The sequence below is a fragment of the Mesorhizobium sp. WSM4829 genome, assembly GCF_055811475.1.
The window spans coordinates 1-55,551 of sequence record NZ_JBVVQJ010000022.1 but is presented as its reverse complement, the minus strand read 5'-3'; the positions used below and the strand labels follow the sequence as shown (position 1 = coordinate 55,551).

At 63.6% G+C, this 55,551-nt stretch carries 53 protein-coding genes and 3 pseudogenes (1 of these 56 only partly in view); 25 read left to right on the top strand and 31 right to left on the bottom strand.

Annotated features, from left to right (window positions below):
- The 4 genes in view from AC0L17_RS20885 to AC0L17_RS20870 are tightly spaced (at most 56 nt apart) and all read right to left on the bottom strand, a layout consistent with a single transcriptional unit that may run on beyond the window.
- On the bottom strand, positions 1 to 361 hold the 5' portion of the coding sequence (locus AC0L17_RS20885) for an ABC transporter permease (RefSeq protein WP_023799047.1). Its footprint begins 617 nt before the window's first position; the window shows 361 of its 978 coding nt (coding positions 1-361); it begins with the start codon at positions 359 to 361; the stop codon falls past the left edge of the window.
- Entirely contained in the window at positions 358 to 1,911 is a 1,554-nt protein-coding gene (locus AC0L17_RS20880) for a sugar ABC transporter ATP-binding protein (RefSeq protein ID WP_473517216.1), read from the bottom strand. The genes AC0L17_RS20885 and AC0L17_RS20880 overlap by 4 nt, the downstream gene beginning before the upstream one ends.
- Positions 1,912 to 1,967: 56 nt before the next feature.
- Entirely contained in the window at positions 1,968 to 3,026 is a 1,059-nt protein-coding gene (locus AC0L17_RS20875) for a sugar ABC transporter substrate-binding protein (RefSeq protein WP_473517215.1), read from the bottom strand.
- Between the two features lie 39 nt (positions 3,027 to 3,065).
- Complete coding sequence (locus AC0L17_RS20870) at positions 3,066 to 4,055, bottom strand: TIM barrel protein (protein ID WP_473517213.1); 990 nt, start codon at positions 4,053 to 4,055, stop codon at positions 3,066 to 3,068.
- Between the two features lie 269 nt (positions 4,056 to 4,324).
- On the opposite strand from AC0L17_RS20870, the gene AC0L17_RS20865 reads away from it, so the two are divergent.
- The 7 genes and pseudogenes from AC0L17_RS20865 (at position 4,325) to AC0L17_RS20835 (ending at position 11,773) form a co-directional block, all read left to right on the top strand.
- On the top strand, positions 4,325 to 5,443 hold the full coding sequence (locus tag AC0L17_RS20865) for a nucleotidyltransferase family protein (protein ID WP_473517212.1): 1,119 nt from the start codon (positions 4,325 to 4,327) through the stop codon (positions 5,441 to 5,443).
- A 130-nt stretch (positions 5,444 to 5,573) separates the two neighbouring features.
- Positions 5,574 to 6,176 carry a CDP-alcohol phosphatidyltransferase family protein gene (locus AC0L17_RS20860; protein WP_473517211.1) on the top strand — a complete coding sequence of 201 codons (603 nt, stop codon included), beginning with the start codon at positions 5,574 to 5,576 and terminating at the stop codon, positions 6,174 to 6,176.
- A 30-nt stretch (positions 6,177 to 6,206) separates the two neighbouring features.
- Complete coding sequence (locus AC0L17_RS20855; RefSeq protein WP_473517210.1) at positions 6,207 to 7,988, top strand: bifunctional alpha/beta hydrolase/class I SAM-dependent methyltransferase; 1,782 nt, start codon at positions 6,207 to 6,209, stop codon at positions 7,986 to 7,988.
- Between the two features lie 2 nt (positions 7,989 to 7,990).
- The gene (locus tag AC0L17_RS20850) at positions 7,991 to 9,319 is read left to right on the top strand and encodes a phosphatase PAP2/dual specificity phosphatase family protein (RefSeq protein ID WP_473517209.1); all 1,329 of its coding nucleotides are present in this window, start codon (positions 7,991 to 7,993) and stop codon (positions 9,317 to 9,319) included.
- 265 nt (positions 9,320 to 9,584) lie between these two features.
- Entirely contained in the window at positions 9,585 to 10,013 is a 429-nt protein-coding gene (locus AC0L17_RS20845; RefSeq protein ID WP_473517208.1) for a hypothetical protein, read from the top strand.
- Between the two features lie 8 nt (positions 10,014 to 10,021).
- Positions 10,022 to 10,681, top strand: a pseudogene (locus AC0L17_RS20840) (lysophospholipid acyltransferase family protein); the annotation flags it as partial.
- A gap of 162 nt (positions 10,682 to 10,843) precedes the next feature.
- The gene (locus AC0L17_RS20835) at positions 10,844 to 11,773 is read left to right on the top strand and encodes a phosphatidate cytidylyltransferase (RefSeq protein WP_473517207.1); all 930 of its coding nucleotides are present in this window, start codon (positions 10,844 to 10,846) and stop codon (positions 11,771 to 11,773) included.
- Between the two features lie 261 nt (positions 11,774 to 12,034).
- On the opposite strand, the gene AC0L17_RS20830 is transcribed toward AC0L17_RS20835, so the two are convergent.
- Both AC0L17_RS20830 and AC0L17_RS20825 read right to left on the bottom strand, forming a co-directional pair.
- Entirely contained in the window at positions 12,035 to 14,044 is a 2,010-nt protein-coding gene (locus AC0L17_RS20830) for an AI-2E family transporter (RefSeq protein WP_473517206.1), read from the bottom strand.
- 195 nt (positions 14,045 to 14,239) lie between these two features.
- A complete protein-coding gene (locus tag AC0L17_RS20825; RefSeq protein WP_473517205.1) occupies positions 14,240 to 15,169 on the bottom strand; it encodes a hypothetical protein in 930 nt (309 codons plus the stop codon).
- A 289-nt stretch (positions 15,170 to 15,458) separates the two neighbouring features.
- Here AC0L17_RS20825 and AC0L17_RS20820 point away from each other — a divergent pair, with 289 nt between their 5' ends.
- The 5 genes from AC0L17_RS20820 to AC0L17_RS20800 all read left to right on the top strand — a co-directional run bounded on the left by AC0L17_RS20820 (position 15,459) and on the right by AC0L17_RS20800 (position 19,724).
- Positions 15,459 to 15,722: a hypothetical protein gene (locus AC0L17_RS20820; protein WP_473517204.1), complete on the top strand. Its 264-nt coding sequence runs from the start codon at positions 15,459 to 15,461 to the stop codon at positions 15,720 to 15,722.
- A 250-nt stretch (positions 15,723 to 15,972) separates the two neighbouring features.
- Entirely contained in the window at positions 15,973 to 16,200 is a 228-nt protein-coding gene (locus tag AC0L17_RS20815) for a hypothetical protein (RefSeq protein WP_128170714.1), read from the top strand.
- A gap of 324 nt (positions 16,201 to 16,524) precedes the next feature.
- On the top strand, positions 16,525 to 16,746 hold the full coding sequence (locus AC0L17_RS20810) for an alkylphosphonate utilization protein (RefSeq protein ID WP_473517203.1): 222 nt from the start codon (positions 16,525 to 16,527) through the stop codon (positions 16,744 to 16,746).
- A 138-nt stretch (positions 16,747 to 16,884) separates the two neighbouring features.
- Entirely contained in the window at positions 16,885 to 17,247 is a 363-nt protein-coding gene (locus AC0L17_RS20805; RefSeq protein ID WP_473517202.1) for an SPW repeat protein, read from the top strand.
- A 509-nt stretch (positions 17,248 to 17,756) separates the two neighbouring features.
- Positions 17,757 to 19,724: an acyltransferase family protein gene (locus AC0L17_RS20800; protein WP_473517201.1), complete on the top strand. Its 1,968-nt coding sequence runs from the start codon at positions 17,757 to 17,759 to the stop codon at positions 19,722 to 19,724.
- A 75-nt stretch (positions 19,725 to 19,799) separates the two neighbouring features.
- On the opposite strand, the gene AC0L17_RS20795 is transcribed toward AC0L17_RS20800, so the two are convergent.
- The 5 genes from AC0L17_RS20795 to msuE are packed head-to-tail and all read right to left on the bottom strand — an operon-like array spanning position 19,800 to position 24,482.
- The gene (locus AC0L17_RS20795) at positions 19,800 to 20,561 is read right to left on the bottom strand and encodes an ABC transporter ATP-binding protein (protein WP_236377479.1); all 762 of its coding nucleotides are present in this window, start codon (positions 20,559 to 20,561) and stop codon (positions 19,800 to 19,802) included.
- 13 nt (positions 20,562 to 20,574) lie between these two features.
- On the bottom strand, positions 20,575 to 21,573 hold the full coding sequence (locus AC0L17_RS20790; RefSeq protein ID WP_473517200.1) for an ABC transporter substrate-binding protein: 999 nt from the start codon (positions 21,571 to 21,573) through the stop codon (positions 20,575 to 20,577).
- 57 nt (positions 21,574 to 21,630) lie between these two features.
- Positions 21,631 to 22,479 (bottom strand): ABC transporter permease, encoded by an 849-nt coding sequence (locus AC0L17_RS20785; protein ID WP_473517199.1) that lies wholly within the window; start codon positions 22,477 to 22,479, stop codon positions 21,631 to 21,633.
- A gap of 27 nt (positions 22,480 to 22,506) precedes the next feature.
- On the bottom strand, positions 22,507 to 23,871 hold the full coding sequence (locus tag AC0L17_RS20780) for an LLM class flavin-dependent oxidoreductase (protein WP_473517198.1): 1,365 nt from the start codon (positions 23,869 to 23,871) through the stop codon (positions 22,507 to 22,509).
- Positions 23,872 to 23,930: 59 nt separating this feature from the next.
- Entirely contained in the window at positions 23,931 to 24,482 is a 552-nt protein-coding gene (gene msuE / locus AC0L17_RS20775; RefSeq protein WP_128246992.1) for an FMN reductase, read from the bottom strand.
- Between the two features lie 229 nt (positions 24,483 to 24,711).
- Between msuE and AC0L17_RS20770 the strand changes: the two genes are divergently transcribed.
- Both AC0L17_RS20770 and AC0L17_RS20765 read left to right on the top strand, forming a co-directional pair.
- The gene (locus AC0L17_RS20770; protein ID WP_473517197.1) at positions 24,712 to 25,332 is read left to right on the top strand and encodes a DUF922 domain-containing Zn-dependent protease; all 621 of its coding nucleotides are present in this window, start codon (positions 24,712 to 24,714) and stop codon (positions 25,330 to 25,332) included.
- 116 nt (positions 25,333 to 25,448) lie between these two features.
- Positions 25,449 to 25,818: pseudogene (locus tag AC0L17_RS20765) on the top strand (endonuclease domain-containing protein).
- 3 nt (positions 25,819 to 25,821) lie between these two features.
- On the opposite strand, the gene epmA reads toward AC0L17_RS20765, so the two are convergent.
- A complete protein-coding gene (gene epmA / locus AC0L17_RS20760) occupies positions 25,822 to 26,865 on the bottom strand; it encodes an EF-P lysine aminoacylase EpmA (protein WP_473517196.1) in 1,044 nt (347 codons plus the stop codon).
- Positions 26,866 to 26,994: 129 nt separating this feature from the next.
- On the opposite strand from epmA, the gene efp reads away from it, so the two are divergent.
- The gene (gene efp, locus AC0L17_RS20755) at positions 26,995 to 27,561 is read left to right on the top strand and encodes an elongation factor P (protein ID WP_091598816.1); all 567 of its coding nucleotides are present in this window, start codon (positions 26,995 to 26,997) and stop codon (positions 27,559 to 27,561) included.
- Positions 27,562 to 27,847: 286 nt separating this feature from the next.
- Here the strand turns inward: efp and AC0L17_RS20750 are convergent, their stop codons facing one another.
- The 3 genes from AC0L17_RS20750 to AC0L17_RS20740 form a co-directional block, all read right to left on the bottom strand.
- On the bottom strand, positions 27,848 to 28,120 hold the full coding sequence (locus tag AC0L17_RS20750) for a DUF2285 domain-containing protein (protein WP_473510597.1): 273 nt from the start codon (positions 28,118 to 28,120) through the stop codon (positions 27,848 to 27,850).
- A gap of 297 nt (positions 28,121 to 28,417) precedes the next feature.
- The gene (locus AC0L17_RS20745; RefSeq protein WP_473517195.1) at positions 28,418 to 29,089 is read right to left on the bottom strand and encodes a DUF6456 domain-containing protein; all 672 of its coding nucleotides are present in this window, start codon (positions 29,087 to 29,089) and stop codon (positions 28,418 to 28,420) included.
- 110 nt (positions 29,090 to 29,199) lie between these two features.
- Positions 29,200 to 29,592, bottom strand: a complete 393-nt coding sequence (locus tag AC0L17_RS20740) for a hypothetical protein (protein ID WP_473517194.1) — start codon at positions 29,590 to 29,592, stop codon at positions 29,200 to 29,202.
- Between the two features lie 446 nt (positions 29,593 to 30,038).
- Here AC0L17_RS20740 and AC0L17_RS20735 point away from each other — a divergent pair, with 446 nt between their 5' ends.
- The gene (locus AC0L17_RS20735; RefSeq protein ID WP_023799071.1) at positions 30,039 to 30,734 is read left to right on the top strand and encodes an XRE family transcriptional regulator; all 696 of its coding nucleotides are present in this window, start codon (positions 30,039 to 30,041) and stop codon (positions 30,732 to 30,734) included.
- Positions 30,735 to 31,018: 284 nt separating this feature from the next.
- On the opposite strand, the gene AC0L17_RS20730 is transcribed toward AC0L17_RS20735, so the two are convergent.
- Complete coding sequence (locus AC0L17_RS20730) at positions 31,019 to 31,321, bottom strand: hypothetical protein (protein WP_023799072.1); 303 nt, start codon at positions 31,319 to 31,321, stop codon at positions 31,019 to 31,021.
- Positions 31,322 to 31,514: 193 nt separating this feature from the next.
- Here AC0L17_RS20730 and AC0L17_RS20725 point away from each other — a divergent pair, with 193 nt between their 5' ends.
- A complete protein-coding gene (locus AC0L17_RS20725) occupies positions 31,515 to 31,883 on the top strand; it encodes a hypothetical protein (protein WP_091598945.1) in 369 nt (122 codons plus the stop codon).
- A 31-nt stretch (positions 31,884 to 31,914) separates the two neighbouring features.
- On the opposite strand, the gene AC0L17_RS20720 is transcribed toward AC0L17_RS20725, so the two are convergent.
- Positions 31,915 to 32,355: a hypothetical protein gene (locus AC0L17_RS20720; protein WP_139172692.1), complete on the bottom strand. Its 441-nt coding sequence runs from the start codon at positions 32,353 to 32,355 to the stop codon at positions 31,915 to 31,917.
- Positions 32,356 to 32,648: 293 nt separating this feature from the next.
- On the opposite strand from AC0L17_RS20720, the gene AC0L17_RS20715 reads away from it, so the two are divergent.
- Positions 32,649 to 33,107: a GNAT family N-acetyltransferase gene (locus AC0L17_RS20715; RefSeq protein ID WP_091598943.1), complete on the top strand. Its 459-nt coding sequence runs from the start codon at positions 32,649 to 32,651 to the stop codon at positions 33,105 to 33,107.
- Positions 33,108 to 33,676: 569 nt separating this feature from the next.
- Positions 33,677 to 34,918 carry a DNA polymerase IV gene (gene dinB, locus AC0L17_RS20710; protein WP_473517193.1) on the top strand — a complete coding sequence of 414 codons (1,242 nt, stop codon included), beginning with the start codon at positions 33,677 to 33,679 and terminating at the stop codon, positions 34,916 to 34,918.
- A gap of 166 nt (positions 34,919 to 35,084) precedes the next feature.
- Here the strand turns inward: dinB and AC0L17_RS20705 are convergent, their stop codons facing one another.
- The 3 genes from AC0L17_RS20705 to AC0L17_RS20695 form a co-directional block, all read right to left on the bottom strand.
- On the bottom strand, positions 35,085 to 36,602 hold the full coding sequence (locus tag AC0L17_RS20705) for an FAD-dependent oxidoreductase (protein WP_473517192.1): 1,518 nt from the start codon (positions 36,600 to 36,602) through the stop codon (positions 35,085 to 35,087).
- Positions 36,603 to 36,694: 92 nt separating this feature from the next.
- Entirely contained in the window at positions 36,695 to 37,594 is a 900-nt protein-coding gene (locus tag AC0L17_RS20700; RefSeq protein WP_473517191.1) for a DUF2182 domain-containing protein, read from the bottom strand.
- Positions 37,595 to 37,602: 8 nt separating this feature from the next.
- Positions 37,603 to 38,235, bottom strand: coding sequence for a DUF1326 domain-containing protein (locus tag AC0L17_RS20695; RefSeq protein WP_287222873.1), 633 nt, complete (start codon positions 38,233 to 38,235; stop codon positions 37,603 to 37,605).
- A 255-nt stretch (positions 38,236 to 38,490) separates the two neighbouring features.
- Between AC0L17_RS20695 and AC0L17_RS20690 the strand changes: the two genes are divergently transcribed.
- Complete coding sequence (locus AC0L17_RS20690; RefSeq protein WP_473517190.1) at positions 38,491 to 39,648, top strand: sulfite oxidase; 1,158 nt, start codon at positions 38,491 to 38,493, stop codon at positions 39,646 to 39,648.
- 324 nt (positions 39,649 to 39,972) lie between these two features.
- Here AC0L17_RS20690 and AC0L17_RS20685 read toward each other — a convergent pair whose 3' ends face one another.
- From AC0L17_RS20685 to AC0L17_RS20675, 3 genes are all read right to left on the bottom strand, one after another.
- Entirely contained in the window at positions 39,973 to 42,021 is a 2,049-nt protein-coding gene (locus tag AC0L17_RS20685) for a family 16 glycosylhydrolase (protein WP_473517189.1), read from the bottom strand.
- A gap of 129 nt (positions 42,022 to 42,150) precedes the next feature.
- Complete coding sequence (locus tag AC0L17_RS20680) at positions 42,151 to 42,285, bottom strand: hypothetical protein (RefSeq protein ID WP_473517188.1); 135 nt, start codon at positions 42,283 to 42,285, stop codon at positions 42,151 to 42,153.
- 208 nt (positions 42,286 to 42,493) lie between these two features.
- Positions 42,494 to 43,606 (bottom strand): DUF1330 domain-containing protein, encoded by a 1,113-nt coding sequence (locus AC0L17_RS20675; protein ID WP_473517187.1) that lies wholly within the window; start codon positions 43,604 to 43,606, stop codon positions 42,494 to 42,496.
- A 76-nt stretch (positions 43,607 to 43,682) separates the two neighbouring features.
- On the opposite strand from AC0L17_RS20675, the gene AC0L17_RS20670 reads away from it, so the two are divergent.
- Complete coding sequence (locus tag AC0L17_RS20670) at positions 43,683 to 44,780, top strand: AraC family transcriptional regulator (RefSeq protein ID WP_473517186.1); 1,098 nt, start codon at positions 43,683 to 43,685, stop codon at positions 44,778 to 44,780.
- Positions 44,781 to 44,806: 26 nt separating this feature from the next.
- Here AC0L17_RS20670 and AC0L17_RS20665 read toward each other — a convergent pair whose 3' ends face one another.
- Positions 44,807 to 45,697 carry a sigma-70 family RNA polymerase sigma factor gene (locus AC0L17_RS20665; protein ID WP_473517185.1) on the bottom strand — a complete coding sequence of 297 codons (891 nt, stop codon included), beginning with the start codon at positions 45,695 to 45,697 and terminating at the stop codon, positions 44,807 to 44,809.
- Positions 45,698 to 45,707: 10 nt separating this feature from the next.
- Positions 45,708 to 46,019 carry a hypothetical protein gene (locus tag AC0L17_RS20660; protein WP_236377460.1) on the bottom strand — a complete coding sequence of 104 codons (312 nt, stop codon included), beginning with the start codon at positions 46,017 to 46,019 and terminating at the stop codon, positions 45,708 to 45,710.
- A gap of 148 nt (positions 46,020 to 46,167) precedes the next feature.
- On the opposite strand from AC0L17_RS20660, the gene AC0L17_RS20655 reads away from it, so the two are divergent.
- Positions 46,168 to 46,533 (top strand): VOC family protein, encoded by a 366-nt coding sequence (locus AC0L17_RS20655; RefSeq protein WP_473489785.1) that lies wholly within the window; start codon positions 46,168 to 46,170, stop codon positions 46,531 to 46,533.
- 25 nt (positions 46,534 to 46,558) lie between these two features.
- Here the strand turns inward: AC0L17_RS20655 and AC0L17_RS20650 are convergent, their stop codons facing one another.
- From AC0L17_RS20650 to AC0L17_RS20635, 4 genes are all read right to left on the bottom strand, one after another.
- A complete protein-coding gene (locus AC0L17_RS20650; protein ID WP_023799084.1) occupies positions 46,559 to 46,915 on the bottom strand; it encodes a VOC family protein in 357 nt (118 codons plus the stop codon).
- A gap of 228 nt (positions 46,916 to 47,143) precedes the next feature.
- Positions 47,144 to 48,913, bottom strand: a complete 1,770-nt coding sequence (locus tag AC0L17_RS20645) for a cation:proton antiporter domain-containing protein (protein ID WP_473517184.1) — start codon at positions 48,911 to 48,913, stop codon at positions 47,144 to 47,146.
- Positions 48,914 to 49,061: 148 nt separating this feature from the next.
- Positions 49,062 to 50,078 (bottom strand): cation diffusion facilitator family transporter, encoded by a 1,017-nt coding sequence (locus AC0L17_RS20640; protein ID WP_473517183.1) that lies wholly within the window; start codon positions 50,076 to 50,078, stop codon positions 49,062 to 49,064.
- Positions 50,079 to 50,086: 8 nt separating this feature from the next.
- Positions 50,087 to 50,350: a metal-sensing transcriptional repressor gene (locus AC0L17_RS20635; RefSeq protein WP_027154260.1), complete on the bottom strand. Its 264-nt coding sequence runs from the start codon at positions 50,348 to 50,350 to the stop codon at positions 50,087 to 50,089.
- 286 nt (positions 50,351 to 50,636) lie between these two features.
- Between AC0L17_RS20635 and AC0L17_RS20630 the strand changes: the two genes are divergently transcribed.
- Together AC0L17_RS20630 and AC0L17_RS20625 are read left to right on the top strand one after the other, a co-directional pair.
- Entirely contained in the window at positions 50,637 to 50,852 is a 216-nt protein-coding gene (locus AC0L17_RS20630; protein WP_287222894.1) for a hypothetical protein, read from the top strand.
- Positions 50,853 to 51,263: 411 nt separating this feature from the next.
- Complete coding sequence (locus tag AC0L17_RS20625; RefSeq protein ID WP_473517263.1) at positions 51,264 to 52,022, top strand: pseudouridine synthase; 759 nt, start codon at positions 51,264 to 51,266, stop codon at positions 52,020 to 52,022.
- Positions 52,023 to 52,209: 187 nt separating this feature from the next.
- Here the strand turns inward: AC0L17_RS20625 and AC0L17_RS20620 are convergent, their stop codons facing one another.
- Together AC0L17_RS20620 and pstS are read right to left on the bottom strand one after the other, a co-directional pair.
- Positions 52,210 to 53,940, bottom strand: coding sequence for a Na/Pi cotransporter family protein (locus AC0L17_RS20620; protein WP_473517182.1), 1,731 nt, complete (start codon positions 53,938 to 53,940; stop codon positions 52,210 to 52,212).
- A gap of 87 nt (positions 53,941 to 54,027) precedes the next feature.
- On the bottom strand, positions 54,028 to 55,113 hold the full coding sequence (gene pstS / locus AC0L17_RS20615; RefSeq protein WP_473517181.1) for a phosphate ABC transporter substrate-binding protein PstS: 1,086 nt from the start codon (positions 55,111 to 55,113) through the stop codon (positions 54,028 to 54,030).
- A gap of 129 nt (positions 55,114 to 55,242) precedes the next feature.
- On the opposite strand from pstS, the pseudogene AC0L17_RS20610 reads away from it, so the two are divergent.
- Positions 55,243 to 55,551, top strand: a pseudogene (locus tag AC0L17_RS20610) (hypothetical protein); the annotation flags it as partial.

Sequence of the window (55,551 nt, the reverse complement as noted above, 5' to 3'; positions counted from 1 at the left end):
CATTGAGCAGGCCACAGACGAGGCCGATGGCGAAGCCGGCGGCGATGGCCAGCGGGAACGGCACGCCGGCAACCAGCATCGAGGCCGAGATGACGGCCGAAAGGGCTGCCGTCGGCCCGACCGACAGATCGATGCCGCCCGAGATGATCACCAGCGTCATGCCCAACGCCAGGCAGGCGTTGATGCTCGACTGCTGCAGGATGTTGATCAAATTGCGCTCGGCAAAGAAGCCCGGGACCAGCGCGCCGAAGACGGCGAGGATCACCACCAGGCCGATCAGCGTGCCGGCGTCGCGCAGCGAAAACCGGTGCAGGAATTCGGCCCGTGGGCGCGCTGCTGTGTGTTCGGTTACATCAGTCATACGCTGGTCCTGTCCGTTATGCCTTGCCGGCCCGATGGCCTTGCGCCTTGCCGGCCTTGCGTCTCCGATTGGGGTATGGCGTGCGCCGCGATCGCCTGTTCGCTGAGATCAGCCCGATCGAGCTCGGCGGCGACCATGCCATCGCGCATGACCAGCACGCGGTCGGCGAGCCGGATCACCTCGGGAAGCTCCGACGACACGACGACGACCGAATGGCCTTCGGCGGCGAACTCCTCGATCAAATGGTAGATCTCCGCCTTGGCGCCGACATCTATGCCGCGCGTCGGCTCGTCAAACAAAAGGATGCGCGTTCCCGCCGCCAGCCAGCGGCCGATGATCGCCTTCTGCTGGTTGCCGCCGCTGAACAGCCGGATCGGCCGGTCGAGCAGGAACGGGCGCAAATTGACCCGCTTCATCTTCTCGGCCGCGACCCGTTCCAGCCTGGTGTGATCGATGACGCCGCGCGGTGCGAACACGCCCATCGAGGCCAGCGCCATATTGCTGGAGATCGACCGCAACGGCACGATGCCTTCGCGCTTGCGCTCCTCCGGCACCAGGCCGATGCCGGCGGCGATGGCGTCGCGCGGACTGGAAAGTTTTATCGCCTTGCCGTCGATCTCGACCCTGCCCGACGAGGCGCGGTCGGCGCCAGCCAGCAGCCGCAGCAGTTCGGTACGGCCCGAGCCGACCAGGCCGGCAATGCCCAGCACCTCGCCGCGGTGCAGGTCGAACGAGACGTTACGGACTTTTGTCGCCGAGGCGAGGCCACGCACGCTCAGCCTGACCTCGCTGGAGGTGTGCGAACGGTGCTGTTCCTGGGCGAGCTCGCGGCCGACCATCATCGAAACGACGGTTTTTTCCGACATTTGCGCCAGATCGACGGATCCGACCACGACGCCGTCGCGCATGATTGTGGCGCGCTGGCAGATGCCGAACACCTCGTCCAGCTTGTGCGAGACATAGACGACCGCGACGCCGTCGCGCGCCAGCCCGGCAATGACTTCGGCCAGCCGCTCGAACTCGCTCGGCGTCAGGCTCGATGTCGGCTCGTCCATCGCCACGATGCGTGCCCGATCGAGCAGCGCCCGGGCGATCTCGACGATCTGCCGCTGCGCGACCTTCAGGCTGCCGAGCGGGACTGCCGGATCGATGGTCGGATCGAGGGCGGCAAGGGCTTCCGCAGCGCGGCGCTCCTGCTCGCGGCGGGCGACGAAGATGCCGCCGCGCGTCAGCGGATGACCGAGGAACATGTTCTGGGCGACGCTGAGATGCGGCACCTGCTGCAATTCCTGATGGATCATGGCAACGCCCGCGGCGCGCGCCGCGACCGGGTTGTTCAGCGTTACCCGTCTGCCGTCGATCAGCACGCTTCCGGCGGTCGGCCTGTAGACCCCCGACAGGATGCGCAGCAGCGTCGATTTGCCGGCGCCGTTCTCACCGAGCAGGCCATGGATTTCGCCGGCGCCGACCGAAAAGGACACATCGCTCAGCGCCCGCACCGCCGGAAACACCTTGGAAATGCCCTCGAATTGCAGCCGCGCGACAGACATTGGTTCTATTCTCCAGGCAAAGGGCGCCAGCCCGGCCGGCACCCGCAGTCCTGCCGTTAATTGCCCGCCGCCGCGTCCTCGAGCAGCGCCTTGCGCACGGCGTCGCCGGCGCCGGAATAGCGGTCGGCATTGTCCTTGGTGATCAGCGCCTGCGGCGTGGCGACAACGCGCGGCAGCTTCTGCCCGGCCACCAGCCGCAGCGCCGATTCCAGCGCCACCTCGCCGGTCAGCACCGGGAAGCTGTCGACAGTGCCGGTCAACTCGCCGGCGCGGATCGAGGCATAGGCGTCGGAGATGCCGTCGGTGCCGAAGACGGCGACCTTGTCCTGCAGGCCGGCGGCCTTGACCGCCTCGACGATGCCCAGTGCCATGCCGTCATTGTTGGCATAGAAGCCGATCAGGTCGGGGTGCTGCTGCAGGATGTTGCTGGCAGCGTCGTAGGAGGTCTGGCGATCCCAGTTGCCGGGCACGCTGGCGACGACCTCGAACTTGCCGGTCTCGGTGATCGTGGTCTTGAAGCCATCCGTGCGCTGGACGGCGGCATAGACGCCGGCCTGGCCTTCGACGATGGCGACCTTGCCGCCATCCGGCCGGTTCTTGATGAACCATTTGGCGACGCGCACGCCATTGTCGCGCTGGACATTGCCGACATAGTGCTCGGCCTGCGGGATGACCGCGTCGTTGACATTGACCACCGGCACGTTGGCGGCCTTGGCCTGTTCCATGATCGGCTGCAGGTTGGAGTCGGTCTGCGGTGAGACGAGCAGCACGTTGTAGCCTTGCGTGACCAGGCCTTCGGCGATTGTCAGCTGGCCGAGCTGGTCGCCCTCGCTCTGCGCCGCCTGGTAGACGACCGGAACGCCGACGCGATCGCCCAACGACTTGTAGCCTTCACCCAGCGAGCGCCAGTATTCGTTGGTCAGCGTCTTGGAGACGGCGCCCGCCCTGGTGCCGTCGGGCAGCTTGGGCAACGCGCCGAACTTGGCCTCGAGCTGCGACCAGTCGATGCGGTCCTTTTCGGTGTCGGAATTGAGCGGCGCGAGGTCGGTGGAATAGGCGGAGCCGATGGACAGCGCCATCAACGCAGCGGTGGCGGTGGCAAGCAGAAATTTCATGGTCTTTCCTCCCTTGTTGAACGATTTTGAGGCCGAGCCTCAGTTCTCCGGCCCGAGCATGGCTTCCTGGATGATGGCTTGCGACGCGACCGCGTCCTGGCGGTCGATGGCGGTGGACAGGCGATTGTCCTTCTCCAGCCGCTCGACGACGCGCAGCATGCGCTTGACGGTGGCGATGTTGACTTCGCATTCGTGGACCGGATCGAGCCCGGTCATGTCGGGGAAGGTGTCGAAGTAGATGGCGCCGGCGTAGCCGTCGCGGCGGATCTGGCGGAGCAGCTCGATCGTCTGCAGCGTGTGCACTGCGCCGACCATCAGGCCGTCGTCGCGCTTGGCGTAGCCGTCGTTGAGATGCACGCCCAAGAGCTTGCTGTGGCGCGCCACAAGTGCTGCGGCAAAGGCCGGCTGCTCGTCGGCATAGAGCACATGGGCGAAATCGAGCGTCACGCCGAGATTGGGCAGGCCGATCTCGCGGATCGCCAGCAAGGTCGTCGCCGCGTCGGGCATCAGGCTGTAGGAACGCGGCTCGTTGGGCTTGTACTCCAGGCTGATCAGGCAGTCGGGATCATGCGCTGCCACTTCACGAATACCATCAATTTCGTGTTGCCATAGCGTCGCGTAATCGGCCTGGAAGGCATAGTCGAAGCCATCCTGGCCGAGCCACAGCGTCATCAGATTGGCGCCGGCCTCACGCGCGGCGTCGATGCCGGCCTTGGTCAGGTCGATGGCTTCGCGGCGAACTGCCGGATCCGGATTGGTGAAGGCGCCGAGCTTGAAGGCCGGATTGGAGTAGTAGCGCATGGCAAAACCATTGATGGAAAGCCCGATGTCGCCGAGTTTTCGCGCCATTTCCACAGGTTTTTCATCGACATGATCGGGAAAGTTGAGGTCAAGGTCGGTCAGCCCCGCAACTTTCGCCGCACGCGCTGCCATCTGCAGCATGGACGGCTTGCCGACAAGCTCCGGCCATTCGGCCTGCGGCCGCGAGGCAAAGGAATTCAGGCGTGTGGCGAAACGATTGGCTGTCATGGATGACCTTTCTTGGACATAACTTCACATACTATAGTTTATTTGTAAAGTCAGATGTGCCGTTTGATTCAAGACTGGGCGACGGTACGGCGTACATAGAGAGGAGCAGGCGGCCACGAAGAGACGAACTGCTGACGCACGATTTGATCCGCGTTCATGATGCTTTAAGCGCAGTTGTTACCGTTTTCGCAAAAACGGTAACAACTCAATGATGGCCGTGGCAGCGAAGTTGTGTTATTACCCTTTTCGCGAAAACGGTAACAACCCCCATGCAGCAAATACCCCACACATACCAGACGCTCTATTCCGAGTTGGCGCAGCGGTCGCTGGACGCCGCGTTTTCGACGGAATTCAACATCGGCGGCCGCTTTGTTACAGCCGAGGTGAAAGGCCGCCGCTACTGGTATCTCGACCTACCTAGCCCTGACGGCGGCAAAACACGCAGATATGTCGGCCCCGTCGACGATCCTGAAATCACCAGGAGGGTCGAAAACTTCAAAGACCTGAAAGCCGACATCAAAGAGCGGCGAAAACTGGTTTCGACACTCGTTCGCGAAGCCTACCTGCCACGGCCGGAAAGGAAGACCGGCGACATTGTCCAGGCACTCGCCGAAGCTGGCTTCTTCAGACTTCGTGGCGTCCTGGTCGGTACCGTCGCTTACCAATGCTATCCAGCCGTCCTTGGCGTTCGCCTACCTAGCACGTCAATGGTCACCGGCGATGCCGATTTTGCGCAGTTTCATTCGATCTCGACGGCCGTCGATGACAAAATGCCACCCGTGCTCGATACGCTGAGGCAAGTCGACCCGACATTCCGAGAGATTCCGCACCAGGCTGATGGCCGCTTCACGACGCAATACTCGTCTCGCTCCGGATACAGGGTCGAATTCCTGACTCCGAACACCGGTTCGGCCGACTACGAGGGTCATCCTACAACCATACCCGCGCTTGGTGGCGCGTCGGCGCAGCCCCTGCGCTTTCTCGATTTCCTGATATACGAACCGATCCGGGCCGTTCTCCTGCACGGCGCCGGCGTGCCGGTGAACGTGCCATCGCCCGAACGGTACGCGATCCATAAGCTCATCATCGCCAGCCGCCGCCGGACGGACAACGACGGCACCGCCAAGAGCCGCAAGGACAAGATGCAGGCTGCAACCATCATGGAAGCCGTGATCGAACAACGGCAGTCGGAAGATCTGGCCGATGCTTTCATGGAGGCATATGGCCGCGGTGCGGCCTGGAAGGAAGCCATACGCCAGACACTGTCCCAGATTGACCACGGCACGCGCGAAACCGTCCTGCCGGCGCTGGCCCGCGCTATTCGAAAGCTGGAAAGAGATCCTAGCGAATTCCACCTTGAAGACGCGGCGGCCGCACCGAAGCCGTAGGGCCTGCGCATGGTAAGGTTCCGGGCGGGCGCTGCTGATCGTAACCCTGTACAACCGCTGGCCGCCCTTGCGTCTTGCGCGCCAATTGATCATCCTCGCCGCAGTTGCACCGCGGCCGGGGGGTTCGCACATGCCGACGCTTTATGCGCTGAAACCGGCCTTCCAGGCCAGGCTGCGGCCGCTCGCCGACCGGCTGGCCGCGGCCGGCGTCACCGCCAACCAGATCACGCTGCTGGCTGCCGCCCTGTCGGTTGCCACCGGCGTTGTGGTCGCAGCCCTTGCCGGCCATCGCGCGGTCTTGCTGCTGATGCCGGTGGTGCTGTTTGCGCGCATGGCGCTCAACGCCATCGACGGCATGCTTGCGCGCGAACATGGCCAGGCCTCAAAACTCGGCATGTATCTCAACGAACTCTGCGACGCCGTCTCCGACCTGGCGCTGATCCTGGCCTTTGCCGCTCTGTTCCCTGCCTGGGGGGTCGTCGCCTTTGCCGTCACAGCAATGCTTGTGGAGTTCGCCGGCGTGCTCGGCATCGCGGCAGGCACCGGGCGCAATTATGCCGGGCCGTTCGGCAAGAGCGATCGGGCGCTGGCGCTCGGCATCGTCGCCGTCCTCGTCGCCTGCGGCCTATGGGTGGACGCGATCACGCCGTTCGTGTTTCCGGCAATGGCTACACTGTCGCTGGTGACCGCCATCAACCGGATACGCAGCGGCCTTAACGGGAGCGGCGACTGAAATTCCGGTCGCATCCGCCTGGGGAAAAACATGCTTCACGAACCGACGATTGCTGCTTCCGCAGTTGAGCAGCGGGTGGCGCAGGAGCGCAGCTTCCGCAGCCATGACGGCACCGAGATCTTCTACCGCTACTGGCCGGCGGTCGGGCAACCCGCCAGGAGCGCGATTGTGCTGTTCCACCGCGGCCACGAGCATGGCGGCCGCATGGCGCATCTGGTCGACGAACTCGATATGCCCGGCCATGCCTTCTACGCCTGGGACGCGCGCGGCAATGGCCGCTCGGCCGGCGAGCGCGGCTATGCGCCGTCTTTTGCAGCACTTGTGCGCGACATCGATTGTTTGGTGCGTGAGATCGGCAGAGACGGTTTTTCCCAGCGCGACATCGCGCTGATCGCGCAATCATTCGGCGCGGTGCTCGCGGCCGCCTGGGTGCATGATTATGCACCGCAGATTCGCGCCTTGGTACTGGCCTCGCCGGCCTTCTCGGTCAAGCTCTACATGCCTTTCGCCAAGCAAGGCATTGCGCTGTGGCAGAAGATCAAGGGCCGCTTCTTCGTCAATTCCTACGTCAAGGCCAAGTTCCTGACGCATGACCCCGAGCGCATCGCCTCCTTCGAGGCCGACCCGCTGATCACGCGGCCGATCGCTTCCAACATCCTGGTCGAGCTCTACGACCACGCCGCCCGCATCGTCTCTGATGCCCGCGCCATCACCGTGCCGACGCAATTGCTGATCTCCGGCAGCGACTGGGTTGTGCGGCATGGACCGCAGCACGAATTCTTCGTCAATCTCGCCAGCCCGGCCAAGCAGCGGCATGTGCTGCCGGGTTTCTTCCACGACACGCTGGGCGAACGCGACCGCCGCAAGGCACTCGACCTGATCAAGCCGTTCCTCGAAAGCCAGTTCTCGACGTCACAGAAGTCCGTCGACCTGACCGCGGCCGACCGCGCCGGCTACACACGCGACGAGGCCGACCGACTGGCCTCGCCGCTCGCTTTGCTGTCACCGAAAGGCCTCTACTGGGCAATGAGCCGCGCCTCGATCCGTATCGGCGCCTGGCTGTCGTCAGGCATGAAGACCGGGATCGCCACCGGCTTCGATTCCGGCTCGACCCTCGACTATGTCTACGAGAACCAGGCGCGGGGCGCCGGTCCGCTCGGCCGCATGATCGACCGCACCTTTCTCGACGCCATCGGCTGGCGCGGCATCCGCCAGCGCAAGCTGCATCTCGAAGAGCTGATCGGCAGCGCCACCCGGACCCTGAAGGCCGCCGGCCGCACGGTCCATATCGTCGATATCGCTGCCGGCCACGGCCGCTACGTGCTCGATGCCGTCGCCAAATGCGCCGAGCCGCCGGCCAGCGTGCGGTTGCAGGATTTTTCCGAGCTCAACGTTTCGCTCGGCTGCAAGCTGATCGCCGAGCGGCACCTGCCGACCAATGTCTCGTTCCACCAGGCCGACGCCTTCGACGCCGAGATGCTTGCCGGGCTCGAGCCGGCGCCGGACCTGGCCATCGTCTCCGGGCTTTACGAATTGTTTGCCGACAACGCCATGGTCGCCCGCTCGCTCGGCGGGCTGGCCAGGGCGATGCAGCCCGGCGGCCTGCTTGTCTACACCAACCAGCCCTGGCATCCGCAGCTCGAAATGATCGCGCGCAGCCTGACCTCGCATCGCGGCGGCCAGGCCTGGGTGATGCGCCGGCGCACGCAAGGCGAGATGGACCAGCTGGTGGCGGCGGCCGGCTTCGAGAAGCTCGACCAGCGCATCGACCAGTGGGGCATCTTCACCGTATCGGTCGCGCGGCGCGTCTGAGCATGGTCTTGCCTGTCCTTGGCCCTGCCCCTTCCGCCACTGGGCGCGAGCCGTACGCCGCAATCGTGCTGCGCGCGGCGCTGTGGCTCGCATTCCTGGCGCCGTTCTTCTATGCGAGCTACGGCTTCGCCAACTGGCTGGCGTCGCAGCGCGACGATGTCGGCAGCATCGTCTTCACCTGGGAGCGCGACATCCCGTTCATCGCCTGGACGATCGTGCCCTACTGGTCGATCAACCTGTTCTACGGCCTGTCGCTGCTGCTCAACGATACCAAGCGCGGCGTCGATCGGCTTGCCTTCCGCTATCTGACGGCGCAGATCGTCGCCGTCGCCTGTTTCATCCTGTTCCCGCTGACGGCGATCTTCGTGCGGCCGCAGACATCAGGCCTGCCAGGCTTCATGTTCGCGGTGCTCGGCGGCTTCGACAAGCCGTTCAACCAGGCGCCGTCGCTGCACATCGCGCTGCTGGTCATCATCTGGGATCATTGGCGCTATCGGCTGAAAGGCATGGCCGGCGTCGTCTGGCATGCCTGGTGTCTGCTGATCGGCGCCTCGGTGCTGACGACGTGGCAGCACCATGTCATCGATATCCCGACCGGCGCTTTGCTCGGCTTCTTCGCCTTGTGGCTGTTTCCGCGCCACGGCGAATTGCCGTTCGCCGGCTTCCGGCTGACCGCTGACGCCGGCGCGCGGCGGCTGGCGCTGTTCTACGCGCTCGTCGCAGCGCTGGCGCTGGCCGGCGCCGCTGCCGGCGCCTTCGTTTCGGCGCTGTGGCTGATCCTGCTATGGCCGGCGCTGGCGCTGGCAATCGTTGCCTTCGCCTATGCCGGAGCCGGCGCCAAAGTGTTCCAGAAAACGGCCGACGGCAGCGTCTCGCTGGCCAGCCGTGTCTTGCTGCTGCCCCACCGGCTTGGCGCCAGGATCAATGCATGGATATGGACGCACAAGCTGCCGCCGCATGTCGCCATTGCCGACGGTGTCTTCCTCGGCCGCTTTCCCACCGTCGCCGAGGCTGGCGCATTCGGCACGGTGATCGACCTTGCCGGCGAGTTGGAGCGGCCGCGCGGCGTCGCCTGCCGCTGGACGGCTGTCGCCATGGTCGATCTTTTGCCGCCCTCGCCCGAGGCGCAGGCGCAAGCGGTGGCGGCGATCGAGGACGCGCGCAGCCACGGCACTGTGCTGGTCTGCTGTGCGCTCGGCTTCCAGCGCAGCGCCGGCGCCGTCGCCGCCTGGCTGGTTGCCACCGGCCGCGCCGACACGCTGGCGCAAGCGCGAACCAAGCTCGCCACCGCGGGCCGGCCGGTGCATCTTCACGTGGACCAGCCGACATGAACAGTTCGAGCAATAGACGAAGCCACTTGCCAAAGTCGGCGCTGCCCCTCACCTGCCTGCTGGCATCCTCTCCCCGTATAGTGACGGGGAGAGGGGTGCCGTTATCAGCGGTTTCGCCAATCACCAGCATTTTAGAAATGGCGCCGACATCGCGGCCAGCCCCTTCTCCCCGTCACTATACGGGGAGAAGTGCCCGGCAGGGCGATGAGGGGCGGCGCAAGCATTTGGAAAAGGGCGGCACCAAACCTGAAGCGATTGTTCCGGCATGAGTGCCCATCGAGACAAGGCCGAAGCGTTCGCCGCCGGGCTGATGACGCAGGCGGTGTGGCCGCTGTTTTTTGTGCTGGCCGCGTTGGCTGCCGCGCCGGTCATTGCCGTGGCGGCGCAGCCGCAGGCGACCACGCTGGCGGCAGCGGCGTGGCTGGTCGCGGCAGCGAGCGGCGTGGTCACTCTCGCCGTCTCGGCCCTGCTTGCCTTCGACGCACTGCTGTTCTGGCTGATGGCGAGCCACATCAGCGAGGCCGCCGGTGGTGCCTCGGTAGACGACGTGCTGGCGCGCATGCGCGTAAAACCGGCAGCAGCCGGCATCCGCTCGCTCGACCGCCGCATCGCGGGCACGCAGCGCCTGCTGATGAAGCAGCGTATCGCGATCGGCCTGTTCGTCGCGGCGTCGCTCGTCGCCTTGTCTTTCTGAGCCCGACGATGAGCAAGCTCGGCACAAGGAGCTTCACCCTGCTGCAGACCGTGACCTCGGTCGGCCTGTCGGCGCTGGCCTGGGCGGTGACCGGCGTGCGGCCGATCTGGAACGGCAGCCAGCCGTCGAACCGGCAGCGCATCTACTTCGCCAATCATGCCAGCCACGGCGATTTCATCCTGCTGTCGGCCTGCCTCAGCGAGAAGCAGCGCGCCCGCACCCATGCCGTCGCTGCCGCCGACTATTGGGGAAAATCGCGGCTGCGCCGGTTCATCGCGCAGGACATGCTGTCCTCGGTACTCATCCACCGGCAGTGGACCGATGAGGCGCAGAATCCGATCTCGATCATGCTGTCGGTGCTCGACGAGGGTCATTCGCTGATCATCTTCCCCGAGGGCACGCGCAACATGACCGACCAGCCGCTGCTGCCGTTCCGCTCCGGCCTCTACAATCTGTCGATGGCGCGGCCCGACGTCGAACTCATCCCGTGCTGGATCGAGAACATGTCGCGGGTGCTGCCCAAGGGCCAGTTCGTGCCGGTGCCGCTGCTCTGCCGGGTGGTCTTCGGCGCGCCGATCGCCATTGCGCCCGGCGAGGAACGCCGCGCCTTTCTCGAGCGCGCCCGCCAAACACTGCTGGCGCTGAACCCCCGCCCGCCAACGCATGATGCGGAAAAGTGGAATCCGGTTTTCCGAAAAACATCATGCGACCAAAACAGCGTCGCGCCCAAACAGCGTAGAGCCCAAAGAGCTGGAGATCGTGGCGGATCCGGTATCCGGCACGATGCTGCAAGTCACGATGCTCCAAGAGACGACTAGAACAACATGCCAATGCACGAGACCCTTATCATGGTTGTCGGCCTAACTGCGGTGCTGACCACGGCAAGCCTGGTCGCCGGCATCCTGTCGTGGCGCGCGCCGAAGCCGCTGTCCTCGACGCTGGTCAATCTCAACCAGCGCATCAACGCCTGGTGGGTGATGGTGGTGGCGATCACCGTTGCCTTCTTCTTTGGCCGCGCCGGCATGACCATCCTGTTCGCGCTGATCTCGTTTGCCGCGTTGCGCGAATTCGTGACGCTGACGCACAGCCGCCGCAGCGACCATTGGGTGCTGCTCGGCATGTTCGGCATCATCATCCCGTTCCAGTACTGGCTGGTGTGGACTGCCTGGTACGGGCTGTTCACCATCTTCATCCCGGTCTACTGTTTCCTGCTGATGCCGGCGATCACCGCGCTGCACGGCGACACCGAGCGCTTTCTCGAGCGCATCTCGGCGCAGCAATGGGCGGTCATGATCTCGGTCTACTGCGTCAGCCACGTGCCGGCGCTGCTGACGCTCGACGTGCCCGGCTTCGAAGGCCGCAACTTGTTGCTGGTCGCTTTCCTGATCATCACCGTGCAAGGCAGCGACGTGCTGCAATACATCTTCGGCAAGCTGTTCGGCAGGCACCTGATGTCGCCGAAGGTTTCGCCGTCGAAGACCTGGGAAGGGCTGGTCGGCGGGCTGGCGACGTCGAGCCTGCTTGGCGCGCTGCTGTCGTTCCTGACGCCGTTTTCGCCGCTGCAGGCGGCGGGTGTCGCCTTCATCGCCTGCCTGATGGGCTTCCTCGGCGGGCTGGTCGCCTCCGCCATCAAGCGCGACCAGGGGGTAAAGGACTGGGGCCATCTGATCGAGGGCCATGGCGGCATGATGGACCGCGCCGACAGCCTGGTCTTCGCCGCCCCGGTTTTCTTTCACACGGTGCGTTATTTCTGGACGTGAGCGCGAGCTACGACCTCAGAGGCTGTTTCGAAAGTCGATCCGGCGAGTCATATGGTGGTGGTTTCGAGAACCGGAGCGCAGCGGACATTAGAGCGCCGCGCGTCCATTGGACGCGCAAAGGACGCTCTAACACTTTGGTTGGCGCATGATCCTTTCCGGAAACCGCAGGTTTCCGGAAAGGATCATGCGCTGGTCCGTGAGCACCGGAAGCGCAGAAAACGCCATCAGATGGCCGCCGGAGTAGAGTTTCCAAACAGTCTCTCACTTTGCAGCGGCAAGCGGCGCCTTCCTGGCCGGGCGCGGCCGGCGGCGCATGCGGCGCTTGGCAGCGACCTTCAGCGCCACCGGCGGATCGCTCGACAATGCGCCCAGAACGGCTTCGACCATGCCAAACGCCACAAAATCGGCATTGATGTCATTGGCCAATTCGACGGCTGCCTCCTTGTCGTCGCCGTCCTTCGACCAGAACACGATGCCTACCCGCAGCGCCGATCTGGCACGTTTCAGCCGACGAACAAGGAAACGGGCGTGCTTGACGGAGTCACGGTTCAGGAATCCGACCACAACGGTGTCGACCGCGTCGAGCTCGAGCCGGCGAATGCCAGTCGGATCCACATCGGCAAAGCTCGCCTTCGAGACCGTTGCCCCCTGGACTTCGAGCACCTGCGCCAGCATCGCGGCGGCGGCATCGTCGAGTTCGCCGCGGCCGCCGGCACACAGCACCGTGATGTCCGTGCCGTCCGGCAGCTCAGTGTCGTCCTCGCCCTCCGCTTGAGCCTGCTTGTCCCCGTCCTTGTCCTTGTATTTGTCCGCCGCGGCAGGCTCGACTGTGGCCGGATCATCGTCCTCCTCTGCTTCCTCCCGTGCGATGTCGTCGAGGTTCGCCACCAGCATCAGCGCGCTGGCCGCCACCCGCCGTCTTTGCTCATCGCCCATGACGCCGCGCACACGATCCTGCTCGCCGAGCAGCAGCGCGGCAATGGCGACCTTGTCATAGAATTCGAACAGGTATTTTTCCTCCAGCATCTCCTCGGCGTGATCCGTGGCTTCCTCTGGATCGCCGGCCAGCAGCCGTTGGTAGAGCCGGGCGTGGGGTTCAAGCACCGGTTCGTTGCCGAACAGAACGTCGAGGAATTCGAACTGCGGCACGTGCCTGCCGAGCACAACGAGGCAGACCGTGAGCGGCGTCGACAGGACCAGGCCCAGCGGGCCCCAGAGCCAGGTCCAGAAGATCGCCGCGACGATGATGGCCAATGGTGACAGCCCCGTTCGTGAACCGTAGAGCCACGGTTCGACGACGTTGCCGGTGATCATTTCCATGGCCACGAACAGCCCGGCGGTCCACAGCACGAGCGACCAGCCGGGCGCCACGGCAAGCGCCAGGAACAGCGGCAGCAGCGCACCAATGATCGGGCCGATATAGGGAACAAAGCGCAGCGCCAGCGCCAGCAATCCCCACAGCAGTGCATTGGGTATGCCGAGAATCCAAAGCCCTGCTGTAACCGGTATGGCATAGACGATATTCACGACCAATTGCATGAGCAGATATCGGCCGACCCGCTTGCCCGCTTCCTGGAGCGCCTCGGTGGTCCGATGAAGATCGCCGTAGCCGACGAGGCGTATGAAACGATCGCGTAGGTCCTCGCGCTCGAGCAGCATGAATATGACGACGACGACGATCAGGCCGGCCGATGCCAGCGGGCTGATCAGCGGGCCGATCAGGTTCTGCAGAACCTGAAGCGGCCTTTCGCGTGCGATGATCTCGACAGGCACCGGCTCGCGCCGTGGCTGATCCGCGGCGGGCGGTGAGGTTTCCTGCCTGTCGAGTTCCTGGCCAACGCGTTCGATCGCCTCGCTCAGCCTGGCGATGACGCCGCCGCCGACGCCTGTCTCCTTCAGGGATCGGACTTTGGTCAGGATATTCGACTGGTAAAGCGGGATGTTCTGCGCCAGTTCGCTGACCTGCGTGGCGACAATGAAGGAGAACAGCGCAAGGACGGTGAATGCGCCCAGCACACTGGCGATGACCGCAGGAAGACGGGGAATGCCGACCCGTTTGAGTGCCGAAACCAAGGGTGCAAGCGCAAAGGTCAGCAGCAGAGCGATTGCGATCGGCAGGAAAACCTCGCGCCCGAAATACAGGGCCGCAACCGCCGCCACGACGGTCGCGACGGTGGGCAGCGACATGCGCGGCAGGGCCATGGCAGCCGAAACAACGCCCACCAGCCCGGGCTCCGACGGATGCATGCCGTTTCGCCGATTGGCCGCCACTTGATGCCTCCACCCTGCCCTGACCATGATCGGGCATATTGAGCCGGCATGCAACGTCCCCACCTTCGTGCCAGCGAGCCCGACCACGCCAGCGACAAGGGTCTTCCCCTCAGCCCGGTGCCGGACGGCCCGATGCCAGACGGCCCGGTATCAGGCGACCCGGTGTCAGGCGACCCGGTGTCAGGCGGCCCGGTTTCAGACGGAATGGCTCAGCCAATGACGGTCGAACACGTCGACGATGGCACGGAACTCGGCCGGTGGGATCTGGCTGGCGCCGCCGTCGCTGTCTCCGACGAGGAATTGCGCCAGCTGCCGGTCAACCGCTTCCGTCTGCTCGACGGACAGGCCAAGCGATGCCAGATCGGCGGCGATCGACCCGTCGGGCGGCAGATACCCGCCCCAACCCTGGGGCGCCGGATTGCGCAAGCGGACCATCAGGATCCGGGTCAGCGACGGCTGCGGCTCCGGGCCGATGATGGTGGTGCCGCACAGGTAGCCGCCTAGCACGCTTCCCGGCCGCGAGTGCGGAAACAGGCATAAGAAGAATTGCGCCTCGCCGCTGGCTTCCTTCAGATGCGCATAAAGCCCGCGTTTTGCCGACGTCATCGGCCCACCGAGCAGCAGCTGCCCGGTCGGCAAGGCCTCGCGATAGGCGGCGGTCAGGCCGTGCGCCCCCGGCCCGGCCTCAATCGACAGGCTGCCCCTGATCAGCTGGCCGCGATAGTAGGGCGACAAGGCGCGCGAATAACAGGCGTAGGTTCCGACAAGGGCCAATCCAGGGCTTCGCTCTTCATGCCCGGCAGCGGTCTCGAAATGCGCACCGGCGCGGCGCTCCAGTTCGGCCCTGTCGATGCCGTGGCGGGCACAGATCGCCGCGGTAAAACCTTGCAGGTCGCTCTCGGCGATCCAGGCGCCGGTCTGTTCCAGCTTGAGCAGCTTCGTCCAGTCGTCGTAGACGCTGAACTCGCGTGGCTGGGCGCGCCCCTGCAGCCATTTGTCGGCGCGGCCGAGATCGAACGCCGTCTTCGGGTTGACGCCCCGGAACGCCGCCGCAAGGTCCTTGCGGGTGACTGTTCCCAGCACGGCCGCAGTCAGCCGCAATTTTTGCGCGATATGCTGTGCCACCCTACCCGCCCCTTTATGCCACCGCGAGGATAGCACGCGCAGGCTATACTTTTCCACAAGCTAATATTCCAGAAATTCCGGAGAATTCCACGCCCCTCCACGCGCCTGCGCTTTTCGCCCCGCCGCGCGGCGCTAAGGTCGCGCAGGGCAGGGGCAAGTTATGAAACTCACGCTATTTAGGCCTGAATACCAACACCCTTCCTCAGTCATTTGAACGACGGCGAAGCCGAGCTCTCGGCACCGGCACAAACCAGCGTAGATGCCGCCTCAACAAGGAAGGAATAATTCGATGTCCTGGATTGCCTCCCCCAAAATCCCTTTCACCGCGGTTGCGGCTGGATCCGCTGCACTGCTGCTGCTGACCTTCGGGCCGGATGGACCGTCGCGTGCCGCTGCCGGCTCGCGCGCGGCAGCGACATATGGCAACGCGGCTCCTGCGGCGCCGGTCATTGATCCGACGCGCATCGAAGTCGACGGCGGCGCGCACGTGATACGCTTTTTCATCGACGGCAAGCAGGTCGCCCTGCTCGACTCGAACGGCTTCAGGGATTGATCTTAACACCAGCGTTGGCCGCGACATTGAGCGGCCAAGCGCAACTGGATGTCCGGGTTCTGTCGCGGCCGCTCCAAGGCTTCGGCCTGATGCGGCTGCAAGCCTACACGTGCCGGCAACTGCTCACATTGTACTTTTCCACAAGCTAATATTCCAGAAATTCCGGAGAATTCCACGTCCTTCCACACAGCGGCCGTGTTCGGGCCGGCGGCCGCGGTTAACGTTGCGTTAACCATGGAGGGACCTCGTCATGAAACTTGCCCTGTCTGCTCTTCTCGCGGTGCTCGCACTTTCGCAAGCCGTGGAAGCCAAGACGAAAGCCGTTGCCACCGATGCCAAAGCGTCCTCAGCCGAGAAAAACCGGCCGCCGCTCGACAACAAGTCCACCAGCGGGATCACGTCGTCTGATGCGACGGCGGCGCCAGCCGACAACAACGGATCCAGTCTGTATCCGCCGGCGATCTATTTCAATTTCTAGAGTCCCTCCATCCGTTGTGGGGCTCAATCTTTAACCGGCCGTACGCTGCTTGCGGTGTCCGCGATCGACGGGTCCGCATTTCGACAGGCCACTTGATCGACAGGCTTAGCCGGCGGCGCGCCAGGCTGTGATCCTCCACATTCCCTTGAAATCGGCTTCAACCACGAGGCATCGCCGACTTCGACGGGCGATGCGGCCACCTGACATGAGCAACAAGGGTGCCCTGCCCGCTTCACGCGCCAGCGATGGCGGAGTTGCCACCACGCTTGACCTTGCCGCCATCCGCCGGATAGTCCGCTATCCCCTTCGATGAAAGACCTCGATATGACAGACGCGATCGTAAGAGACAGCAACGGCGCCCAGTTGAGCGAGGGCGATTCCGTCACTCTCATCAAGGATTTGAAGGTCAAGGGCACGTCAGAGACGATCAAGCGCGGTACGCTGGTCAAGAACATCCGCCTCACCGGCAATCCCGGCGAGATCGAGTGCAGCACCAAGCAAGTCAAGGGCCTGGTGCTGAAGACCGAGTTCCTGAAAAAAGCGTGATCGCGCCCGGCACTCACTGCCTAACCGGCCGCCCCGGAGCCACTCCTTGAAAGCGCGCGAAAGTGCGATATATCAATGACTAAGCGTGCGTTGCACGCGACGTAGTGCTTTGGTCAAGCTTCATCTGTGGAGGTTGTCATGGCAAACGATCTGATGGAAGGAAAGAAGGCCCAGGATTGGATCAACCTGATCCTAGCGGCATGCCTGTTCATCTCACCCTGGGTTATCGGCTTCGCTGCTGAAACCGCTGCTGCCTGGAACGCCTGGATTGCCGCAGTCTTGCTCGGCGCCCTGGCGCTCGCCGCGCTTTCAGTATTCGCCGAATGGGAAGAGTGGGTGAACCTTGTCGTCGGGCTCTGGCTGATCGCCTCGCCCTGGCTGCTCGGCTTCGTGGCAAACGCCAACGCAATGGCGACCCACGTTGTCCTCGGCGTGCTGGTGGTTGCGGCATCGGCCTGGGCAGTCTGGGACTCCCGTCATCATCCGCCAGCGCATGCGTGATCGGTGACGACTGATGCATGTCGCCCAAAAGCATGCTCTCGGGCGACATGCACAGAAACAAAGACCTAAAGCGCGTCGATTTCCTTTCGAAGGCGAGGCGCTTTAAGGGGAGGAGCGCGGCGCGCGAGCGGCGGGCTCCTTCTAAAGCCCGAGATCGGGCCCGCTAGAGTATTTTTGCAGCCAGGAGGAATCACTTGGCGTTGCAGAAATGCGGCGAGAGCGAACAGACAGAGCGGACGCCAGTCAAATTCGCACGCCTCCCGCCCGCCGTATCCCGGCCAAATTGTCTTTTCGTGCTCCAAAATCCCGCCGCCCAAAATCCGCCGCCGCGGATGCGGATGGCAGCGCTGGCGCGGCGTTCGCTGAGGACACGCCGACGAGCATGCCGCGCTGCACCCGGCAAACTTCCACTTATGTTGCACTGCGTTAGATTTGTTGCATTGCAATATCAATGCATTGCGTCGAGTCTTTGCACGGGTGGCTTTTCAACGACTTCGCGAGGTTTTGCCGTGTCAGCATCGTTTCGGCCTGATATCGAAGGGCTGCGTGCGTTAGCGGTGTCCGGCGTCGTCGCGTTCCATTTTGGTCTGTCGGACCTGCCCGGCGGCTTCACTGGCGTCGACATCTTCTTCGTCATCTCCGGCTACCTGATCACCGGCCAGTTGCTGCGGGAAATCGCCGAGGACGGCAGGCTGGACCTGTGGCGGTTCTATGCAAGGCGCGCCCGGCGCCTGCTGCCGGCCTCGCTGTTCGTCATCTTCGCCACGCTGGTCGCCGGCTACTTCATCCTGTCGCCGGACGAACAGTCGCTCTATTCGAAAGGCGCCATGTTCGCCTCGGCCTATGCGATCAATTTCTGGCTGATACGCTGGTCGTTCGACTATTTCGCCCCCGACGCGGCGAACAACCCCTTCATCCACTTCTGGTCGCTCTCGGTCGAGGAGCAGTTCTATTTCGTATGGCCGGGGCTGCTTCTGCTGGCGGCATGGCTGCGCCCGGGCAAGCGCACGGCGATCCTGGTGATCGGCCTCACCGGCGCGGTGTCGTTCGCCGTCTGCGCCTGGCTCACCACCGTGGCGCAGCCCTGGGCCTTCTATTTCTCGCCGCTCAGGGCCTGGGAGTTCGCCGCCGGCGGCCTGGCGACGATGGCGCCGGCAAAATTCTGGCGAGAGCGCCCGCAACTGGGCGCAGCACTGGCATGGCTTGGCCTGGCGCTGATCGCCGGTGCCTATCTGACCTTCAGCGAGCAGGACACCCCCTTCCCCGGCTTCGCGGCGGTGGTGCCGGTGGCCGGCACCGTGCTGCTTTTGCTCAGCGGCTCCGGCAATGTCCAAAGAGGGCCGAGCGCCATGCTGGCGCTGCCGCCCATGCAATGGCTGGGGAAACTTTCCTACTCGCTCTATCTCTGGCACTGGCCGGTCATCGTCTATGCGACGATGATGGTGCCCGACCTGTCCTGGCCCGGGCGGCTTGCCTGCGCGGCATTGACGCTGGCGCTGTCGCTCTTCACCTATAATTTCATCGAAAACCCGATCCGTCGCAATGGCTGGCTGATGGCGAACGCGGCGCGCGCGCTAATCCCCGCCGCAATGCTGACCGGCGCCGGCGTCGTGGCGACTTACGCCAATGCGCGCCTTGCCGTGGACGGCCTCGACCCCTCGCAACGCATCATTGCCGAAACTGCCGCGCAGCCCTCCACCGCGCGCGCCAAGGTAGGCTGCGTTGTCGACTACGAGACCGTGACGCCGAAGGCCTGTGAGTTCGGCGCCAAGAATGCCGAGCGCTCGATCGCGCTGTTCGGCGATTCGCATGCCGATCACTGGTCGACGCCGCTGATCGAGGTGGCGAAGAGAAACGACTACAAGGTCGTCACCTGGCTCAAAGCCGCCTGCCGGGCGTCGCGGCTGACGGTCTGGAGCTCGAAGCTGAAGCGCGACTACACCGAGTGCGATCAATGGCGCGAGCAATCGATCAAGGAGATCATCGCCCTGCGCCCGAGCCTGGTGGTGATCTCGGAGATCTCGCTGACCAGTTCGCGCAAACTGTCGCCCGACGCCCGGCAATCCGAAAGCCTCGATCAGGACTGGCAGGGCGGCCTGCGCGCAACGCTGGAGGCGTTCAGCCAGGCCGGGCTGAAAGTCGCCTTCATCCGCGATGTGCCGTTCAACACCCTGTTTGTCGACACCTGCGTGGCCCGCGCGTTGTGGCGTGGACAGACGCCATCGGTATGTGACGCGCCGCGAACCGACGCCGCCAACGACGCCATGGCCGCGGTGGAGCGTGACATCGTGCGCGCCGTCCCCAACGCGACCTACATCGACATGACGGACCGGTTCTGCGACGCCAAGACCTGCCATGTCTTCATCGACGGCAAGCTGGCCTATCGCGACCGCCACCACATGGCGACGCCCTTTGCGCAAACGCTGGAGCCGACGGTCGAGCGCGCGCTGTTCTCGACCGGGGCGGCCGGGAAGTAAGGCGCGCAAGACGCGCCTTTCACCAGCGTCTCGGTGCACCCAGTCTCAGTGCTCGCAGTCTCAGTGCCCCCAGTCTCAGTGCAAGCCAAACTCGCGCAGCAGTTCTTCGCGGTAGCGCACGAACCGGCTCTCGCTGCGATCGCGGGGGCGCGGCAGTTCAACCTCGACCAGCCGTGCTGTGCCGCCCTTCTCCCTGGGCAGGATCAGCACCCTGTCGGCAAGATAGATCGCTTCTTCAAGATCATGGGTGACCATGACCATGGTGACGTTCTCCTCGCTCCAGATGCGCGCCAGTTCCTCCTGCATGCCGATCTTGGTCATGGCGTCGAGCGCGCCTAGCGGCTCGTCGAGCAGCAGGATTTCAGGTTGCACGGTCAAAGCCCGGGCAATGCCGACGCGCTGTGCCATGCCGCCCGAAAGCTGCCTGGGATAGGCATCGCTGAATTCGGCCAGGCCGACGAGCGCGGTATAGAAGCGGGCCTTGTCCTCGGCCTCCGCCTTGGGCACGCCCCGCACTTCGAGGCCAAAGGCGACGTTGCCGAGCACCGTCAGCCAGGGCAGCAGGCGCGGTTCCTGGAAGATGACCGCGCGCTCGGCGCCGACGCCATGGACTGGCCTGCCGTCGATCGCGACACCGCCGCTGTCGGCGGCCTCAAGACCGGCAAGGATGCGCAGCAGCGTGGTCTTGCCCGATCCGCTGGCGCCGACGATGACGAGACATTCGCCGGAACGGATATCGAGGTTGAGCGCCCTCAGCACGGCAAGCGGGCGCCCGCCGAGGGTAAAGGATTTGGAGAGGTCGCGTATCGTGACCTCGCCGCCGCTTGTGCTGGCCATGGCCGTCTCCCGATCAATTGGTTTTCGTTTCGCCGCGCCCGTAAAGAATATCCGCGGCTTTCAGCCTGCCCTTGGGCAGCCGGCCGTCGCGCTCGAGCACGCCGACCCAGAAGTCTATGTCGCGGTTGTCAGCCTTCGCCCCTTCGCGCAGGCCGAAGCCGGTCCAGTAGCGCGCCAGCTCGCCATTTTCGCCGCGTTTATCGAGGATCTCCGCAAGCACCTTGCGCGCCTCGTTCGGGTTCTGGCGCGACCAGTCGGCGGCGCGGGCCGACTGTTTGACGAAATTGCGGGCGCCATCCGGATGCGCCGCGATGAAGTCGCGCCGCAGGACAATGAAGCCGCCGGCCAGTTCGCCCAGCACGTCGGTGTCGTTGAACACGCCGCGCACACCGCCCTTGTCGACCAGCGCGCCGGCAAACGTCGCCTGCCAGTAGCCCAGTGCCGCGATATCGACCTGGCGTGACCGCAAGGTCTGTTCAAGCTGCGGCCCGGGCACGACGACGAGGTTGGCGGCATCAGGCGGCAGGCCGACGCCGTGCAGCGCCTCGCGCACGGTATAGTCGAGATGGGCGCCGAGCGTGTTGACCGCAATGGTCTTGCCGGCGATGTCGGCAATCGATTTGATCGGACTGTCTTCCAGCACGTAGAAGACGCTGCGCACTTGGCCGTTGATGCCGTTGCTTGGATAGGCAGCGACGAAGTCGTTGCCGCCGGAGATCGAATTGATCACCGCAGCGGTTGCGGCCGAGCCGAGATCGACGCTGCCGGAGGCGAGCGCGAACAGCGATTCCGGGCCGCCGCTGGAGTAGCCGACATTCTCAACCTTGACGCCGACGTCCTTGAAATAGCCGAGCGCGTCCGCCAGCTCATGCGGCGAGATGCTGCCACGGCTGGCGAGGTAGCGCAACGTGACCGGCGCGGCTTGCGCAACGGCAAAGCGAGGCAGGCCGGTGGCGATGATGCCGGCGGCAAAGGGAGCGCCCGCAAGCAGGGAACGGCGAGTGATTGGCATGGTCCGGACTTTCGTGTTGGAGGATGGGGCCTGTTGGAGAGGATGGTTGAAAGCTGGTCAGTCGATGGGATTGCTCCAGCGGCAGAGCCGCCGCTGCAGGCCGACCAGCGCCTGGTTAGCGATCAGGCCAAGGCCGGCAAGGATGACGATCGCTGCAAACATCAGCGGGATCTGGAAGTTGTACTGCGCGTTCATCACCTGGAAGCCGATGCCCTTGTTGGCGCCGATCATTTCGGATGCGATCAGCAACAAGAGCGCCGTGGTCGCACTCAGCCTCAAGCCGACGAAGATCGAAGGGACGGCCCCCGGAAGCACGACCCGGCGAAATGCGGTGAGCCGCGTGGCGCCGTAGACCCGGGCCATCTCGAGCAGTTTCGGATCGACTTGCTTGACGCCGCTGATGGTGTTGAGCAGCAGCGGAAACAGCGTCGCCCAGAAGATGACGAAGACCTTTGATGCCTCCCCCAGCCCGAGCAGCAGGATGAACACCGGATAGAGCGCCAGCGCCGAGGTCTGCCGGAAAACCTGCAGGATCGGGTCAAGCGCGGTTTCGACGGCGCGCACCTGGCCCATGAACAGACCAAGCGGGATGGCAACCGCCACCGCCGCCGCGAAGGCGAGGCCGGCGCGCTGCAGGCTGATGGCGATGTCGCCAAGCAAGGTGCCGCCGGCCAGACCATTCCACAGTGCGGAGACGATCGTGTCGACCGGCGGCAGCACCGCGGCGTTGACCCATCCCGCGCTGCTCGACACCTGCCAGATCGCGAGGAAGCCGATCAGGATGCCGTAGCGGGACAGGAAGCGGATGACAGTGCGGTTGGCCAGGCGCGGGAAATCGGCGCCAAGGCCGGTTCTGCCGCCATGTGCATCGATCGTCACCCGCTGCTCGATGTGTTGCAAACTCATCGTCTTACCCCTTTGCTTCAAGAGACTCTATTCGGCAGCCAGCACCTTGGAGCGGGCGGCGGTCCAGGGGTTTTCCGGCCGCCTGAGGCCGAGATTCTCGCGCAGCGTCCTGCCCTCGTAGGCGGTGCGGAACAGGCCGCGACGCTGCAGCTCGGGGATCACCAGGTCGACGAAATCGTCGAGCGCGCCGGGCAGCCACGGCGGCAGGATGTTGAAGCCGTCGGCGGCGTCGTTGCCGAACCATTCCTCCAGCTGATCGGCAACCTGCGCCACGCTGCCGATCACGGTGTAGTGGCCGCGGGCCGTCGCCACCCACTGGTAGAGCTGGCGGATGGTGAAGTTGTGCTCGTCGGCAATCTGGCGGATCAGCGCCTGGCGGCTCTTCATGCCTTCGGTTTCCCGGCTCGGCGGCAGCGGTCCGTCGAGCGGGTAACCCCTGATGTCGAGCGTCTGGCCGGCCAACCCATTGAGCAGGGCCACGCCATCCTCGGGCAGGATCAGCTCGTTCAGCTGCTGGTACTTGGCGCGGGCTTCCTCTTCGGTGCGGCCGACGAAGGGGGCTATGCCCGGCATGATCAGCACCTGCCCGGTATCGCGGCCGACTGCCGCCACGCGCGCCTTGATATCGCGGTAGAATTCTTGCGCCGAGGCCAGGTTCTGATGGGCGGTGAAGATGACCTCAGCCGACTGGGCGGCGAGCTTGCGTCCGTCCTCCGACTGCCCGGCCTGCACCACCACCGGGTGGCCCTGAACCGGGCGCGGCACATTGAGCGGACCTTTGACGCTGAAATGCCGGCCCTTGTGGTCGATGTCGTGAAGCTTGTCCTTGTCGTAGAAGCGCCCCGACTTCTTGTCGCGGATGAAGGCATCGTCTTCCCAGCTGTCCCACAGCGCCTTGACCGTCTCGACATGTTCATGCGCGCGGGCATAACGCTCGGCGTGGGCAGGCTGCGTCTCGCGATTGAAATTGCGCGCGGTCTCGTCACCCGCCGAGGTCACCACATTCCAGCCGGCCCGGCCGTTCGACAGCAGGTCGAGCGAGGCGAACTTGCGGGCGAGCGTATAGGGCTCCTCATAGGTGGTGGAGGCGGTGGCGATGAAGCCCAGATGCGTGGTGAGCGGCGCCAATGCGGCAAACAGCGTCACCGGCTCGAACCCGGCGATCTTGGCATTGCCGCCTTCGCGGGCGCCGAGGCCGACGGTCAGATTGTCGGCGAGGAAATAGGCGTCGAACAGGCCGCGCTCGGCGGTCAGCGCGAGCTGCCTGTGGAACTCGAAATTCGTCGCGCCGTCGGCCGGCGCGTCAGGATGGCGCCAGGCTGCGATATGCTGTCCGCCACCGGGCAGGAAAGCACCAAGCTTGATCTGCCTCGACTTGCTGGGTCTGGTCATTGCGGGCTCCTTCTGAGCTGTGCGGGAAGCGGATTGAGGACACTGGGCTGGTGGCGTGTTCAGGCGGCAAGACCGACGCTGCGTGGCACCGCCCGGCATGCTTCGGCGACCGCTTGGCTGGCGCGAGCATGGATGGCTTCGGACACCAGCACGCCGTTGGCGAAGTCCTTGTCGGAGGCGTAGATCGCGGTCGGCAGGGTCAGCGCCTCGAAGAAGCCGAACAGCGGCCGCAGCTGATGTTCGACCACCAGCGAATGACGATCGCCGCCGCCGGTTGCAGCAAGGATAACCGGCTTTCCCCGCAGGGATGACGGGTCGAGCAGGTCGAAGAAATGCTTGAAAAGCCCGGTGTAGCTGCCTTTGAAAGTCGGCGAGCCAACCACCAGGACGTCGGCGCCCAGTAATCGCTCGACGATGTTCCTGGCCGATGGATCCAGATCGCCAATGCGCCTTGCCAGCGGAAACGACCGACCGAGATCCTCGATGTCGAAAACGGTCGAGGCTGCACCGGTGCTGCTCGCCACCTCCGCAACGATGTGGCTGATGAACGCCTTGGTCTTCGACGGACGGGTCAGGTTGCCCGACAGCCCCACCACCAGATTTTTCGACATTTTGGCTCCTCGCAAAACGCTTGTGTGCGCTAACTCTACTAAGTTTATAGAATTTAATGAGAAAGAAGATTTCAAAACGAACCCGCCAAGCGGATTGAGTTTGCGGCACATCGCCGTTGATTGGTTCTTTCGACGCGAAATGCGATAGGCGAGTTTGCAAGGGCGCCTTGACCGCATTCCGGCCATGCGTTGATGATCTCACACCAAAGGCATCGCCCGGAGGATTCGCATGAAGACAGCCGTTCTGAAGTATCTGCTCCTGGCCTGTTTGCTGGCATCGCCGGGGCAGGCGCAGATGGGGGCGCAGTCGAAGTCGCAGTGGAAGCCGGTCGAGAAGGTCGAAACCTACGCCATTTCAGGGCAGACCGGGCCGGAACTCCATGCCTCGATGGGCGAGCAGGGGCCAACCATCGGCAAAAGCAAGCGCCGCGTCATGGCATACACCGATTACAAGCTGACCTGGGTCAGAAACTACCAGCCGCAAGGCGATGCCTGCGTGCTGATGTCGGCACGGCCGAAGCTCATCATCACCTACATCTTGCCCAAGCCATCCGGGTCGCTACCGGACGCCGTTCAAAAAAGCTGGGAGGTTTTTGCTGCTGGCCTTGCCGCCCATGAAAAGGTGCATGGCGAGATGTATACGGACATGGCGCGCAAGATCGAGGCGGCCACCATCGGCTTGTCCGTCCCCGACGATCCCGGCTGCAAAAAGATCAGGACCGAAATGACCAGGCGGCTTGCCGAACTCTCCCAGGCTCGGCAGAAGGCAAGCCGCGATTTCGACCGGGTAGAATTCGCCCCGCGCGGCAATCTGCAGCAGCTGATCGTTAATTTGCTGATGGGGCGGTAGGGGGATGGAACCCGCAGCAAGGCTGGCGAAGGCGTTGATGACGGCCGATCTCCCCCGCAAGGGGGGAGATCGGCCGTCATCCATGACGTCGCTAATGTCCAAAGCGAGGGTGTCTGATGGGTCACGATCTCGTTCCGCCGCGTCAGCGCAAGAACGCAAAATCGATGCGTCACGTGATGACCGACGCCGAGTTGAAACTTTGGAACGAGCTTCGCACCCATCGATTGATGGGGCTGAGCTTTCGCCGGCAAGTGCCAATCGGACCCTACATTGTTGATTTTGCCCTGTCCGACACACCGCCTAGTCGTCGAGGTCGATGGCAGCCAGCACGCGAACACTGAACACGCGGAGCGCGATGCAGCACGCAGCGCTTATTTGAAGAGCAGCGGCTGGACCATCCTGCGCTTCTGGAACGACGACATCATTCGCGATATCGACAATGTCTGCCAGCACATAATCATCGAGGCCGATGCGGACAGGCGCTGACTTTCACCCCGTCACCGGCGTCCACATCACATCCTCGACCCGCATCGCCCCCGTCGCCAGCATCACCAGCCGGTCGAAGCCGAGCGCGGCGCCGCTCGCCTGCGGCATGATGGCCAGTGCGGCGAGGAAATCCTCGTCGATCGGATAGCGTTCGCCGTAGATGCGCTGCTTCTCGTCCATTTCGAGGATGAAGCGCCGGCGCTGCTCGTCGGCGTCGGTCAGCTCGCCGAACGCATTGGCCAGCTCGACGCCGCAGCAATAGAGCTCGAAGCGCTCGGCGGTCCTCGGGTCATCGGCGCTCGGCCGGGCAAGGGCGGCCTCCGAGATCGGATAGCCGTAAAGAATGGTGGCGCGCCCCTGCCCCAGCCCCGGTTCGATCTTTTCCACCATCACCCGGCTGAACAGATCGGCCCAATTGTCGTCGGGCGCGGTGCGCAAGCCCGCCTGGACCAGAGACGCGTGCAGCGCCTCGCGATCGGTGCTGCCGTCGGCGGCGACTGTGGCCAGCAGATCGATGCCGGCATAGCGGATAAAAGCCTCGGCGACGCTCAACCGTTCCGGCTCGGCGAACGGATCGGCCTCGCGGCCGCGAAAGGCAAAACGCTTTGTGCCGGCGCGTTCGGCGGCCAGCGCGACAAGCCCGGCGCAATCCTGCATCAGGCTGTCGTAGGTCTCATCGGCCCGGTACCATTCGAGCATGGTGAAGGACGGATGGTGCAATGGGCCGCGCTCGCGGTTGCGATAGACCGCACTCAGGCTGAAGATGCGTTTCTCGCCGGCGGCGAGCAGCTTCTTGCAGGCGAATTCCGGCGAGGTGTGCAAATAGAGCGGCTGGTGCCGCCCATCCGGGCCGATCGCCTCGGTGGCGAAGGCCGACAGGTGCGCCTCGTTGCCGGGCGAGACCTGCAGTGCCGCCGTCTCGACTTCGACGAAGTCGCGGCGGGCAAACCAGTCGCGCACGGCCGCGGTGATGGCGTTGCGCAGGATCAACCGCGGCCGCCGGTCGGCGTGAACATCAGGCGTCCACCAGGGCGAGGCGGCGGTCATGGCGACAGGATTTGCATCGGGGACTGGCGATTGCCGCCAAGATGCGCTAGGCCGCACCGAACGGCTCCCGCAGCCGATTTGCGCCATTCGGCGCTCCCAGGCCAATCAACGCTGTTAGGAATAAAGCCCGTGAAGGTCATCGCCAGTTCCCTACGCAAAGGCAATGTCGTCGAAAAGGACGGCAAGCTCTATGTGATCCTCTTTGCCGAAAACATCCATCCGGGCAAGGGCACGCCGGTGACCCAGCTCGATATGCGCCGCATCTCCGACGGGGTGAAAGTCTCGGAGCGCTACCGCACCACCGAGCAGGTCGAGCGCGCCTATGTCGAGGAGCGCGAGCATACTTTCCTCTACCACGACGCCGAAGGCTATCATTTCATGAACCCGGAAAGCTATGACCAGGTCGCGGTGCCGGAAAGCGTGGTCGGCGAGATGGCGCCCTATCTCAAGGAAGGCATGGCGGTGCAGATTTCACAGTACAACGGTATCGCCATCTCGCTGGTGCTGCCGCAGCGCGCCACCTTCGAGGTGGTCGACACCGAGCCGGTCACCAAGGGCCAGACGGCATCCTCGTCCTACAAGCCGGCGACGCTGTCCAACGGCGTGCGCACGCTGGTGCCGCCGCACATCACTGCCGGCACCCGCGTGGTGGTGATGACGGCTGATGGCGCCTATGTGGAGCGCGCCAAGGACTGAGAGGCAGGATCATTTTTGTCGTCGCTGAAGGTGTCGCGCGCGATGAATGCCAAGGCGCAACTCGCGCCGGTGGCGCGATGCGTACCGTCTCCTTTATTGAAACGGTGCAGACTCAGCCAAGGATAAAACCCGCCACCAGAACCGTAAGGATCATCGACAGCGGGACGGCAAGCAGGCAGCAGGCCTCCAACGTGTTGATTTGCCAAGGGTTCATCGGGCGCTTCCCAGTTGGTTTCCTATCTAAACGGGCAGACCGTGACGGCAGTTCCACGAAAAATCTCCACCGTCATTCCATGCCGTCTGTCGTGCCGATCGTCTCTTTGCCGGCCATCCAGCGGGCACGCGCCAGATGCGTCGCCCAAGCCCGGAATGCCCGTTCCGGCTCCTGCACCGGATCAATATGCAGGACGGTGCGGGCGACCTCGCGCCAATCGGCCCCGTCCGCCGAAGCATCGAGCAGCCGGATGTAAGTCAGCATGCAGTGCTCATCATACGCGGTCAGCACCGAAGACGTCGGCGCCGTATCTGCAAAATGAGCGTTTAGCGGCATCTTTGGCATCGTGACCTACCAGCAATGGCGCAACGTAACAGTCCGTCGGGAAACCCGCGCCCTTCAATTGGAGGACGCTGGCCGATCCAGGTTCGCTGCGCGCCCCAAATCAGGATGCGGCTTAGCTACTTTCGCTTCTGGGGCTTTAGATGAGTCCGTAGCACTGCGGCGGCAAACAAAAGCGCAAAGACAAGCGAGACATTAAAAAATCGGATGGGTGCTGAACACAGCCGCCGTTGCCGCAACAATGCCGACGATCACTAAGATTGCCCCCAAAACACCGCCCATGAAACGCATTGCCAACCCTCACATCTCTTGGTCAGGTAGGCAGCCTCTGATGGCATGACAAGTTCGTAGCGCCCGCCCCGTTTGCCCTCTACCCCGCGGCCGCCGCATCAGCATCATTCCGTAATGCACCGCCAGCAAGTCCAGCCCGATTTTGAGCAGTTTCGACAGCACATCCCGCGGCTCGCCGGTCTGTTCGGCGAGGCTCTTCACCGTTTCGCCGGCGCAGCAGACTTTTTGCACCACGACCGACACCTCCCAATGCGCAAGCGCCCTGGTGGCGTCGGCATAGGCGCGGCCGGCGGACAGGATACGGTCGGCAACGCCGCCGCCGATGCGTCCGCCGTCGACGCGCTCGGTCAGCGCCATCGGCTTGACGCCGTCCTGTGCCGAGACGCGAAAATCCTCGCGGTAGCGCATGCCCGCCTCGCGCTGCTGGCGCGACAGCGAGGTGATGCCGGTCAGCGGGTCGACGTTGCGCACCCGCACAATGCCGCCGGTCGCGGTGTGGCCGCTATTGGACACCTCATAGACGCGCCTCGCCTCCAGCGTGCCGGTCGCCAGCCGCTTGCGGCCGAAGGCATCGTCCTTCAGCGCGAAATCATGGCCGACCTGCGTGCGGATACGCACCTGCTCGGCCTCATCAGTGGGTAATTTGGGCGGTTTGGCCTTTTGGGCGGTCTTCTTGCTCATCTGTGGCTCCTCGTTTCATTGCTGTCTTCGCAGAACCTGGGCTCCTCCGCGCAGCGGGGGCGAGGAACCGGGCCGCCGTGCTTGGCGAGAAGACTCTCGACCGATGCCGCTCACGCTGCGTCCGCGAGAGCCGTACGGCGATGATCGCAGAACCGCGCCGCGTGATAGGCGCAGTAGCTTTTCAGCGGCCGCGTGCGCAGGCCGCAGCACAGCATCGCCAGTGCCGGCCGGCTGCCGGGCGCGTCGTTTTCGGGGTCTTGCTCCAGCGTCAGATCGAGCGGTGCGCGGCAGCGGTTGAACAGGCAGTCGATGAAGCGCATGGCCGCGACATGCGGCGGGCGCCCGACGGCGGCAGCCGGGCGCGGCGACGGCAGCTTGAGGGCCTCGCCGTCGGGCCCGTGGATCTCGCGCACCAACGGGCGCTGCGGCAGCCAGACTGGCGGCGCCAGCCTGGCCGGCGTGCGGGCGATGCTTCGCAATTTTGTGTCGGTATAGGCGGGCATGATGTTCTTCCATCGAGATCGAAAGGGTTGCGTAGATGCCGAAGCTGCCCCCTCTCCCCGATGCCGGCAGGCAGCTGAGGGGCGGCGCGGCGTCGCCGATTACCTCTCCCAGGGGAAACCGCCCTGCCCGTGCGCCGGTCGAAGACGATGACCGTGCCGTCCTCGGTGCGGATGCACGAAAGGCCCGCATTGCACGCGCCGAAATTCGGGGCCGGAGCCGTGAGGGGACGGCTCCGGCCGTTCCGGTCGCCGCCGCTGACGGCAGGGCGACCGGATCCGAGGCGCGAGCCTCGGGCTTCATCCCGGCCGGGGAGGAGGACAGCCGGGACGGATGGGAAAGCGGGATGGAGCGTGGCTTGTGCATGGCCGTATATAAGCATAACTCAAAAAATTATGCAAGCCATTCTTTCATGGACGAAACCGATTCTTATGTTTCAGATGGCGCCATGGCGAAAACCTCATTGTCGATCAAGGTCGGGGCGGCGATCCGCAAGGCGCGCAAGCAGCGCGGCCTGGTGATGCGCCATATTGCCGAGCACAACGACACCGACGTCGCCGCTGTCGGCAATTGGGAAACCGGCCGCAACCTGCCGAAAACCGAGAACCTTTTGAAGACCGCCGCCTTCCTGCGCGTCGACCCGGTGGCGCTCGGCAAGGGCGAGGTCGTCTTCCTCGACGACGCCGACAATGTCGCCGACGCCGAGATCGTCACCGACGCCGCCCCCCTGCCCGCCGGCCCGATGGACATCGAGCTTCTGGGTGCCGCGGTCGGCGGCGACGACGGTGACTTCACCTTCAACGGCGAGGTCGCCGGCTATGTCCAGCGCCCGCCCGGCATCGCCCATCTGCGCAAGGTGTTCGCGCTGCACGTGCTCTCCGACTCGATGGTGCCGCGCTACGAGCCCGGCGAGATGCTCTATTGCGGCGGCCGCGACGCTGTGCCCGGCGACCACGTGGTGATCGAGATGTTTCCCGAGGAAAACGAGCGCAACGGCAAGGCCTTCATCAAAAAGCTGGTCAAGCGGACCGCCGCCGAGTTGGTCGTCGAGCAGTACAATCCGCCGAAGTCGCTGACCTTCAACCGCTACGCGATAAAACACGTCTGGCGCGTCATCCCGCTCAAGGAACTGCTGGGTTACTAGGGCGGCGGCGGCGGAGCGCTCCTTCTCCCCGCAACGGCATCGCCGGCAGGGGCAATAGGGATTCTTGCGAAGAGGACCCCCACCCTAACCCTCCCCACAAGGGGGAGGGAATGCTGCCGCGCCTTTACTTCCCTTAGCGCCGAGTCAGGCAATCTGCCGAGGTCAGCGCCAACGGAGTCTCCCTCCCCCTTGTGGGGAGGGGCTAGGGGTGGGGGTACATCGTAGAGCGAAAGCCTCGAAGCCTCGGCTTCCCATGCGATTCCCCTGCCCGCAAGCGGGCGCCATCAAGCCCGCCTGGATCTCTCCAGCGGAACCTCGCGCTCGCCAAGCATCCGCGCCTCGGCGCGGCGCTGCTGCCGCTCGTCGATGAACGCCGCCTGGATCGAGACCGCCGCGCCCGGCAGGCCATCGGCGCGACAGGCCGAGCAGCGAAGCCGCCCCGACAGCGCCGCCAGCGGCGTCTGCGCGGTCACCCCGAATCGCCTCAGCTCGGCCGGCTTCCACCATCTGTTTCGACCGCAATCGATACACTCGACCGCGATCGAGACGACCTCGGCGATCGTTGCTTCCTTGCCCGGCAATGCCATCGTCCCTGATGCCTCAGTTCCTGTTTTGTTCACAACATTAGGGGTTTTTCCCGAAGAGTCGAGTCGGTTCCACTCAACCCATGCAAAAGTTTAACTTGTGCCATTTTTTGAGTTATGCTTACATGCGATATCCCAGATGAATGGGCGACGGGACCGGGTCTCCGTCGCGCCGCCGCCAGCCAAGGAGACGAAGATGGACGCCCTCTCCGCCCAGTTCGCCCGCGATTGCGGCTATAGCGGCGACAGCCCGGCGATGCTCGCCGCCTTCGCCGCTATCCGCCGCGACGGCATAGGCCGGGCGCGCCTCGGCCATGGCCAGCGCAAGGCGCTGGTCGACCGGCTGAAGCTCGGCGAGGCCTTGTTCCTGGCGGCGATCGGCCCGGCGCAATCGGCTGAAGAGGCGCTCGAGGACGCCGCCCGCTTCATTGCCTGTTATCGCAATATGCCGCGCTGGCGCCAGGAAAGGCGCGGCGCCGATCTCGCCCGCGCCAGGCAGCAGCTTCTGCTGGCGCGCTTCTTCCGCCGCTACGGCCACCGCCTCTGGTCACGGCAGGCGGCGTAAGCTGGAAGTCGGCGAAACCTGCGAATGACAGCTACGGTGCGGATCGCGTTGGCGGAATATATTCGCTATCCGGCACCGGCAGCCGCCCGTCCGTGTTGACCGCCGCAGCCCACATCCGGAAATCGACAACGGCCCTGCAATCTATATTGGCCTGGCCGAAATAAGGAGCCCCATACGAGCATCCCGCACCCGCTATTCTGGTAATGATTTCAGGCGCGCTGCCGACTGGGCCGAAGGCAACGCCATCGACGTCGAGAATGGTTTTGTAGCCTTGCCACAGCCGGGCCGTCGCCTCCTTCGTGCGAAAGACCAGCCAGTTCTCACCGTCGGAAAACCTGAAAGTAATTGTCCCATCGGAGAATTTCGTCCGCGTGACCTCACCAGTGCAACCGAGCTTCTCGTTGCGGGCGACAAGGCGCTTGCACTCACCTTCGACCGTCCAGGTGCCGGCCTGCCCGTCTTTTGGTTTCAACGATGCACCGGCTGCCGCCGTTGCAGGCATCCCCGCTAAAATGGCCGCTGTTAGCACGACGCTGGCGATGACGGATCGATTGACCAAGGCAACCCCATTTGGCGAATGCGCGCAGTCTTCTATGCCTCTTCTTCCTTAGAATCTCGCTCTGAAGCCGTTAGATTTGAACCGTCGTGTCCGAGAACAGACAGTCTTGCGCAAAGCTCGCCGTCCTCGAGATGGTCATGCGCAAGGACGCCGCCGCTCAACCCGCACTTGCCGTCACCAAGCCCGCGCCGTATGTCTCCCGCTCGATGAGCGAGATCAAATTCCGTCGCGCGCAAGCGCCCGACCTGCCGGCGATCGTCGCGCTGCTTGCCGACGATGCGCTTGGCGCTGGTCGCGAAGACGCGTCGACGCCGCTCGCGCCGTCCTATCTCGATGCCTTCAGCGCGATCGATGCCGATCCCAACCAGCTGCTGGCCGTGGCTGTCGAAGCCGGGCAAGTGATTGGAACCCTGCAGCTCAGCTTCATTCCGGGTATATCCAGGAGAGGTGCCTGGCGCGGCCAGATCGAAGGCGTTCGCGTCGCGCGGCAATGGCGGTCTCGCGGCGTCGGCAAGCAGATGATCGAATGGGCGGTTGAAGAATGCCGCTCGCACAACTGCAGCTTCGTTCAGCTCACGACCGACAAGAGCCGACAGAAGGCGCACGCCTTCTACGAGGGCCTCGGTTTCACCGCCAGCCATCTCGGCTACAAGATGGGGTTGTAGGTCGCGGCACCTGCCGTCAGCCAATCGTTTGAAGTCGGCGCCGCCCCTCGTCCGCCTGCCGGGCTCTCAAACATTCCGGGGTAGGTGTCGCCGGCGAAGCTGCCGATCTCCCCTTGCAGGGGAGATGCCCGGCGGGGCAGAGGGGGGAGGATCGCAGATTCATTCCAGCTTGGGTTCCTCGCCCCCAACGAAAGTGGGGGAGAGGTGGCTTGGCGAAGCCGAGACGGAGAGGGGGACTGCGCCCTACGAAAGCCCCCTCTCCGGCCGCTTCGCGTCCACCTCTCCCCCGCTTCGCGGTGGGCGAGGAACCCAGGTCTTGAGAGGTCGGCGGGACTACACCCTCCGTCCTGCCGGACATCTCCCCTGCAAGGGGACAGCAGCCGCTTCAGTTTTCGCCAACCACCAACGCTGGAAAGGTAAGCGGATTGGGCAGCGCAGACCTGAAGCGATTGCCCTCCACCTGCCCTCCACGCTCCTTGACAATCCGCCCTATTTGTTCTCTTTATGTTCCACAAAAACCCACCCTCAAGACAATGCGGCGTTCGAACCGCCGCGGGCGAACGGGCCGGATGGAAGCCAACATCCTCCACGCTGATCTGGACGCCTTTTATGCCTCGGTCGAACAGTTGCTCGACCCCGCCCTGCGCGGCAAGCCGATCGCCGTCGGCGGCGGCGTCGTCTTGGCCGCGTCCTACGAGGCCAGGGCCTTTGGCGTGCGCGGCGGCATGCCGGGGCGGCGCGCGCGTGAACTCTGCCCCGGGCTGATCTTCGTCGGCGGCCATTTCAAGGATTATCAGCGACTCGGCGATGCGGCTATTCAAGTGCTCGGCGATTTCACGCCGGTGGTCGAGCGGATTTCCATCGACGAGGCCTTTGCCGACGTCGCTGGCTGCACCCATCTGTTCGGCCCGCCTGCCGAGATCGCGACAACCATCCGCCGCCGCGTGCGGGCGGAGCTCGGGCTACCGATCTCGGTCGGCGTGGCGCGCACCAAGCACCTGGCCAAGATCGCCTCGCAGGTGGCCAAGCCCGACGGGCTGGTAGTGGTCGATCCGCGCCACGAGCTGGAGTTTCTGCACGACCTGCCGGTCGAACTGATGTGGGGCGTCGGTCCGGTCACCAGGGAGCGGCTGGCCGGCATTGGTGTGCGCACCATCGGCGAACTGGCGAAGACCAATGGTGGGTCGCTGGAGCGTCTGCTCGGCCCGGCGGCAGGTGAAAAACTCAACGCGCTGGCCTGGAACCGCGATCCGCGAAAACTCGAGACGCAGCGCCGGGCGCGATCGGCCGGCGCGCAATCGGCGCTCGGCAGGAAACCGGCCGAGGCAAAAATCTTCGTGCCCACCCTGCTGCATCTGGCCGACAGGGTCGCCACCAGGCTGCGGGCGAAATCGCGGCCCGGCCGCACGGTGACGGTCCGCGTTCGCTTTGCCGATCTGCGCTCGGTCACGCGTTCGATCACGCTCGACCAGCCGATTTCGGCAACCGCGATGCTGGCCGAGATTGCCGAGGCGCTGGTGCGCAAGGTGCTTGTCGATCATCCGCACGAAAAGACCATTTCGCTGCTGGCGATCGCCGTCTCGCATCTGGAGAAGCAGCCGGCCCTGCAGCTGGAACTGCCGCTCGGCCTCGACGGCGACCGCCTCCGCCCCGGCACCAGGAAGGGTGCGGCACGCTGGACCGCCGACCGCGCCATCGACAAGATCCGCGACCGCTTCGGCTGGGAGGCGGTCGGCTATGCCTCGGTCGCGCTCGGCCAATCGCGGTCGGTTCCCGACGCGTTTCGCGAGTTGGCCGAAAAGGAATTGTAAGTAAGGGAAGGCAGTAGGCAGTAGGGGAGTAGGGGAATGGCCCCTGGAATGGCTTCCTCACCACTGCCCACTGCCCACTGCCCACTGCCCACTGCCTACTGCCTACTGCCTACTGCCTACTGCCCACTGCCTACTGCCCACTGCCTACTGCCTACTGCCTACTGCCCTACTCGCTTCCCAGCGGCGCCACGGCCGGTCCGTTCAAGGCCGTGCCGTCGATTGCAAAATGCGAACCGTGGCAGGGGCAGTCCCAGCAGCGCTCGAGCGAGTTCCAGTGGACGTGGCAGCCGACATGCGTGCATGCGGCCGAGCGCTTGTAGAGCGTGCCGTCGTCATCGCGAAATGCGGCGATCTTGCTGAGCCCTTCGCGGACGATGGCACCTTCTCCCGGTCGCAGCTTATCGACGGAATCGATCTCGCCAGGCGCGATATATTCGGCAAAACTCTTGATCGCTGTCGCATTCTCCGACAGGTAATCGCCGATCGCGCCTGCCGTCTTGCGAGACGGCTCATAGAGTTCGCGCCAGGGCGTTTCCTCCTTCAGAATCAGGTCTGAAATCAACAGGCCGGCGACGACGCCATGGGTAATGCCCTGGCCGGAATCCCCGGTCGCCACAAAGACGCGGCTGTCGCCAGGATTGCGGCCGATGAACCCCGCATAATCGACGGTCTCCATCACCTGCCCGGACCACCGGTTGATTTCCACGCCGACATCGGGCACCAGCCTTTTGGTCCAGGCCGTCAGGGCCGCGAAACGGTCACCGGCATCATCGGCCTGTCCTGTCTTGTGGTCTTCACCTCCGACGATCAGGAAGTCGGTCCGACCGTCGCCAGGCTGAAGCCGAACGTAGTGATAAGGGTCTTCATTATCCCAATACAGCGCATCCGGTATGGTATCGCGCGCGATCTCGAACGACATCGCGTAGGTTCGATAGGGCGCTTGCTTGGTGTGAAGCGCGACCCGATCGTTGATCGGCGAGTTGGTGGCGACAACGGCCGATCTGGCAGACACGGTAAAGCCCGAAACCGTGGTTACACGCACGCCGCCATCAGTCTCCTCGACCTTTTCGACGATAGTATCAGCATAAAGCACGCCGCCGCGCGCGCGGATGGCCGCGGCCAGCCCGCGGAGATATTTGAGCGGGTGGAAGGTCGCCTGATTGGCGTATCGAAGGGCCTGCACATCCGAAAAGCCTGCAAACGGCACGCCCCTGGTCTTCTCGACCTCGACACCGATCTTCAGAGCGGCGTCCAGTTCGCGCGTGATATCGGATTCCTGGCTGCCGGAAGCCGGAAAGAGAAAGCCATCAAGGCGCCGGAAATCGCAAGCGATACGCTCGGTCTCCCGGATGGATTGGATACGGTCGATAGCGGCCGATTGGCTTTGGTAAAAAATCCGCGCCAGGTCCTCGCCGCGCAATTTGGTCAGCTCCGAAAAATAGTCGTCGCAGACAGATGACAGGTGCGCAGTGGTGCGAGCCGTCATGCCGCTTCCGATCCGGCCGCGATCGAGGACAGCCACCTTTTGCCCGGCGACAGCCAGTTCGTAGGCGACCGACAGTCCGGCAATCCCAGACCCGACGACCACGACATCGACCTGTTCGCTTTGCCCGAGCGGCACCGCATCGGGCACGACTTCGGTCGCCGCCCAGAGCGATACAGTCCTTTCATCGCTGGCATTCATCGGCGGAGCCTCCCATCCACGATATTCGGTAACGGATGCGAGAATTCAAAGTTCCTCGACGCTTTGATTGCCGACAGAGGCGGCCCTGGTCGTCAGACCAAAAGCGTTGCGCTGCCCCAGGCGATCAGGGCAATGCCAGCTGCCCGGCCAACCCACGGGCCGGCAGGAAACGCCTTTTCAACCAGCACCAGAATGGCGAGCGCGGCAATCCACACCAGGTTCATGATGCCACCCACGAACAACAGCGCCATCAGCATCCAGCAGCATCCGACACAAAACGCCCCGTGCAATGCGCCCAGACGCAGCGCGCCAAGGGCGTGCGGACGCCAGTGGCGGGCAAGGAACGCCGTCGGTGCCCGGCAATGCGACAGGCAGGCGTTCTTGAAGGGCGAGAGCTGATAGATCCCCGCGCCGATCAGGACGATAGCTGAAAGCCAGCGGCTCTGCGAACTCATCATCGTTGCCGAAACGAAGGCTTCGCGTTCGAGCAGCCAATGCAATGCGGTTGCGGCGACGGAGAACCCCAGCCAGACCAGGAGGTAGCCTGCCATGAACACACCGGTCGGCGCGAGCTTGTCCTGGATCTGACCCTGTGCCAGCGCATGGCGATGCACGCGCGCATAGAGCAGGATGGTCGGCGCCGCACTCGGCGACATCATGGCGATCATCATGACCCACCACATGGCGATCATCAGCGCCCAGTTCGCGGCCCCCCAGGCCCGCGGCTCCGTCGCCATCGCGCTCATGTCCATGCCGGACATATCCATGCCAGACATGTCCATGCCGGGCATGTCAGAGGTCATATCGGATGTCATGTTCGGAGTTTGCAGGTGCGGGAATAACGCGAGCCTCGACATCTCCCACGCATTCATGCCGATCCCTGCGCCGGCGGCGATGTAAAGCCAGGCCAGCAGGCACAGCGCCACCACGCCCGCAATCGTGATGACGCGGTCGCGCCTGAGCAGCCGTTCCAGTGGCGACGCGCCGTTCATGCGCCGCGTCAGGCCCGCACCACCCCGTGATTGTTGAGATGCAGCCGCGCGAACTGGCCGTAACTGTCCTTGGTGGTCACCTGAACCGGCCCGCTGGTTGTGCTCGAAGCGCTGCCGATCTCGGCGACCGCATATTCGAAGCCGTTCGGCAACACGATCTGAGCCCGCGAGTCCGCACCCGTCACCTTGTTGCGGATCGGTTCGCCGACAGTTTCGATGTAGTCCTTGACGAAGATGCGGCCCCTGCGGCCGTCGACATCGAGGTCGAGATCGATCTTGGTGAAAACCGGCTCGTTCATTTTTGTCACGGTCGAGGCGTAGACGGCGAACATCGTCGCGAACGGGTCGGTGTCCTGGCCGGTCATGATGCGCAGCAGCGCGTTACGCTGCTGGTCGGTTGCCTTCTCGTCGACGAAAGCGATGGCTTCGCCGTTGCCCTCGTGGATCGCCCCGGGCCATTTGAAGATCGCGGCGATGCGCAGGCCGTCGAGAACGGTCTCGCCATGATGACCTTCATCAATCTGGATGCCGGCCACGGCATGGCAATGGCCCTTGTCGGGCAGCGCATTGAATTGACAGTTGCAGCCATATTCGCAGGTGCAATTGACGAGTTCGCGCCCCTTGATTTCCCAAGACGTCATGCTGTCCTCCCTGATCTCGAAATATTAGACGATCATCATACACCTGGACTCTTCCCTCTCAAAGGCGCACCCTTAAAAAGGCGAAACCCAAGCGAGAGTTTCGTCCAAGGCTTCACATGTTTGAGATGCGCCGCTGATTGCTTGACCTGTCCGGATAATCTCCGGGCGGGGCAAACGTTCATTGCGCCTACCCGTGTTCAGGCTGCGGCCTAAGGCACGTGCAGCCTGTTTCCGGATCAACTGGGAGGAAACAACATGCCTGATCTTCAACGCAGAGAACTTCTTGTTCAGGGAAGTGCTGCCCTTGCCGCAATTGCTGCTCTCTATACCTCGCGTCGGGCTTACGCTTTTCCAACACGGCCGAGCGAGGAAGTTGTTCGGTGGCTGGACCAGCCGACCGAAAATCCCGATCCGGTCGGCATCCAGAAGCAGCTTGTCTGGGAGGATCTGGATAGCTGGATAACGCCAAACGACAAGTTCTTCAGCATCTCGCATTTCAATCGACCAACGATCGACGAGAAGACATGGTCGATGGAGATCGGCGGCCTGGTCAAGAAGCCCTTGAAACTGACCCTCGCCGACATCAAGGCGCGGCCGCGCCAGGAGGTCGTTTTCACAGTCGAATGCTCGGGCAACCACGGTTTTCCGTTTTTCACCGGCGGCATCGGCAATGCCCGCTGGGCAGGGACGCCGCTCGCCCCGATCCTCGAGGAAGCCGGCGTTCTGGAAAATGGCATCGAGGTTGTCTTTTTCGGCACTGACACCGGCGAGGTCGCCATCCGCGACGTCAAGATGCAGCAGAACTTCGCGCGCAGCATGTCGCTTGCCGAAGCGACGAACCCAGACAATCTGCTCTGCTATGAAATGAACGGAGCCGCCTTGCCGGCGGCCAATGGTTTTCCGCTGCGGCTGATTGCTCCGGGCTGGTACGGCATCGCCAACGTCAAGTGGCTGGAGCGCATCGAGGTGCGCGACACCCGCTTCATGAGCCTTCTGATGGCGCGTGACTATGTCACCATCCGGGAGGAAGAGCGCAATGGCGAGACCGTGTGGACCGAGGACTCAGTCGGACGAGCGCTGATAAAGTCCGCGCCCGCGAAGGTCACCCGCAAGGACTCGGACTACCGCATCATTGGGGCAGCCTGGGGGGCACCGATCGATCGGGTCGAAGTGCAAATCGATCAAGCGCCATGGGCACCGGCGACCATCGACCGCAGCGAGGAGGCCGAACACGCCTGGAAGATCTGGTCCCTGGATTGGCCAAATCCGTCGCCTGGAGAACACACGGTGACCTCGCGCGCGGTCAGCACCACGGGACAGGTTCAACCGGCGATGGACGATCCCTTGATTGCCAAGAAACACACATACTGGGAAAGCAATGGCCAGGTGACGCGCCGCGTGCGTGTCGTTTGATCGACTTTGCGGGAAGGTGAAGCAGGCAGCGCAGACTGGTTGTCCAACCAATGTTTAGGTCCGCTTGCGGAGGCAAAATAGACGCGTATCGTAGATGCTCGGAACGACCGCTTCGGTGAACTGTTGCGATTCGTCTCGTCTATTGGGGACGAGCAAGTGACGCCAGGAGACATCCAACACAGTTTGTGACGCAGTAGAACTATTTTAGACCAGACCATCGCTCGAAAAAGAGGTCACCGGTTTTTCGAACAAAGCGATGCGCAAACAAGAAGTTACAACGGTGCGCTTGATCGCTTTTTCACGCGCACCGCTGTAGGCGTCGGATCAGATCACGAAAAAATCGTCGGCCAGCAGCGTCGGCCTGTTCGTCAGCGTCGCGAGCTGTGTCACGCCGCCTGCGACGTTTCCGTTGGAATCGTAAAACAACGCACCCGTAACCTTGTCATAGACGATGTGGTCGTCGGCGTCGTGCGCACTAGTCCCAGCGAAGAAATACCTTGGGTCGAGGGCTCCCGTGGTGGCTCCAAGCCCCTGCATTACCGAATTCTGGAGCCTGAATGCATCGGCCGTATGGTTGAAATCCGTGATGATGTCGCGGTTGGCCACTGAGAGCGGCGCGCTGAAAACGAAGAAATCGTTGCCGGCGCCACCAGTAAGCCGGTCAATGCCCAGGCCGCCCGTTAGTGCATCGTTGCCACCCCGCCCAAGCACGGTGTCATTGCCTCGGCCGCCGTCCAGAATGTTGTCGCTGTCGTTGCCGTCGAGCACGTTGTCGAGGGAATTTCCCGTGGCTCCGACGTTGGCGTTTCCGGTCAGACGCAGATTTTCTACCGCTCGGTTAGCGGCCGCCAGTGAGTACGTGACCAAGCTGAAAATCTGGTCGAGGCCCGCTTCGTCGATGACGTTGTCCAGTGCATTGTCCACATAATAGGTATCGTTGCCGGCACCGCCATTCATCAGGTCGGCCCCGGTCCCGCCATCGAGAAGGTCGGCGCCATCATAGCCCGCTAACCGGTCGCTACCCGCCCCGCCTCTTATGGTGTCGTTGCCGGCAAGGGCGTCCAGCGTGTTGTTCCCATTGTTCCCGGTCAGCTCATTGTCGGAAGAATTGCCGCGACCATTGATAGCGCCAAGCCCGATGAGGGTCAGATTTTCGACATAGCGTGGCAGTGAATAGGTGCTCGAGCTGAACACCGAATCGTTGCCCGCCGCATCGCCCTCGACCACACGGTCGAGCGCATTGTCGACATAGTAGGTATCGTTGCCTGCGCTGCCCTCCATCTTGTCGATTCCGACTCCGCCGTCGAGCAGGTTGCTGCCAGCGTTGCCGACCAGCGTGTTGTCGAGTTCGTTACCCATCGCGTCGATGTCAGCAACGCCGGTGAGTGTGAGCTGCTCTATTTGCTGGCCGGACAGCGAATACGTCATCGACGTGATGACCACATCGATGCCGGCGCCGTCAGCCTCGATGACTACGTCGAATGCGTTGTCGACGCGGTAGGTATCGTTGCCGAAACCGCCGGACATTTTGTCAGCACCAGCTCTGCCGTCCAGAACGTCATCAAAGCTGCCGCCGTTCAGGATATCCGCCGCATCCGTCCCGGTCAGGTGCTGCTCCATCACGTCCGGCGCGGCATAGGCGCGCACGTAGTCGATGACCATCTTGTAGGTGCCGGACGCCCGCTCGACCTCAAGGGGATTCATGGCAAGCGAGGCTATCATATAGAGCGGCGTGCGGAAGGACTCGCTCATTGGAAAGCGGCTCAGCTCCTTGCCGTCATAGTACACGGTGATCCAGTCCGTCGTGATTCTCGCGCCGTAGGTGTGAAACGCCCCGTCGAACATCGAACCGGGGAGGCCCGTATAGTTGCTTTCCCAAGCGTGGCTTTCCTTATTGCTCAAGTGCACCGCCTGGTGATGACCATCGGGATCGCCCCCATACGCTTCAACGATGTCGACCTCGACGCGTGGCACAGTCTGATCGGGCGACAGCATCCAGAAAGCCGGCCAGGCCCCCGCCCCGCCGTGAAAGGCTGCGCGCATCTCGAAGTACCCGTACTCTTGCGCGAAACCCTGGCCGGCGCTGTTAACCGTTTGCATCGTTCCCGACTGCCAGGCGCCGTCCACCTGCTTCATGGTAATGGTCAGCTTACCGTCAGAGACGGAGAACGGATTCGTTGCCCCCACCGGCGACATGAACGTGGCGGCCCCATAGGGGGCGTGTACCGGCGCGAACCACTTGCCGGTGCCGTTGTTCGGCACGACATCAAGCGTGTTGAACTCGTCAGAAAAGGAGAGCTTGAACCCGGAGAGGTTCAGCTTCGATCCCTTGTACTGTTCGGTCCAATCGCCAGGAAGAGTAATCGCGGCCATTGATGGGCTCCTCGTTCTCGCAACATTTTCGCGGTTGACCCCCCAAGATCTACTCGTCCATTTGTTAACGGAAGGATAGTGGATACCGATTCCGCCGCAAATGGGGTCAGTGCGGTTATCCCCAACGCTTCACGAGAAATTTGGGAGATGTCGCAAATCGGTTGAGTTGCGCTGCGTCTCCTGGCTGAACCGGCGCATGGTCATGTCGTCGATCAGCCGCTGGCGCAGCGGGCTGATAGGGGCATCGAGAAGGGGATTAGGCATGGTCAGGCTCCTTGTTGAACAAGCCCGTCATGCTCTGCCGCTGTCGGACGACGCTCAATGCAGGCGCGACGGCCGGCCTGTGCCCTCTACCTCAACCGCAGGCGCCCTCCCGCGCAGCGGGTTCGCTCCCCGACCCTTCTCGGACCTTCGGCAGGTTCACCTATTGAACCGCGGACGGCCGGAATAACCCGGAAATCGGTCGCCAGCGTCAGTCCTTGGATGCCGTGATGACGAGCGCCGGCATGTCGAAAGCGACGGCGCCGGCTGCTGTCACATAAGGCATAAGTGCCCGCTCGGCCTCCTCCAGGAGCCGCTTGAACTGCTCGTTGTCCAAAAGCCCGCCCAACGTCCAGATGCAGGCTCTTTCCGTCGAGATCAGCGACTCGATCGAGGCAAAACGGACCGTTCCGCGGTGCCGCTTCACCTCGGCACGCTCTATGCCTGCCTTCGCGCAGAGCGAGCGCAGTAACTCCGCATCGCCGAGCACAAAGGGCGCGCGGAACGCGTTCGCAACGTCGGTTCCAAACAGCCGTTCAAGCATATCCGCCACTGCGGCATAGCCGGGCGACTGGTCGAGCGGTCCGCAGACCGCGACGGCGAGCCGGCCGCCGGACTTGAGCACGCGCATCATTTCCCGCAGTCCGGCTGCTCGATCGTCGAAGAACATCAGGCCGAACTGGCTGACCGCGGCGTCGAAGCTTTCATCCGGGAAAGGGATCTGCTCGGCGCGCCCTTCTCGCCAATCGATGCGAGTGCTTTTGCGGCGGGCAACGCAAAGCATATCGGGATTGGGATCAAGCCCGACCACCTTGCCCTCCGCGCCAACGCGGTCGAGGGCCGCGAGCGCCAGCACACCCGTACCGCAGGCAATGTCGATCACGCAGTCGCCCCTCCCTATTCGCGCCTCGGCGGCGACGATAGGCCCCCATTGTCGGAACAGCGCTGGAACGAACAGTGAGTCGTAGATTTCAGCCGGAGTTTTCGATGTCTTGCCCCGGCGGGTCTGGGCCGCCGCTTGCTCCGATCCCGGCGTTGCACCTTCAAGGAACACTGCGTTGGATCGGGTTCCGGCGACGCGTAGCGCCTTCAGCGGCTCGTATTCGGGCGATGAATACCAGCGCCGGGCATGCTCGCCGTCGGCAAATTCGACGATGACCGGATAGACCGGCTGCCAGTCTCCTTCGACAAGGTCGGATTTCCCGCCCAGCACCAGATAGCGCCCTCCATACTGTTCAACCGTGGCAAAGACCCCTGCCAGATACTGCTCGACCTTGGCCTGGTCGGTGATTTCACGCACGTCGAAGAAGCAATAGGTAGACATGGCCGACCTCTGTTGATCGCATGGACTCCACGGGATGCGCGGTGGATATGCTGTTCGGCGCATAGTAGACTTGGCCATGGGCACGCTCCATGACCCAGCGTCTCAATCGCTTGCTGCGGCGTCCGTTCTGGCGCGATCGCCTGAGCGGCCACCGGAAGAGGTCGTTGCCGATGCCGCACCTTCGGCCGCGCCGGACAAGGATGTGCTTTCGGATGTGCTGCGCGTGGTAAAGCTCACCGGCGCGCTTTTCTTCTGGGTCGATGCCTCTTCGCCCTGGAGCGTGGAAGTGCCGCGGGCGGGTTCATTTGCCCATCTTATCCTGCCGCGCGCCCAACATGTGATTTCCTACCACATCATCACCCAAGGATCGGGCTCGGTCAGCATCGGTGACGATCCGCCGATGGAGTTTGCCGAAGGCGACATACTTGTGATCCCGCATGAGGATTCGTACGCGATGTGCAGTGCGCCCGGAGTGCGATCAGGTTTGAGCCCGGAAGATTCGCTCGATTTCTTTCGCGCCATGGCGGCCGGACAACTGCCCTTCGTGATCAATGAAGGCGGCGACGGCCTCCTCCTGACCAGATATGTCTGCGGTTTCCTTGGCTGCGATGCACGGCCGTTCAATCCTCTGCTCGGGGCCCTTCCTCCGCTGATACGCATCCGGCGCGCGGCCGGCGCGCCAAGCGATCTGCTCGACCGGCTGATCGAACTAACGCTGGCAGAGGTGTCCGTTCAACGGCCAGGCGCTGAATGCATCCGCCTGCGCCTCAGCGAGCTGATGTTCGTTGAGGTTGTTCGCCGCTATCTTGAGGCACTGCCGCCGGAGCAGACCGGCTGGCTGGCCGGCTTGCGCGACCCCGCCGTCGGCCGGGCTGTTGCGCTTGTCCACGAGAATCCGGCGCGTGGCTGGACAATTGAAGAACTCGCACGCGAAACCGGCGTCTCGCGGTCCGTCCTCGCGGCCCGCTTCACGCGTCTCGTCGGCTGCCCGCCGATGCAGTATCTCACGCGATGGCGCGTACAACTGGCCGCACGACTGCTCACTGATGGGTTGGCCAAAGTCTCGGCGGTCGGGCGTGATGTCGGCTACGAGTCCGAAGCGGCCTTCAGCCGGAGCTTCAAGAAGCTCGCCGGCGTCTCGCCGGCTGGCTGGCGCGACGGCCGGCGCGGATAGCGGGCGGCCGGAGGCCGACCCTCCCCCTACCCCTCCATCGTGCTGATCTCGGCATCGATCAGGCACCAGGGCGCATAACGAAAATCGCGGATCTGGACGACCCGCTCCTCCCGCCATTCGACCAGCATGAAGCCGCGCACCGCGCCGTCCGGCTCCTGCGGGTTGCGGATCAGGATCGCCGGCCGGCCGTCGACAAAACCCAGCGACAGCGCCCAGTCGCTGATGCGCTCGTAATTGCCGAAATAGGTCGACACTTCAGCCTTGCCGCGCATGCGGAGCCGGCTGACCAATTCGAGCTGGACATCCTCGGCGATCAGCGCCCTGACCGCGTCGAAGTCGCGCGCGTTGAACAGATCGACATAGCGGCGCAGCCGCCGCTCGTCATCGGCGTCGAGCTTGGGCGCGACGACGTGCTCAGGCTGCGACGCCAGCAGGCGCAACTGCGCCCGCCCGCGATGCAGCGCCGCCTTGGTGGCGGCCAGCGTCGCGCCGGTCACCTCGCAGGTCTCATGCAGCGAAAGGCCGAGCACGTCGACCAGGATCACGGCGCCGCGCTGCGCCACCGAAAGCTGCATGAAGCTGCGCAGGCCGGCCGCAGCGGCGAGCCTTGCGTCGGCGCTGCCGGAAGGATCCTCGATCGTGGTCATGTCGGTCTCGGTCATGCGCGACCTTTCCCGATGGCGCCGGCGCAGATGGTCCTGCGCGGCATTATGGGCGATGCGAAACAGCCATTGCTCGGGCCGCTCGACCGACATGCTGCCGTCGACCGCCTGCAGCGCCTTGACCAGCGTCTCCTGGACGATGTCTTCGCCGTCGATCACCGAGCCGGCCATGCGGGCGCAGTAGCGGTGCAGTTTTGGGCGCAACCCGGAGAGCATCGCCTCAAGCGCCGGCCGATCGAACTTCGGTTGGATCATGGCGTCCATTCTATCCGGCCTTGCTCTCCTCAAGCACACGGTAGTTGCCGATGATTTTGGCAGGCGATCGCTTGACCGGCGTCGAGCGCCGTTCCGCATGGTTTTGCGTGAACGCCTCGAAGGCCGCAAGCCCGGTCAGCGCAGATGTGTCATTTCCCTCGCCGACGACATGGACGAACTCGCCGTCGTCGAGTTCGAGCACGAGATAGCGCACGCTCTGCGGCGCCGTCTCATCCAGCGCCTCGAACACTTTTGCCACCAGCGCGCGGTTCTCCTCCAGCCCGGTGTCTTTCACGCTGTAGCGAATGAGTTTGTAGCCCATGGTTCATCTCCTGAATGGTTGGTCTGAGCAGAAGACGTTTCGGGTTCCCGAAAAGATTCTCGCACGCTATAAATTTTTTCGGCCGCCCGGATCGACTTCCACCTGCGGACGGCTAGGCAGCGGCCATCGAGGAGCAGGAGCGACGACCATGCACATCCAGTTTGCCGAACTGCCGGTATTCGACCAGGACCGCGCCAAGGCGTTCTACACCAGGCATTTCGCCTGCAAGGTCGCGGCCGACGAGAAGATGGGCGATAGCGGCTGGCGCTGGATCGAGCTGAAATTTCCCGGCGCCGTGACGAACCTGCATTTCGTGAGGCGCGCCGACGACACGCCGGGCGCGGAGCCGGTGCTGGTGCTGGTCGACGACGATGTCGAGGCGACGATCGCCGCGTTGAAGGCGGGCGGCGTCGAGATCATCACCGAACCGCAGGAGGCGCCCTGGCAGCCAGGCCGCACGGTGGCGGAATTTCGCGACAGCGAGGGCAACCGCATGGTGATCGGCAGCCAATGAGCGGGTGCAGCCGGAGAGCGGGCACTTAAGCAGCCCCGGCTTTGTGCGCCAAAGCATGCCTCGGCTGGTAAAGGCCAAGCGAGCCGCCACTGGGAAGCGAGACATGCGTGAGCAGGCCCCAGCCTTCATCGGTGACCGAAGTGCATTCAACATCGTGCGATTTCAGCTCTTGGATCGTAGCATTGATGTCTTCGCACATGAGATAGACTTCGTGGCTGTCGACTTCGGCGGCCGGGTGAACGGCAATCTCGGCCGGCGGCAATGCGAAGATCAACCAGCCTTCGCCAGCATCGACTGCTGGAAAACGTAGGACATTGCGAAAAAATGCGCGGTCTGCCTCGGCATCCGTGCTGTAGATGATCATGTGTGCGCCGGAAATCATGGCTCCTTATCTCCCTGAAAGTGATGCGAACAAACAAGCTATTGCCGTTGCAAACGACGTTTCCGCCGTCGACACAGCCGCTCGATATCGGCAAGCTTCAGTTGGATATAGGTCGGCCGGCCGTGATTGCAGGTGCCGGAACCCGGCGTTGCTTCAAAGACCGACGCCTGCCAGACCTCACGCTATCAGCGGAAGAAGCTGGAGATGCTGTTGGCGCAGCTGCCGCCATTACCCGGCCATCGGCTTTGGGTCGATCTGGCGCGCGTTTTGGCTCTGGTCGGCGACCGGGGCGGCTGGGGCATCGATCCGGCTCAGAATGTGATCCGAGATGCCGCGCGCGATCTCCCGCTCGCCCATGATGATCAGGTCGGCGCCGAACTTCTTGAGGTAATCCACTTCGGCATCGGAATGCGCGCGGGCGATGATCTCGAGCCTTGGATTGATGGCATGGGCTTGCTCGATGAGATTGCCGCTCTCGAACGGATTGGGAATGGCGCTGATCAACCACCGGGCTGAGGCAACGTTGGCCGCCTCAAGCAGGCCCGGCTGGGTGACATTTCCCGCAATGACATCAACGCCGCGGGCGCGCAGCTGTTCTACTATCGCTTGTCGTTCCTCGATCACCAGGTAAGGCTGCCTTGCCTTTTGCAACGTCTCCGCGACCAGGCTTCCGACCCGTCCATGGCCGACAAGCACCGCGTGGTCTGTCAGGCTGGTAGCCGCGAGTTCGGGCGGTTCGGCTTTGCCTTCTTGCGTGGCAATGGTTCGCTCTCGTGCTTTCAGCCACGGCGTCAGCCGATCCAACGCCGCAAACAGCAGCGGGTTGACGAGGATCGAAAGGATGGCTCCAGCAAGCACCAGGTCACGTCCCGCCTCTGGAAGAAGCGCGAGGTCGACACCCAGTCCCGCCAGGATGAAGGAGAACTCGCCGATCTGTGCCAGGCTCAGGCCGAGTGTCAGGGCCACGTAGGACGGATAGCCGAACATCAATGCGATGGCCGATGCGGCCGTGGCATTGCCGATGACGATGATCAAAAATGTCACGCCGACGAGCAGCGGCTGCTCGACCAGGATCATCGGGTTGAACAGCATGCCGACGGAGACGAAGAAAAGCACGGCAAATGCGTCGCGCAGCGGCAGCGTTTCCTGAGCGGCCCTTTGGCTCAACTGGGATTCGGCAAGGATCATTCCTGCGAAAAACGCCCCAAGAGCAAACGAGACGCCGAACAGCTCGGCTGCCCCGAAAGCGACACCAAGGGCAATTGCCAGCACGGCCAAACGGAAAAGCTCTCGCGAGCCAGTGTGAGCAACGTAGTGGAGTATCGGCGGAATGACACGTCGCCCGACGACAACCATGATCGCGAAGAAAGCCGCCAATTTGCCCAGCGTAAGCCCGAGCGCGCTCCAGATGGTCTGCGGCTCAAACAATGTGAACAGGTCATTGCCGTTAAGGTTTGCCCCGTTGAAATTGCCACCGAGCACACCGGCGAAGGCCGGCAACAGCACGAGCGCGAGGATCATGGCGAGGTCCTCTACGACCAGCCAGCCGACTGCGATGCGTCCGCCATCGGTTTCGAGCTGCCGCATTTCCTGCAGCGCCCGTAGGACCACGACTGTGCTTGCAACCGACAGGGCCAGCCCAAACACCACTCCGGCTCCGATCGGCCAGCCGATCGCCTGCGTCACGAGGAGCCCGAGCATGGTCACCAGAGCCATTTGACCGATAGCGCCGGGAATCGCGATCTTTCTTGCCGACAGCAGATCGTTCAGCGAAAAATGCAGCCCTATGCCAAACATCAGCAGGATCACGCCGAGCTCGGCGAGTTGGCGCGCCAGCGCCTGGTCGGCAACGAAGCCGGGCGTGAACGGGCCAATCAAGACACCAGCCACGAGGTAGCCGACCAGCGGCGACAGGCGAAGTCGGTTCGCCAACGTGCCGAGGATGAAGGCGAGTCCGAGGCCGGCGACAAGGGTTGCGATAAGTGGCGCCTGGGGCATCTTCCCAATCCCGGTTTCCGGCCACGCTTGGCGCTCGGGTCACGCGTTGCACGAGCCAGAGATAATGGACCCGGGGATAATGGACTAAGACGCGGCGGTCTCAACATCTTTCACGCAGCGAACGGAAACGAGCCGGTCGGAGCGATTGTTAGTGCCTGCCGTACTCACCGTGAGCATGATCGGCATCCGCGTTCGCCAATCTTATATTCGCCGCCGCAAGCGCCGGCATGTGCTCGAACAACTCGTGTTCCAGCGCTGCGGTGATCTTCTGCGCTTCGCTGACCGGCAGGCTTTCTTCGACGGCGATGGCAATGTCGGCGTGCAGCCTGTGACCGATCCACCGCGCCTTGGCATCGACAATGCGCGCCTGCGGCACATGCGCGGCGGCATGGTCGATGTCGCCGATGACTTCAGGATCTATACCATCGAGCATGCGGGTCAGCACCGAGCGCGCGGACTGCCAGACGATGCCGAAGATGGCAAGCGTGATGAGCAGGCCGACGATCGGGTCGGCCAGCGCAAAGCCGAGCCAGACGCCGAACGCTCCGAGGACCACGGCAAGGCTGGTCAGGCCGTCGGTGCGGGCGTGGTAGCCGTCGGCAATCAGTGCGGCGCTGTTGATTTCGCGGCCGACGCGGATGCGGAACACCGCGACGGCCTCATTGCCGAGAAAGCCGACAATGCCCGCCGCCGCCAGCCAGCCCAGATGCGTCACCACGCGTGGATTGATCAAACGGTCGATGGTCTGGTAACCGGCGACGATGGCGCTGAACAGGATGATCCCGACGATGATCATCCCGGCCAGGTCCTCGACCCGGCCCAGGCCGTAGGTGAAGGTCGGCGACGGCTTGCGCCGGGCCAGCAGGAAGGCGATCCACAGCGGAATGGCGGTGGTGGCGTCACCGATGTTGTGGACCGTGTCGGCCAGCAGCGCCACGCTGCCCGACAGCGCGACCACGACCATCTGCATCGCCGCGGTGATTGCCAGGATGACGAACGACCATTTTATCGCCCATATGCCGCGGTCGGTCGTGGCAATGGTCGCATCGATGACCCCGTGGCTATGCGACCCGCTCACATGATCGTGATGGCCATGACCATGCGCGGCGTGATGGCGCGGCCCGAACCCGAACCAGTCGAGGATGCGCGCGCCGAGCACAGGCATTTGACAGCTCACAAATATTTCGCCAGTTGCTTGAGTTCCGCCAGCGAGTTGCCGCCGGCTTCCGCGGTGTCCGTCAGGCAATGCTCGATATGATCGTGGATCAGTTCGCGCTTTGCACTGCTGATGGCGCTCTCCACGGCGTGGAGCTGCTGCGCCAGGTCAACGCAAGGACGATGCGCCTCGAACATCGACAGCACCGCCGCAAGATGGCCTTGCGCGCGCTTCAGACGCTTCACGATAGCCGGATGCGAACGATGGATGCCTTCGGACATGCCTGTTCGTATCCTCCCCGGGAGGATCCAGTCAAATCTTCTTTTGAGCTCACCTTGCCGGCGAGTCCGACACAAATCGAAGAATGACGGCTAGCCACCTGCTGCGGGTAACCCGCCGGCGGCGGCGGCCCGTATTATTTCGTGACCATGTTGCGCCGGAACCTTCCCCTCGCACCAGCGTTCGGGGCGCTGTATTCGCGATGCCTTGTTTTTGGGCAAGCATGATAGGCGACGGGCGAATACCGGTGGGAGGCAAAAGGCATGGGTCGGGGAGGAGCATGTTGTCATGTCGAACCGTGAAATTGGAACGTCCCACACATTGGGGCTGCGCATCGCTGATCTCAAAGCCAGGATGCGGAGCGCCCGGATTACCGAGCACGAGATCAAGATTTTTCAGAAGGTAGCCGCTGTCATGGGAGCAGGTGAAGGCTCCCTGCGGATCGATGCCGACGACCTGATTGCCGCATCTTTTGTTGTCGAGGACGAGCCCAGGGCAAACTGACGATCGTGGCGCCCCCGGCGGGGCGCGTGCGAGGCTCGAAATGTTGGCGCTCTACGGCGCCCCCCTCTGTCCTGCCCTCTTTGCCAAAACTTGGCATCTCCCCCACAAGGAGCGAGATCGGCAGCTTTGCCAACCGCGCCTCTTTTTCAAAGTTGGGCGATTGGCGGAACCAGTGATAACGGCCGATCTCCCCCCTTGTGGGGGAGATGTCCGGCAGGACAGAGGGGGGCGCTGTCCCGCCAACTTTGCCATGATGTCCGGAGGCGACCTGTCGCAACGGAGGGCCGCAGCTCACACGTCCGGATACTCCTATCGAGAAATCCAGATATCCACCCCGGCGGCTTTCTGTTAGCAAATATTCACCTCAGGTGGCGGGAAAGACCTGACTTGCCGGAACGATCACGCAAAACCATGGCGCCACGGCCGAACGCCGGCCGGCCCAACCCAGGCGTCAGTTCCCCCAGCGTCAGCCTTTGTCGTGCCCTGTCAAAACTTGGGCTGTGCTCGCGCAAGCAGGCGGAAATTCTGGTCGCCGAAGGGCGCGTCCGGGTCGCCGGCAAAATCGTGCGCAACGGCTCGCTACGCGTCGATCCCGGCCGCGATCGGATCGAGGTCGACGGCAGCCGCGTCGTCGCCGAGCGCAAGGTCTATCTGATGATCAACAAGCCGCGCGGCCTGGTCACCACCCGCGACGACCCGCAGGACCGCGGCACCGTCTACGACTGCCTGGCAGAACTCGACCTGCCCTTCGTGTCGCCGGTCGGCCGCCTCGACAAGGCCAGCGAAGGTCTGCTCTTGATGACCAACGACACCCGCTTCGCCCAGCGCCTGCTCGACCCCGCTTCGCACGTCGCCAAGATCTATCATGTGCAGATCGGCGCCCTGCCCGACGCGGCCCTGCTGGCGCGGTTGCGCGCCGGTGCCACGGTCGATGGCGAAGATTTGACGGCGCGGTCGATCGACATCCTGCGCAGCGGCGCCAGCACCGCCTGGCTGGAAGTCACCCTCGAGGAGGGCCGCAACCGCCACATCCGCCGGCTGCTCGGCGCGCACGATGTCGAGGTGCTTCGCCTGATGCGGGTGGCGATCGGCCGCTTGCGGCTCGGCGACCTCGCCAAGGGCAAGGCCCGCCACCTCACGGCCGAAGAACTGGCGCTGTTTGCGGCCTGAGCGAAGGCGCCGAAGCGCGCTCCCTTCTCCCCTTGTGGGAGAAGGTGGATTGGCGCGTAGCGCCAAGACGGTTGAGGGGTGCTGGAAGGATCGCCGTCGGCGCCAAGCTGGAACACCCCCCATCCGACCTCGCTTCGCGAGGCCACCTTCTCCCACAAGGGGAGAAGGGAAAGGGACGCCCGCCCCGCTACTCGGCCGGGACCGGGCTGAGGCCGGGATCGCCCAGCGCGTGCGGCCTGGATTCCTTGCGTGCCGACGCCCGCGCGAGCACGCTTTGCCGGTTGACCGATTTGCGCTCGGCATCGATGCGCTGGATCAGGATTTCCGCGCGCTCAATCGACCCGAGCAGCGCCAGGATCGTGCCGCGTTCGGCGGCGCCTGCATTGGGTCCGAGCGCCAGCGTGCGGGCACGCAGTTCCTCGACCTCCGGCAGATTGACATGTCCGGCCGGCACCTTCGGGTCGGAGATGCCGTAAGTCGGCAGAATCTGCCGCAGCGAGGCATCGAGCTTGCTCAGCGCGACGTCGACGATGGCCTGCGCCGGACTGCTGAATTTTTCGCGCCGCACGCGGCGCGCTACCTGATGCATCGATTCCGTCAGGGCGGCGGTGAAGTCGGCTTCCTCGATCAGGCTGGCGATCAGGTCGAGCTGGTCGTAGGGCAAATCCTCCTTCATCAGTTCGGCGGTGTAGGCGCGGATGTCGCGGCTGAGGATATCGGTTGCGAGATAGTGCTCGCCCGGATCCGACGGCGCCTTCTTCGACGAACGGGCGATGTCGAGGAACATGGCGCCGGCTTGCAGATGGCGGGCCGTCTCCTGCTGGACGGCGGGAACGGCCTTGGCGAAATCGCCGGCCAGCTTGCGGTCGAGGAATCGCGGCGTCGAGAAATCTTCCGTGTCCTCGGCATCCGTGTGACCGACACGCGACAGGACCCGCTCGAACACCCCGATGAACGGAAACAGCAACAGCGTGTTGAAGACGTTGAAGAAAGTCGAGTAAAGACCGACCGCGACCGGCACCAGCGGAAAGGTCTCCTTGCCGTCGACGATTACCGGAATGGCGGGATCGCCGCCGAAGAACTGCATCGCCCATTCCAGGACCTGCATGGAGACGAAGAACAGCGGGATGGTGATGCACACGCCGATGATGTTGAACGAGATGTGCGCGTAAGCGGTGCGCTTGGCGTTTTTCGAAAGATTGAGCGAAGCCATCCACGAGGTGATCGTGGTGCCGAGATCGGCGCCGAGCGAGAAGGCGACGGCTGTCGTCCAGTCGAGAATGCCGGCGGCGCCAAGGCCCATGACGATGCCGATCGTCGCCGAGGACGAATGGATCATGGCGGTCACGCCGGCGGCGATGAACACGCATTTGAGCAGGTTGAGGTAGGAGTCGGCCGTCAGCGTTTGCAGCAGGGCCATGACTTCGGGCAGGTTGCGCAACGGGCGCAGGCCGCCGGTCATCAGGTTGAGGCCATAGAAGATCAGCGCGAAGCCCATGCCGGCAAGCGCCATGTTCTTGACCTTCTCGCTTTTGGCAAAGCAGTAAATCAGCGAGAACACGCCGGCCAGGATCAGCCCGAGCGGACCGAGCGGCAGGGCGATGAGCCCGTTGCCGAGCGTGGTGCCGATATTGGCGCCCATGATCACGCTGATCGCCGGTCGAAGGGCAATGACGCCGGCATTGACCAGGCCGACGACCATGACGCTCATCGCCGTCGACGACTGGATGACGCCGGTGATCAGCGTTCCTGCCAGCACGCCCTTGATCGGCGTTCCGGCGGCCTTGGCGAGAAAGGCGCGCATCCGGTTGACCGACAGCGCCTGGATGCCGTTGGCCATGAAGTCGAGGCCGAGCATGAAGATGCCCAACCCGCCGATCACCGGCACGAGGATGTCCTTGAAGATATCGATGTCCATGTCACGCAGTCCCCAACAAGCCGCCATCACGGCGCGATATGAATTTCAGTTCAGGTGCTGCGCCAAGCAGCAGCCTGGTTCTTCCGCTCAGTTTGCGACGGGCCCCTGCCCTGCCCAGTATTGCTCGATCCGGGCGACGAGCGCCTTCGGCAGCGGCACGTAGCCGAGCGCGGCGGCGTCATCCGCGCCGTGCGCGAAGGCGAGCCGGAAAAGGTCGTGCACGCGGCGATAGCGATGTTCCGAACGGCCCGAGACCTGAACGACCGCGAACACCGCCGTGCTGATCGGATAGGCGGCATCGCCGTTACGATCGGTCAGCGAAGCGAAGAAGTCGGTCGTTTGCGCCCAGTCGATGGATGTCGCGGCAGCCTGCACGCCCTCCGGCTCCGGCTTGACGAACTTGCCGGATTTGTTCTCGATCAGCGCGTAGGCAAGGCTGGCGCGCTGGGCCTGGCCGGATTCGGCATAGGCGATCGCGCCCTTCGTGTCGTGCACGGCTTGAATGAGGTTCTGTGTGCCTTCCGCGTCAGTGCCGAGCGGCCACGAGATCAGCGTATTGGCGCCGTATTTGGCCTTCCACTCCCCGCTGACCGCCGACAGGTACTCGGTGAAGACAAAGGTCGAGCCGGAGCCATCCTTGCGGTGAACAACGCTGATCCTGAGATCGGGCAGCGTCAGATCCGGATTCACCGCCTTGATCGCGGGATCGGACCATGACTGGATCTTGCCCAGATAGATGTCGGCCAGCACCGGCCCCGTCAGGCGAAGGCTTCCCGGGCCGATGCCGTCGAGATTGACGACGACGGCGATGGCGCCCATCACGATCGGAAACTGCTGGCGGCCGGCCTTCTTGAGTTCGGCGGCATTGATCGGCGCATCCGTCGCGGCAAAGTCGATGTCCGGCTGATCGAGACGCAGGACGCCGGCGAGCGAGCCGACGATTTCATAGTCGACCTTCCAGTCGGGCGAGACATAGTCCCCGCCGTCGGCGCGGGCGCTCTCGTAAGCCGTTGCCCATTTGCCGATGATCGGGGCGGCCAGTGTCGATCCGGCGCCGCGGATAGGCTCGGCCTGCGCAGCGGCCCCGATCATCAGGCCAACAGCAAGCGTAATGGCGCCGCTGATCTTCGCCGATTTGCGCCGTAGTGACGCAAAGCTTGCTGGAAACATCATGGCGATCCCCGACGCGCGAACAAATAGCTAGTTTTCAGTCTTGGCAGATATCAACAGTCATCCGCCCGGCGAACGAACGCCGGCAGAGAAACAACACCGCTCACCGTATGAACCTTGGTTAACGATTGGATGACAAAGATCTTTGTGGGCGAGATTTTTATTTTTCCGCGAACGCCGCGGTTGCCTGAAGAATTGTTCGGCAGCCAATCGCTTCAGCTTTGCGCTGCCCCTCACCTGCCTGCCGGCACCCTCTCCCCGTATAGTGACGGGGAGAGGGGCGCTCTCATCGATGGTTTCGCCAATTTTAGATGTTATAGAATGCACGCCAAGGTTGCGACTGCCCCCTTCTCCCCGTCACTAAACCTATCGCATTCACACATGTCGGTTGCGCTTTTCGGCGAAGCTCGATTCTATTTCGGCCGGAAAGACGAAGGAGGT

Coding starts and splice junctions, on each gene's coding strand:
- AC0L17_RS20670 (WP_473517186.1), top strand. CDS start 43,683: ATGGGCACGCTCCATGACCCAGCGTCTCAATCGCTTGCTGCGGCGTCC.
- AC0L17_RS20655 (WP_473489785.1), top strand. CDS start 46,168: ATGCACATCCAGTTTGCCGAACTGCCGGTATTCGACCAGGACCGCGCC.
- AC0L17_RS20745 (WP_473517195.1), bottom strand. CDS start 29,089: ATGAGCAAGAAGACCGCCCAAAAGGCCAAACCGCCCAAATTACCCACT.
- AC0L17_RS20785 (WP_473517199.1), bottom strand. CDS start 22,479: ATGAGTTTGCAACACATCGAGCAGCGGGTGACGATCGATGCACATGGC.
- AC0L17_RS20630 (WP_287222894.1), top strand. CDS start 50,637: ATGTCGAACCGTGAAATTGGAACGTCCCACACATTGGGGCTGCGCATC.
- AC0L17_RS20795 (WP_236377479.1), bottom strand. CDS start 20,561: ATGGCCAGCACAAGCGGCGGCGAGGTCACGATACGCGACCTCTCCAAA.
- dinB (WP_473517193.1), top strand. CDS start 33,677: ATGGAAGCCAACATCCTCCACGCTGATCTGGACGCCTTTTATGCCTCG.
- AC0L17_RS20645 (WP_473517184.1), bottom strand. CDS start 48,913: ATGCCCCAGGCGCCACTTATCGCAACCCTTGTCGCCGGCCTCGGACTC.
- AC0L17_RS20680 (WP_473517188.1), bottom strand. CDS start 42,285: ATGCCTAATCCCCTTCTCGATGCCCCTATCAGCCCGCTGCGCCAGCGG.
- AC0L17_RS20855 (WP_473517210.1), top strand. CDS start 6,207: ATGCTTCACGAACCGACGATTGCTGCTTCCGCAGTTGAGCAGCGGGTG.
- AC0L17_RS20875 (WP_473517215.1), bottom strand. CDS start 3,026: ATGAAATTTCTGCTTGCCACCGCCACCGCTGCGTTGATGGCGCTGTCC.
- AC0L17_RS20845 (WP_473517208.1), top strand. CDS start 9,585: ATGAGTGCCCATCGAGACAAGGCCGAAGCGTTCGCCGCCGGGCTGATG.
- AC0L17_RS20625 (WP_473517263.1), top strand. CDS start 51,264: ATGGCGCCACGGCCGAACGCCGGCCGGCCCAACCCAGGCGTCAGTTCC.
- AC0L17_RS20740 (WP_473517194.1), bottom strand. CDS start 29,592: ATGCCCGCCTATACCGACACAAAATTGCGAAGCATCGCCCGCACGCCG.
- AC0L17_RS20640 (WP_473517183.1), bottom strand. CDS start 50,078: ATGCCTGTGCTCGGCGCGCGCATCCTCGACTGGTTCGGGTTCGGGCCG.
- msuE (WP_128246992.1), bottom strand. CDS start 24,482: ATGTCGAAAAATCTGGTGGTGGGGCTGTCGGGCAACCTGACCCGTCCG.
- pstS (WP_473517181.1), bottom strand. CDS start 55,113: ATGATGTTTCCAGCAAGCTTTGCGTCACTACGGCGCAAATCGGCGAAG.
- AC0L17_RS20725 (WP_091598945.1), top strand. CDS start 31,515: ATGGACGCCCTCTCCGCCCAGTTCGCCCGCGATTGCGGCTATAGCGGC.
- AC0L17_RS20850 (WP_473517209.1), top strand. CDS start 7,991: ATGGTCTTGCCTGTCCTTGGCCCTGCCCCTTCCGCCACTGGGCGCGAG.
- AC0L17_RS20820 (WP_473517204.1), top strand. CDS start 15,459: ATGTCCTGGATTGCCTCCCCCAAAATCCCTTTCACCGCGGTTGCGGCT.
- AC0L17_RS20880 (WP_473517216.1), bottom strand. CDS start 1,911: ATGTCTGTCGCGCGGCTGCAATTCGAGGGCATTTCCAAGGTGTTTCCG.
- AC0L17_RS20860 (WP_473517211.1), top strand. CDS start 5,574: ATGCCGACGCTTTATGCGCTGAAACCGGCCTTCCAGGCCAGGCTGCGG.
- AC0L17_RS20660 (WP_236377460.1), bottom strand. CDS start 46,019: ATGGGCTACAAACTCATTCGCTACAGCGTGAAAGACACCGGGCTGGAG.
- AC0L17_RS20685 (WP_473517189.1), bottom strand. CDS start 42,021: ATGGCCGCGATTACTCTTCCTGGCGATTGGACCGAACAGTACAAGGGA.
- AC0L17_RS20675 (WP_473517187.1), bottom strand. CDS start 43,606: ATGTCTACCTATTGCTTCTTCGACGTGCGTGAAATCACCGACCAGGCC.
- AC0L17_RS20690 (WP_473517190.1), top strand. CDS start 38,491: ATGCCTGATCTTCAACGCAGAGAACTTCTTGTTCAGGGAAGTGCTGCC.
- AC0L17_RS20730 (WP_023799072.1), bottom strand. CDS start 31,321: ATGGCATTGCCGGGCAAGGAAGCAACGATCGCCGAGGTCGTCTCGATC.
- AC0L17_RS20805 (WP_473517202.1), top strand. CDS start 16,885: ATGGCAAACGATCTGATGGAAGGAAAGAAGGCCCAGGATTGGATCAAC.
- AC0L17_RS20665 (WP_473517185.1), bottom strand. CDS start 45,697: ATGATCCAACCGAAGTTCGATCGGCCGGCGCTTGAGGCGATGCTCTCC.
- AC0L17_RS20810 (WP_473517203.1), top strand. CDS start 16,525: ATGACAGACGCGATCGTAAGAGACAGCAACGGCGCCCAGTTGAGCGAG.
- AC0L17_RS20715 (WP_091598943.1), top strand. CDS start 32,649: ATGAGCGAGATCAAATTCCGTCGCGCGCAAGCGCCCGACCTGCCGGCG.
- AC0L17_RS20865 (WP_473517212.1), top strand. CDS start 4,325: ATGCAGCAAATACCCCACACATACCAGACGCTCTATTCCGAGTTGGCG.
- AC0L17_RS20705 (WP_473517192.1), bottom strand. CDS start 36,602: ATGAATGCCAGCGATGAAAGGACTGTATCGCTCTGGGCGGCGACCGAA.
- AC0L17_RS20780 (WP_473517198.1), bottom strand. CDS start 23,871: ATGACCAGACCCAGCAAGTCGAGGCAGATCAAGCTTGGTGCTTTCCTG.
- epmA (WP_473517196.1), bottom strand. CDS start 26,865: ATGACCGCCGCCTCGCCCTGGTGGACGCCTGATGTTCACGCCGACCGG.
- AC0L17_RS20835 (WP_473517207.1), top strand. CDS start 10,844: ATGCACGAGACCCTTATCATGGTTGTCGGCCTAACTGCGGTGCTGACC.
- AC0L17_RS20700 (WP_473517191.1), bottom strand. CDS start 37,594: ATGAACGGCGCGTCGCCACTGGAACGGCTGCTCAGGCGCGACCGCGTC.
- AC0L17_RS20635 (WP_027154260.1), bottom strand. CDS start 50,350: ATGTCCGAAGGCATCCATCGTTCGCATCCGGCTATCGTGAAGCGTCTG.
- AC0L17_RS20620 (WP_473517182.1), bottom strand. CDS start 53,940: ATGGACATCGATATCTTCAAGGACATCCTCGTGCCGGTGATCGGCGGG.
- AC0L17_RS20790 (WP_473517200.1), bottom strand. CDS start 21,573: ATGCCAATCACTCGCCGTTCCCTGCTTGCGGGCGCTCCCTTTGCCGCC.
- AC0L17_RS20650 (WP_023799084.1), bottom strand. CDS start 46,915: ATGATTTCCGGCGCACACATGATCATCTACAGCACGGATGCCGAGGCA.
- AC0L17_RS20750 (WP_473510597.1), bottom strand. CDS start 28,120: ATGCCAAAGATGCCGCTAAACGCTCATTTTGCAGATACGGCGCCGACG.
- AC0L17_RS20815 (WP_128170714.1), top strand. CDS start 15,973: ATGAAACTTGCCCTGTCTGCTCTTCTCGCGGTGCTCGCACTTTCGCAA.
- AC0L17_RS20695 (WP_287222873.1), bottom strand. CDS start 38,235: ATGACGTCTTGGGAAATCAAGGGGCGCGAACTCGTCAATTGCACCTGC.
- AC0L17_RS20735 (WP_023799071.1), top strand. CDS start 30,039: ATGGCGAAAACCTCATTGTCGATCAAGGTCGGGGCGGCGATCCGCAAG.
- AC0L17_RS20770 (WP_473517197.1), top strand. CDS start 24,712: ATGAAGACAGCCGTTCTGAAGTATCTGCTCCTGGCCTGTTTGCTGGCA.
- AC0L17_RS20870 (WP_473517213.1), bottom strand. CDS start 4,055: ATGACAGCCAATCGTTTCGCCACACGCCTGAATTCCTTTGCCTCGCGG.